Source organism: Thermobispora bispora DSM 43833 (assembly GCF_000092645.1).
Taxonomy (GTDB): domain Bacteria; phylum Actinomycetota; class Actinomycetes; order Streptosporangiales; family Streptosporangiaceae; genus Thermobispora; species Thermobispora bispora.
Window position 1 is genome coordinate 968,559 of the sequence record NC_014165.1, and the last position, 57,671, is coordinate 1,026,229.

The 57,671-nt window shown below is 72.2% G+C and carries 51 protein-coding genes (1 of these 51 only partly in view); 32 read left to right on the plus strand and 19 right to left on the minus strand.

All coding sequences use genetic code 11. From position 1 onward, the window contains the following. On the plus strand, window positions 1-42 hold the end of the coding sequence (locus TBIS_RS04245; RefSeq protein WP_013131107.1) for an N-6 DNA methylase. It extends 1,986 nt beyond the left edge of the window; the window shows 42 of its 2,028 coding nt (coding positions 1,987-2,028); its start codon lies beyond the left edge, outside the window; the stop codon is at window positions 40-42. A 35-nt stretch (window positions 43-77) separates the two neighbouring features. On the opposite strand, the gene mreD is transcribed toward TBIS_RS04245, so the two are convergent. From mreD to TBIS_RS04275, 7 genes are all read right to left on the minus strand, one after another. Further along, window positions 78-599 carry a rod shape-determining protein MreD gene (gene mreD, locus TBIS_RS04250; protein WP_013131108.1) on the minus strand — a complete coding sequence of 174 codons (522 nt, stop codon included), beginning with the start codon at window positions 597-599 and terminating at the stop codon, window positions 78-80. A 2-nt stretch (window positions 600-601) separates the two neighbouring features. Continuing rightward, on the minus strand, window positions 602-1,348 hold the full coding sequence (mreC, locus tag TBIS_RS04255; RefSeq protein ID WP_013131109.1) for a rod shape-determining protein MreC: 747 nt from the start codon (window positions 1,346-1,348) through the stop codon (window positions 602-604). Between the two features lie 92 nt (window positions 1,349-1,440). Then, on the minus strand, window positions 1,441-3,270 hold the full coding sequence (locus TBIS_RS20030; RefSeq protein ID WP_013131110.1) for a PH domain-containing protein: 1,830 nt from the start codon (window positions 3,268-3,270) through the stop codon (window positions 1,441-1,443). Then, a complete protein-coding gene (locus tag TBIS_RS19710) occupies window positions 3,267-3,758 on the minus strand; it encodes a PH domain-containing protein (RefSeq protein ID WP_241019871.1) in 492 nt (163 codons plus the stop codon). Before TBIS_RS19710 ends, TBIS_RS20030 begins: the two co-directional genes overlap by 4 nt. Before the next feature lie 451 nt (window positions 3,759-4,209). After that, window positions 4,210-4,335 carry a hypothetical protein gene (locus TBIS_RS20035; RefSeq protein ID WP_013131112.1) on the minus strand — a complete coding sequence of 42 codons (126 nt, stop codon included), beginning with the start codon at window positions 4,333-4,335 and terminating at the stop codon, window positions 4,210-4,212. An 81-nt stretch (window positions 4,336-4,416) separates the two neighbouring features. Beyond that, window positions 4,417-5,868 (minus strand): MFS transporter, encoded by a 1,452-nt coding sequence (locus TBIS_RS04270; protein WP_013131113.1) that lies wholly within the window; start codon window positions 5,866-5,868, stop codon window positions 4,417-4,419. A gap of 62 nt (window positions 5,869-5,930) precedes the next feature. After that, window positions 5,931-6,323: an ATP-binding protein gene (locus TBIS_RS04275; RefSeq protein ID WP_050760431.1), complete on the minus strand. Its 393-nt coding sequence runs from the start codon at window positions 6,321-6,323 to the stop codon at window positions 5,931-5,933. A 300-nt stretch (window positions 6,324-6,623) separates the two neighbouring features. On the opposite strand from TBIS_RS04275, the gene TBIS_RS19275 reads away from it, so the two are divergent. Continuing rightward, window positions 6,624-6,764 (plus strand): hypothetical protein, encoded by a 141-nt coding sequence (locus TBIS_RS19275; RefSeq protein WP_013131115.1) that lies wholly within the window; start codon window positions 6,624-6,626, stop codon window positions 6,762-6,764. Between the two features lie 34 nt (window positions 6,765-6,798). Next, window positions 6,799-7,047, plus strand: a complete 249-nt coding sequence (locus TBIS_RS04280; protein ID WP_013131116.1) for a hypothetical protein — start codon at window positions 6,799-6,801, stop codon at window positions 7,045-7,047. 591 nt (window positions 7,048-7,638) lie between these two features. Here the strand turns inward: TBIS_RS04280 and TBIS_RS04285 are convergent. Together TBIS_RS04285 and TBIS_RS04290 are read right to left on the minus strand one after the other, a co-directional pair. After that, entirely contained in the window at window positions 7,639-9,147 is a 1,509-nt protein-coding gene (locus TBIS_RS04285; RefSeq protein WP_013131117.1) for a serine/threonine-protein kinase, read from the minus strand. Further along, window positions 9,134-10,138: a LacI family DNA-binding transcriptional regulator gene (locus TBIS_RS04290; RefSeq protein ID WP_041431183.1), complete on the minus strand. Its 1,005-nt coding sequence runs from the start codon at window positions 10,136-10,138 to the stop codon at window positions 9,134-9,136. The genes TBIS_RS04285 and TBIS_RS04290 overlap by 14 nt, the downstream gene beginning before the upstream one ends. 999 nt (window positions 10,139-11,137) lie before the next feature. Here TBIS_RS04290 and TBIS_RS04295 point away from each other — a divergent pair. Then, window positions 11,138-12,568: a glycosyltransferase family 39 protein gene (locus tag TBIS_RS04295; protein ID WP_241019873.1), complete on the plus strand. Its 1,431-nt coding sequence runs from the start codon at window positions 11,138-11,140 to the stop codon at window positions 12,566-12,568. A gap of 368 nt (window positions 12,569-12,936) precedes the next feature. Here TBIS_RS04295 and TBIS_RS04300 read toward each other — a convergent pair whose 3' ends face one another. Both TBIS_RS04300 and TBIS_RS04305 read right to left on the minus strand, forming a co-directional pair. After that, complete coding sequence (locus tag TBIS_RS04300) at window positions 12,937-13,341, minus strand: hypothetical protein (RefSeq protein ID WP_013131120.1); 405 nt, start codon at window positions 13,339-13,341, stop codon at window positions 12,937-12,939. Beyond that, window positions 13,338-14,420, minus strand: a complete 1,083-nt coding sequence (locus TBIS_RS04305) for a serine/threonine-protein kinase (RefSeq protein WP_013131121.1) — start codon at window positions 14,418-14,420, stop codon at window positions 13,338-13,340. The genes TBIS_RS04300 and TBIS_RS04305 overlap by 4 nt, the downstream gene beginning before the upstream one ends. 378 nt (window positions 14,421-14,798) lie before the next feature. On the opposite strand from TBIS_RS04305, the gene TBIS_RS04310 reads away from it, so the two are divergent. Next, window positions 14,799-15,647, plus strand: a complete 849-nt coding sequence (locus TBIS_RS04310; RefSeq protein ID WP_013131122.1) for a hypothetical protein — start codon at window positions 14,799-14,801, stop codon at window positions 15,645-15,647. An 8-nt stretch (window positions 15,648-15,655) separates the two neighbouring features. Here TBIS_RS04310 and TBIS_RS04315 read toward each other — a convergent pair whose 3' ends face one another. The 5 genes from TBIS_RS04315 to TBIS_RS04335 all read right to left on the minus strand — a co-directional run bounded on the left by TBIS_RS04315 (window position 15,656) and on the right by TBIS_RS04335 (window position 21,256). After that, window positions 15,656-16,015, minus strand: a complete 360-nt coding sequence (locus TBIS_RS04315) for a hypothetical protein (RefSeq protein ID WP_013131123.1) — start codon at window positions 16,013-16,015, stop codon at window positions 15,656-15,658. 404 nt (window positions 16,016-16,419) lie between these two features. Beyond that, window positions 16,420-17,301 (minus strand): carbohydrate ABC transporter permease, encoded by an 882-nt coding sequence (locus TBIS_RS04320; protein ID WP_013131124.1) that lies wholly within the window; start codon window positions 17,299-17,301, stop codon window positions 16,420-16,422. Beyond that, a complete protein-coding gene (locus tag TBIS_RS04325; protein ID WP_013131125.1) occupies window positions 17,298-18,668 on the minus strand; it encodes an ABC transporter permease in 1,371 nt (456 codons plus the stop codon). Before TBIS_RS04325 ends, TBIS_RS04320 begins: the two co-directional genes overlap by 4 nt. A 15-nt stretch (window positions 18,669-18,683) precedes the next feature. After that, window positions 18,684-19,994, minus strand: a complete 1,311-nt coding sequence (locus TBIS_RS04330) for an ABC transporter substrate-binding protein (protein WP_013131126.1) — start codon at window positions 19,992-19,994, stop codon at window positions 18,684-18,686. 2 nt (window positions 19,995-19,996) lie between these two features. After that, window positions 19,997-21,256: an ABC transporter substrate-binding protein gene (locus TBIS_RS04335; protein ID WP_013131127.1), complete on the minus strand. Its 1,260-nt coding sequence runs from the start codon at window positions 21,254-21,256 to the stop codon at window positions 19,997-19,999. A 139-nt stretch (window positions 21,257-21,395) separates the two neighbouring features. Between TBIS_RS04335 and TBIS_RS04340 the strand changes: the two genes are divergently transcribed. From TBIS_RS04340 to TBIS_RS04350, 3 genes are all read left to right on the plus strand, one after another. Then, window positions 21,396-21,902 (plus strand): PadR family transcriptional regulator, encoded by a 507-nt coding sequence (locus TBIS_RS04340; RefSeq protein WP_013131128.1) that lies wholly within the window; start codon window positions 21,396-21,398, stop codon window positions 21,900-21,902. A gap of 224 nt (window positions 21,903-22,126) precedes the next feature. Further along, on the plus strand, window positions 22,127-22,873 hold the full coding sequence (locus TBIS_RS04345) for an ABC transporter ATP-binding protein (RefSeq protein WP_013131129.1): 747 nt from the start codon (window positions 22,127-22,129) through the stop codon (window positions 22,871-22,873). Between the two features lie 42 nt (window positions 22,874-22,915). Continuing rightward, on the plus strand, window positions 22,916-25,186 hold the full coding sequence (locus TBIS_RS04350; RefSeq protein WP_013131130.1) for an FtsX-like permease family protein: 2,271 nt from the start codon (window positions 22,916-22,918) through the stop codon (window positions 25,184-25,186). 62 nt (window positions 25,187-25,248) lie between these two features. Here TBIS_RS04350 and treS read toward each other — a convergent pair whose 3' ends face one another. Together treS and TBIS_RS04360 are read right to left on the minus strand one after the other, a co-directional pair. Continuing rightward, window positions 25,249-27,024: a maltose alpha-D-glucosyltransferase gene (gene treS, locus TBIS_RS04355; RefSeq protein ID WP_013131131.1), complete on the minus strand. Its 1,776-nt coding sequence runs from the start codon at window positions 27,022-27,024 to the stop codon at window positions 25,249-25,251. A 392-nt stretch (window positions 27,025-27,416) separates the two neighbouring features. After that, on the minus strand, window positions 27,417-29,141 hold the full coding sequence (locus TBIS_RS04360) for an asparagine synthetase B family protein (protein ID WP_013131132.1): 1,725 nt from the start codon (window positions 29,139-29,141) through the stop codon (window positions 27,417-27,419). A gap of 226 nt (window positions 29,142-29,367) precedes the next feature. Here TBIS_RS04360 and TBIS_RS04365 point away from each other — a divergent pair, with 226 nt between their 5' ends. From TBIS_RS04365 to TBIS_RS04395, 7 genes are all read left to right on the plus strand, one after another. Continuing rightward, entirely contained in the window at window positions 29,368-31,383 is a 2,016-nt protein-coding gene (locus TBIS_RS04365; protein WP_013131133.1) for a CgeB family protein, read from the plus strand. Window positions 31,384-31,509: 126 nt separating this feature from the next. Next, window positions 31,510-32,178, plus strand: coding sequence for a DALR anticodon-binding domain-containing protein (locus tag TBIS_RS04370; RefSeq protein WP_013131134.1), 669 nt, complete (start codon window positions 31,510-31,512; stop codon window positions 32,176-32,178). 175 nt (window positions 32,179-32,353) lie between these two features. Continuing rightward, window positions 32,354-33,751 carry a diaminopimelate decarboxylase gene (lysA, locus tag TBIS_RS04375; RefSeq protein ID WP_013131135.1) on the plus strand — a complete coding sequence of 466 codons (1,398 nt, stop codon included), beginning with the start codon at window positions 32,354-32,356 and terminating at the stop codon, window positions 33,749-33,751. Window positions 33,752-33,787: 36 nt separating this feature from the next. Further along, on the plus strand, window positions 33,788-35,095 hold the full coding sequence (locus tag TBIS_RS04380; RefSeq protein ID WP_013131136.1) for a homoserine dehydrogenase: 1,308 nt from the start codon (window positions 33,788-33,790) through the stop codon (window positions 35,093-35,095). A gap of 306 nt (window positions 35,096-35,401) precedes the next feature. After that, a complete protein-coding gene (locus TBIS_RS04385) occupies window positions 35,402-36,217 on the plus strand; it encodes a polysaccharide deacetylase family protein (RefSeq protein WP_013131137.1) in 816 nt (271 codons plus the stop codon). A gap of 119 nt (window positions 36,218-36,336) precedes the next feature. Beyond that, window positions 36,337-37,446: a glycosyltransferase family 2 protein gene (locus tag TBIS_RS04390; protein WP_013131138.1), complete on the plus strand. Its 1,110-nt coding sequence runs from the start codon at window positions 36,337-36,339 to the stop codon at window positions 37,444-37,446. Further along, window positions 37,443-39,116 carry a glycosyltransferase family 2 protein gene (locus TBIS_RS04395; protein WP_013131139.1) on the plus strand — a complete coding sequence of 558 codons (1,674 nt, stop codon included), beginning with the start codon at window positions 37,443-37,445 and terminating at the stop codon, window positions 39,114-39,116. The genes TBIS_RS04390 and TBIS_RS04395 overlap by 4 nt, the downstream gene beginning before the upstream one ends. On the opposite strand, the gene TBIS_RS04400 is transcribed toward TBIS_RS04395, so the two are convergent. Then, a complete protein-coding gene (locus TBIS_RS04400; RefSeq protein ID WP_013131140.1) occupies window positions 39,111-40,685 on the minus strand; it encodes a glycosyltransferase in 1,575 nt (524 codons plus the stop codon). The genes TBIS_RS04395 and TBIS_RS04400 overlap by 6 nt on opposite strands. Window positions 40,686-40,878: 193 nt before the next feature. Between TBIS_RS04400 and thrC the strand changes: the two genes are divergently transcribed. From thrC to atpD, 17 genes are all read left to right on the plus strand, one after another. Further along, window positions 40,879-41,937, plus strand: a complete 1,059-nt coding sequence (gene thrC / locus TBIS_RS04405; protein ID WP_013131141.1) for a threonine synthase — start codon at window positions 40,879-40,881, stop codon at window positions 41,935-41,937. Between the two features lie 148 nt (window positions 41,938-42,085). Continuing rightward, window positions 42,086-43,018, plus strand: a complete 933-nt coding sequence (gene thrB, locus TBIS_RS04410) for a homoserine kinase (RefSeq protein ID WP_013131142.1) — start codon at window positions 42,086-42,088, stop codon at window positions 43,016-43,018. Between the two features lie 410 nt (window positions 43,019-43,428). Further along, window positions 43,429-45,246, plus strand: coding sequence for a transcription termination factor Rho (rho, locus tag TBIS_RS04415; RefSeq protein WP_013131143.1), 1,818 nt, complete (start codon window positions 43,429-43,431; stop codon window positions 45,244-45,246). A 307-nt stretch (window positions 45,247-45,553) separates the two neighbouring features. Then, complete coding sequence (rpmE, locus tag TBIS_RS04420; protein ID WP_013131144.1) at window positions 45,554-45,781, plus strand: 50S ribosomal protein L31; 228 nt, start codon at window positions 45,554-45,556, stop codon at window positions 45,779-45,781. A gap of 110 nt (window positions 45,782-45,891) precedes the next feature. Continuing rightward, complete coding sequence (prfA, locus tag TBIS_RS04425; RefSeq protein ID WP_013131145.1) at window positions 45,892-46,944, plus strand: peptide chain release factor 1; 1,053 nt, start codon at window positions 45,892-45,894, stop codon at window positions 46,942-46,944. 112 nt (window positions 46,945-47,056) lie between these two features. After that, complete coding sequence (gene prmC, locus TBIS_RS04430) at window positions 47,057-47,911, plus strand: peptide chain release factor N(5)-glutamine methyltransferase (protein ID WP_013131146.1); 855 nt, start codon at window positions 47,057-47,059, stop codon at window positions 47,909-47,911. Window positions 47,912-48,039: 128 nt separating this feature from the next. Continuing rightward, entirely contained in the window at window positions 48,040-48,687 is a 648-nt protein-coding gene (locus tag TBIS_RS04435) for an L-threonylcarbamoyladenylate synthase (RefSeq protein WP_013131147.1), read from the plus strand. 216 nt (window positions 48,688-48,903) lie between these two features. Beyond that, on the plus strand, window positions 48,904-50,112 hold the full coding sequence (locus tag TBIS_RS04440; protein ID WP_013131148.1) for an MraY family glycosyltransferase: 1,209 nt from the start codon (window positions 48,904-48,906) through the stop codon (window positions 50,110-50,112). 178 nt (window positions 50,113-50,290) lie between these two features. Beyond that, the gene (locus TBIS_RS04445) at window positions 50,291-50,713 is read left to right on the plus strand and encodes a Cg1360 family ATP-synthase-associated protein (protein WP_013131149.1); all 423 of its coding nucleotides are present in this window, start codon (window positions 50,291-50,293) and stop codon (window positions 50,711-50,713) included. A 65-nt stretch (window positions 50,714-50,778) separates the two neighbouring features. Continuing rightward, window positions 50,779-50,994, plus strand: a complete 216-nt coding sequence (locus TBIS_RS04450; protein WP_148231451.1) for a hypothetical protein — start codon at window positions 50,779-50,781, stop codon at window positions 50,992-50,994. A gap of 133 nt (window positions 50,995-51,127) precedes the next feature. Beyond that, window positions 51,128-51,919: a F0F1 ATP synthase subunit A gene (gene atpB / locus TBIS_RS04455; protein WP_013131151.1), complete on the plus strand. Its 792-nt coding sequence runs from the start codon at window positions 51,128-51,130 to the stop codon at window positions 51,917-51,919. Between the two features lie 79 nt (window positions 51,920-51,998). After that, a complete protein-coding gene (gene atpE / locus TBIS_RS04460) occupies window positions 51,999-52,223 on the plus strand; it encodes an ATP synthase F0 subunit C (protein WP_013131152.1) in 225 nt (74 codons plus the stop codon). A 29-nt stretch (window positions 52,224-52,252) separates the two neighbouring features. Then, window positions 52,253-52,798, plus strand: coding sequence for a F0F1 ATP synthase subunit B (locus TBIS_RS04465; protein WP_013131153.1), 546 nt, complete (start codon window positions 52,253-52,255; stop codon window positions 52,796-52,798). Further along, window positions 52,798-53,607, plus strand: coding sequence for a F0F1 ATP synthase subunit delta (locus TBIS_RS04470; RefSeq protein ID WP_013131154.1), 810 nt, complete (start codon window positions 52,798-52,800; stop codon window positions 53,605-53,607). Before TBIS_RS04465 ends, TBIS_RS04470 begins: the two co-directional genes overlap by 1 nt. Window positions 53,608-53,632: 25 nt before the next feature. Next, window positions 53,633-55,282 (plus strand): F0F1 ATP synthase subunit alpha, encoded by a 1,650-nt coding sequence (gene atpA / locus TBIS_RS04475; RefSeq protein ID WP_013131155.1) that lies wholly within the window; start codon window positions 53,633-53,635, stop codon window positions 55,280-55,282. A gap of 3 nt (window positions 55,283-55,285) precedes the next feature. Beyond that, window positions 55,286-56,188: a F0F1 ATP synthase subunit gamma gene (locus TBIS_RS04480; protein ID WP_013131156.1), complete on the plus strand. Its 903-nt coding sequence runs from the start codon at window positions 55,286-55,288 to the stop codon at window positions 56,186-56,188. A 1-nt stretch (window position 56,189) separates the two neighbouring features. Further along, window positions 56,190-57,638, plus strand: a complete 1,449-nt coding sequence (atpD, locus tag TBIS_RS04485) for a F0F1 ATP synthase subunit beta (RefSeq protein ID WP_013131157.1) — start codon at window positions 56,190-56,192, stop codon at window positions 57,636-57,638. The last annotated feature ends 33 nt before the right edge of the window (window positions 57,639-57,671 follow it).

The window sequence follows — 57,671 nt, forward strand, 5'->3', positions numbered from 1 at the left end:
CTCCGGCCGCGCGGGCGGGCGCAGGACGGCGAACCGGGGTGACCGGTGGCCGCGGGGGAGCGTGCGCACGGGGGCCATCATCGCACCCTCCGGCTGAGGTGGTACCACCGGCGGCTTCTCCGCCGTCGCCGCAGCTCGCGCAGGAGCGGGAAGAGCACCCCGACCACGGCGGCCGTGCCGAGCACGGTCCAGGCGACCTGCCCGGGAGAGGCGGCGAGGTGGGAGCCGCGCTCGCCGGTGAGCACGGCGACCGCGGCGTCGAGCAGGGTCGCGCCCAGGGCGATGAGCGCCGCCGCCGCGGTCCGCGTCCCGACGCCGGCGTCCCTGGGGATCTTGCCGCAGAGCAGGCCGGCCAGGCACAGGACGAGGGCGTGCCGCCCGATGGAGTGATCGGCCGGCGGCGCGATGTCGGTGGCGAGCCCGGCCGCGAACCCCAGCAGGGCGCCCACCTGAGGCCGCGTCAGGACGGCGAGCGAGCAGACGCCGATCACCGCCAGGTCGGGGAACCCACCGGGCAGGCCCAGGCGGTTCACCACCGCGGCCTGGAGGACCGGGGCGAGCAGCACCACGGCGACGGCAGCGAGCACGAAGGGCCGCACGATCAGCCACCTCCCGCCGCCGGGCCGGGGCCGAGCACCACGGTGACGAGGTCGAGCGAGGCGAACCGGGCGGCCGGCCGGAGCAGCGCGGTGCGGGAGCCGGCGCCGCCCTCCACCGCGATCACCGTGCCGATGGGCACGTCGGGCGCCACGGGCCGCAGGCTCGGTGAGCCCAGGGTCACCACCAGGTCGCCGGCCTTCACCTCGGCGTGGGGATTGATCAGGCTGAGCCGGAGCAGGCCGCGCTCGGGGACTCCGGTGACCACGCCCATCTCCCGGGAGTGCTCCAGCCGGGCGCCGATCGAGGACGCGCGGGCGGTGGCCAGCCGTACCGTCGCCGTGGCGGGACCGGCGTGGATGACCGTCCCGATGAGGCCGTGGCCGTCGAACACGGTCATGCCGTGTCCGACCCCGCTGCCCCGGCCGGCGTCGATGGTGACGGTCTGGTCCGGGCCGTACCCGACGACGTGGGCCGGGAGCACCCGGTAGGCGTCGGCTCCCGGGCCGGAGGCCGGTTCGCCGAGGGCCTGCAGGGCGGCGCGCAGCCGGGCGTTCTCCCGTTCCGCCTCCTCGAGCGGCCGCGGGCGCGCCACCCACCGGACCGTGGCGGAGACCGCGCTCTCCAGCGGGCCGAACACGGCCGATCCGGCGGTCCGCATCGGGTCGAGCGTGGTCCAGTGATCCGCGGCGATCAGGAGGATGGATCCGAGCAGCAGCACGGCGGGCATCCGCCGTCCCCGCTTTCTCATCTGCCGCCACCCTCAGGGACGGCACGTCCCCCCACGGTGATCATCCTTTCATAGTGTGGAACACGGTACGGTGCTCGGCAATCGGACGTGGGTCACGGCGGCCCGTCCCCCGCGCCCCGGCCGTCCCCGGGTCCCGCGGTGGCGTTCCCGGGCGCGGCGGTGCCCGCCTCACCGCCCGTGCCGTCCGCCGGCCGTTGCGGCGCGGCCCCGTTCCGCGGGCCCGGTACGGCGGTGCCGTACCGGAGGAAGGGGTCGAGCAGGCCGGGTGACGCCTCGCCGATCAGCCGGAGCGCCTCGCCGAGCTCCACGTCCGGTACGGCGTAGCTCTGGTCGCCGGCGGCCGTGGTGGCGGTGAGCGTGCAGAGCCCGGCCCGGCGCTGGAAGAGCGACCGCCGGATCGTCCACCCGATGATGCCGTCGCACTCGAGCACCACCCGCTGGCGCCGGATGGAGCCCGACCGGGTGACCAGGTGGCCGCGGACCAGGGTGTGGCCCAGGCTCCGGTACCGGTCGACGGCGAGCAGCGCGGTCACCGGCAGCAGCGCCACCCCGGCGATCAGCGGCCACAAGGGCAGGACCTCGGTGTGCCACAGGACGGCCAGCCCGGCCAGGGCCAGGCCGTGCGCGCCGAACGCCCGGGTGAACCGGCGCCGGCAGGCGGCGCGGCCGTGCCGTACCAGGGGAGCGGTCACCGGTGACGGACCGGCGGCCGCGGGACCGGGCGGGCCGGACCGGGAGGCCGCCTGCGCCTTGCCGTCGATGACGAGCGCCGCCACCCGCTCGGCCTCCGCGCGCGGCGCCGGCGGGAGCAGCGCCCCGCTGCGCTGGGAGCCCTGGTTCAGGCCGGTCGTCACCGCGGTCAGGGTGGCCCCGCCCACGGCCCGCAGCGTCAGGAACTCGGAGATCCGGACGCCGCGCAGCCGCCGCTCCTCGATCGTGGTCGCCCGGTTGGTGAGCAGCCCGCGGGTGACGTGCAGGGTCCCGTCGTGCCGGGTGAGCCGGAACCGCCAGAAGGCGAAGAGGTAGCCGAACGTGGAGGCGATCGCCACGATCACCACGAAGGCCGGAACCCCGATCACGAGCTGTGAGGTGAGGCCGAGGCCGCTGAACCAGTGCCACCCTTCCCGGACCGGCCCGACCCGGCGGACGTCCACGCCCCACTCGGAGAACAGCCGCCAGACGAAGGTGGCGAAGACGCCGATGGCGACCAGGCCGGACATCGTGAACGGGGCGAACCTCACCCATCCCGGCCGGAGCTCGGCGAGCAGGGTCTCGCCCGGCCCGGGGGACGAAGCGGCCTCCCCGGCGGGCGGCCCGGTCTGCGGTGCGGGCGCGGTCGCCACGGTCTGCCCGCTCTCCGCCGCGGGCCCGGTCGCCACGGTGGGCGCGGCCCCGGCGGCGGGCCTGGTCTCGCCTCCGGCGGTGCCGCGGCGGTGGAGGAGCTCCACCCGGAGCCGGGCGGCCTCCTCGGCGCTGAGCGAGTCGAGCGTGAGCCCGGCCGAGATGCCGGAGCGGCCGGTCCCGATCTCCACCCGGGCGAGGCCGAGCATGCGGTGCAGCGGCGGGGAGGTGATGTCGACCGTGCGGATCCGGTCCCGGGGGACGGTGAGCACCTTCCGCAGCACCACGCCCTTGCGGAGCCGCACGTGCTCGGGGGTGAGCCGGTAGGTGGTGGTGAACCAGCGCAGCACGCCGTAGAGGACCACGGCGGCGACCCCGCAGAGGCTCCACACCATCCCCGGGTTGCCGCTGGAGGAGCCGGCGATGAGCAGGCCGAGCAGGGCCGGGGCCATGCGCACGACCTCCTGGACCGGGTGGATCAGCAGCATCCGCGGGCTGAGCCGGCGCCAGGGCGCGGCGCCCTCCGGGCCACCGGTCGCCTCCCGGCCGCCGCCCGGGGCCTCTTCGACCGGCCCGATCATGTCGCGTCGCCCGTCGTGCTCTGGACGTTGGCGGTCAGCTCGGCGACGAGGCGCCGCGCGGTCTCGGCGCCGAGCCCGGACACGCGCACCGGGCCGGCGGCCGACGCGGTGGTCACCGTCACGGTGGCGAGGCGGAACAGCCGCTCCAGCGGCCCCTGCACGCTGTCCACGGTCTGAATGCGGGATATCGGGGCGATCCGCCACTCCTGGGTGAGCCAGCCCGACCGGGTGTAGACCGCGAGCGGCGTCGCCTCCCAGCGGTGGACCCGGTACCGCCACCACGGCATGACGGCGATGTGCGGCACGGCGAGCACCACGGTGGCGGTGAGGGCGGCGATGCGCAGGGGCTCGTGATGGTCCCGCACGACCACCCAGAACGCCTGGAACCCGGCGGCGATCAGCCAGCCGAGCAGCGCTTTGGTGAACCAATACCAGATCGCGGTACGGCTCACGCGGTGTGCGGGGGCGCGCAACACGGGGGTCTCCACGCTTCCACCCTGCCCGATCGCGGACCGTACCGGGTAACGGGTTCCGGCAGGCGGGGGATGGCGGCCGGCCTCCGCCCGATGCGCGGCCCGGCCGGGACCACGGCACGCCCCGGGGTGGACGGCCGCGCTACGCCGCGCTTCCGGGGACGATGGGCGCCTCCCATCGGCGGCCGCCGTACATCGGCGGTCCCTGCCGTACCTGCGGCGTTCGCCGCCCGCGACCGCGGACGGCCGCGCGACCGACGATGCGCGGATCGATCGACCGCGGTGCGGCCGGCCTCTGCCGCCAGGATGCCGGTGGCCGCCGGGGGTTCTCCGGGGCCCGCCTTCAGCGGGCCGCGGCGCCGGCATGGCCGCTCCCGCGAGCGGCCCGCCGGGCGATGGCCGGCACGCGGCCGGCACCGCCCGGCGGGAGCCGTACCGGGGATGACCGCGGATCGAGGTGGCGCGGTCACTCCTCGTCGGTGTGCCGCTTGGATCTTCGTTTCTCCTGCTTGGCGAGGCGGGCCTCCTTGATCGCCGTCCGCTTGGCCTTGCCGCTCGTCTTCGTGGGCTTCTTGCCTCGGCCGTCGGCCATGGTCTGTCCTCCATCCGGTATCCGACGCTGTGGGCGTCCTCCCTGGTGATACCCGATATCGGGCAAATCGGTGATTAAGGTTCAATCGGGGTGGGCGCTGAGCGGCTTGGCGATCTCCTCGAGCGAGCGGCGCGCCGCCTCCACGCCGAGCGTCCACTGCACCAGCCCGGCGGCGATCATCAGCGATGCGCCCAGGACGTAGCCGAAGGCCACGTTCCCGGGGACCTCGCTCTCCACCAGGCGGCCGAAGAGGACCGGCCCCACGATGCCGCCGAGCGCGGTGCCGATCGAGTAGAACAGCGCGATGGCGAGCGCCCGCGTCTCCATCGGGAAGATCTCGGAGACCGTCAGGTAGGCGGAGCTCGCCCCCGCCGAGGCGAAGAAGAACACCGTCATCCAGCAGGCGGTGAGCGTCAGCGCGGAGAGCACCCCGCGGTCGAACAGCAGGGCCGTGCCGATCAGCAGCACGCCCGAGAGCACGTAGCACCCGCTGACCATGGCCCGGCGGCCGATCGAGTCGAAGAGGCGGCCGAGCAGCACCGGACCGCAGAAGTTCCCGAGGGCGATGGGGATGAGGTACCACGGCGTGCCGGAGGCGGGCACCGCGAAGAACGTGGTGAGCACCAGCGCGTACGTGAAGTAGATCGAGTTGTAGAGGAAGGCCTGGCCGATGAAGAGCGCGAGGCCGACCACCGTCCGCGTGGGGTAGCGGCGCAGCAGGGTGGCCGCCACCTCGGTGAGCGGGGTGTGGCGGCGCTGGGTGATGGTGATCGTCCCCACCGGGGGCGGGAGCTCCGCCCCGGTCGAGCGCCTGATCCGCTCCTCCAGGTCGCGCACGATCCGCTCCGCCTCCTGGTCGCGGCCGTGGATGAACAGCCAGCGCGGGCTCTCCGGCATGAGCCGCCTGGTCAGCAGGATCACCACCCCCAGCAGCACGCCGAGGCCGAAGAGGATCCGCCAGCCGAGGTCGGGCGGGAACAGGTCGGTGTCGAGCATCGGGACCGCGATGACCGCGCCGAACGCGGTGCCGAGCCAGAAGGAGCCGTTGACCACCAGGTCGACGGTGCCGCGCACCCGGGCGGGGATGAGCTCGTCGATGGCCGAGTTGATCGCGGCGTACTCACCGCCGATGCCGGCGCCGGTCAGGAACCGGCAGAGGTAGAAGTACCAGGCCGTGGTGGAGAACGCGGTCGCCGCGGTGGCGACGAGGTAGAGGGCGAGCGTCGTCAGGAAGAGCCGCTTGCGCCCGAACTGGTCGGTCAGGTGGCCGAAGACGAGGGCGCCGAGGCAGGCCCCGGCGACGTACACGCCGGCGGCGATGCCGATGTCGGCGCTGGTCAGGTTGAGACCGCTGCCCGGCTCGGTGATGCGCGGGGCGACCACCCCCACGATCGTGACCTCGAGCCCGTCGAGGATCCAGACCGCGCCGAGCCCGATGAGCACCAGCCAGTGCCAGCGGGTCCACGGCAGCCTGTCGAGCCGGGCGGGTATGTCGGTGCTGATCCGGGCCGGGTTCGGCCCTGTCCGGGCCATATGGCCGGGTTACCCGCGACGGCCCGGGGTCTCACCGGGCCGCGACGTCGCACGGGTACGGCTCAGCGGGTGGCGTGGTTCGCGAGCCCGCGCCTGAGCCGGGGCGCGGCCGCCGGGCGGGCCTTGGGGAGGCCGGCCCCGAGCTCGAACCACACGGCCACGCCCTTCTGATCGGAGGAGACACCCCAGTAGGGGGTGAACAGGCCGACGAGGTGGACGCCACGCCCGGGGGTGAGGTCGGGGGAGGTCCAGCACGCGCAGCCCTGGGTGGTGAGCGTGACCCGCGCCGAGTCCGCCGTGGCCTGCACGGCCACCGCGTACTCCGGGCTGGTGCGGCAGGAGACCGCGTGGCGTAAGGACTCGGCGATGAGCTCCCCGATGAGCTGCACGGCGTCGTCGCGGCAGGGGTGCCCGTCGCCGAGCGCCTCGGAGACGAAGCGCCTGGCCGCTCTCACCTGGGCCGGGTCACCCGGGAAAATCCGCGAGATAATTGTTTTTCTACTCAGTTCAATGATTTTCATACCCGGTGGAACTCCTCCGATATCCGCGGTATCGCGGCCGCCGAACCGGCTTGTTCAATCCTGCACTTTGCAATTCGGCTGCGCAATATCTTGGCGGGTGATTCGATATTCGTCGGCGAAGGACCATGCGCTGAACAGGCAGGATGCCCGGTTGTCGGAGTCGTGAGCCTTGCGAGGTTTGATGCTCTGTTTCGCAGATGCATGCGGCTGAGGCGAGCGGGCACTTGTCTCAATATGCGGGAGGAGAAGGATTACGAGATCGGCGACGAGCCGGACTTCGCCGAGGAGCACACGCCCTCGGAGAGCGATCCGCCGAACGCCGGTCCGAAGGAGAAGCTGACCGGGGAGCCGTGGGACAAGCCCACGGAGGCGTGACGACGGCGGCCCAGGGGCCAGGGGGTGATGCGGCGTGGCACGCCGGAGCGGGCGGCTGCTCGACGTGCAGGAGATGTCGGCGCCCGAGATGATCGTGTACGAGGCGGTCGCGGCCCTCGGGATGGAAGGCCGGCCCGCGACCGTCTGCGCCGTGGCGCGGATGACGGGCCTGCCGGAGCCCGTGGTCGGGCACGGGCTGGACGGCCTGGTCGCCGGGGGCCGGGTACGGCGGGCGGGCGGCGGCTATGTGCTCGGCCCGCACGACTGGGGCCTCGAGCGCTGACACCGGAGCGCCGGGACAGCCACGGGCCGGGCGATGCCCGCCGAGCGCCATCTCGGCGGCTTCCCCATCGTTGACCATGAGGCGGATGCGGCCGGTCGGCCAGGCGCGATGCGGCCGGTGGGCCATGGGCGGAGCGCGGTGACCCGGGGCCGGATCGGGGCACCATGGGTCCTCGTCGATGCCGCGCGGGCGTGCCGATGCGCCGGCGCGTGATTCCGGCGGCCCTCTGCCCGCGGTGCGGACCGGGGCCCGCGAAGGCGGGGCCGGCCGTCGCGTGCGCCGTGGGCTGCGCCGGTGGCGCGCGCCGCTCGCGGTACGCCGGCGGTGGCGGGCTATCGGACGTCCGGAGGCTCCGGATCGTCTGTCCAAAAATTCAGTGATGTCCGATTACGGACCTTTCCTGCCTCTGAGACGACTAAAGCGGAGATTGCCAGAATTCGCCGGTTGTGCCCGCCGATGATCGCGCACCGTGACGGCCCGTGTCGTTTCCGGAAAACCTCAGCGGCCTCAACGGCACCGGGAGTATGCTCTGATGGCGTCCGGAGTGATGGGAGCGCTCCCATGACGCCCGGCAAGGTGCGCCCGGCGGGCCTAACCGGCCCGGGAGAGCGCGAGCTCCACCTTGCGCACCACCCGCTCCAGCTCCTGCTTGAGCGGACCTGGCATCCGTCCCTCCCGGTGGCGGCTCTCCAGCTTGTCGCGGACGTCACGGACCCCGGTGCCGTTGCGGACCGCGTTGTGCAGGAGCTGCCTGAGGTCGAGCGCGACGTCGGCGTCGATGCGGCCCGCGGCCTCCGCCGCGTCCACGAGCCGGTCGAACAGGTCGACCGCCTCGTCCAGCGCGGGCGGGATGATCGGCGCCTCCGTGGTCGCGGCGAGGGAGAAGGACGGCGTCGCCGGATCCCGGCCGCCGTTCTTCCGCAGCTGCCGGGCGGGCTGGGCGGCGTCCTCGGCCCGCGGCTCGCGCTCCTGCGGCAGGGCGCTCCACTCGGCGTCCCCTTCCTCCTCCGCCGAGGGCGGGGCGCTCGCCTCGGGCGAGCGCGTGACGCCGTCCGGGGCCGGCGAGGGGGGTGCGTGGCCCGCGGCGGATCCGGCGCCCTGGGGCGCGGAGACGGCCGGCAGCACCGGGGTGACCGGTGGGCGAGTCCCGGTGCCGCCGCCCGCCTCGACGACCGGGAACAGCCACATGGTGCTCCCCAGGGCCACGGCACCGCCCAGGGCGGCCACCCAGCCGGCGGCCCGGGCCCGGGGCTCCGGCGGCCGCTCGGCCGCGGTGAGCACCGAGGAGAGCGTGGTGGCGACCGTGCGGGCGCTCGGCCGCGCCGCGGGGTCCGCGGCGAGGCACTCGCGGCACAGGTCGGCCACGGCGGTCGGCAGGCCGGGGACCCTGGGGGTCGGCGGTGGCCCGTCCCGCCGGGCCTTCTCGATCGCCTCCCAGGTCGTCTCCGGGTACGGCAGCGCCCCGGTGAGCATCTCGTACAGGAGAACGCCGAGGGAGTACACGTCCACCGCCGGGTCGGCCGTGGTGCCGCGGAGCCGTTCCGGCGCGACGTACGGCGGGGTGCCGAAGTCGGCGACGAGCTGGTCGTCGTCCTCGCCGACGAAGGCCGCGATCCCGAAGTCGTGCAGCTTCGGCCCGTCCTCGGCGAGCAGCACGTTGTCCGGGGTCACGTCGCGGTGCACGATGCCCCGGTCATGCGCGGCGGCGAGCACCTCGGCGAGGCCCGCGGCGATCTTCACGGCCTCCCGCCAGGGGAGCGGGCCCTCGGCGATCCGGTCGGCGAGGGACCTCCCCTCGACCAGCCGCATCACGAGGTAGGCGGCGATCCGGCCGCCGTGGGTCACCGTCTCCCCGTAGTCGTAGACCTCGATCGCGTCGGGGTGGATGAGCTGGGCGGTGGCCCTCGCCTCTCTGCGGATCAGCTCCCGGCCCGGGTCGTCTCCGTCGAGCGACACGTCCAGGACCTTGACCGCCACAGGCCGGTGCAGAGCCCGGTCGAAGGCACGCCAGATGACCGACATCCCCCCGGTCGCGATCCGCTCCTTGAGCACGTAGCGACGGGTCAGGACGTCGCCCTCGTGAAGCTCAGCCCGATTCACGTACCACCAGTTCCGTGGGCAGCACAGAGTCGGCCGGCGGCCCGTTCTCCTCGGTCAGCGCGGCCAAGAGCAGCTTGATCGCGAGTGTGGCCATCTCCTCCACGGGCTGACGGACCGTGGTCAGAGTGGGCGACATGCTCTTGGCGATGGGGGCGTCGCCGAACCCGATCACCGCCACGTCGTCCGGTACCTTGCGGCCCGCCCGGATGAGCGTGTGAATCGCTCCGGCGGCCATCAGGTCGGACGCCACGAAGATGGCGTCGAGGTTCGGGACGCGCTGAAGCAGCCACTGCGCCGCGTGCGCGCCCGACGAGCGGGTGAAGTCGCCGTACGCCACCGGCACCGAGGTGATCCCGGCGTCGAACAGTGTCCGGCGGAACCCCTCCAGCCGGTCACGGGCGGCGGGCAGTGTGGGCGGCCCCGCGATGACGGCGATGGACCGGCGCCCGCTGAGCAGCAGGTGCTCGGCCACCTGCCGTCCGCCATCGGCGTTGTCGGCGTCGACGAACGGGAGCGTAACGTCGTCCGGTGGGCGCCCGACGCAGCGCACCGGTATCCCCGAGGCGGCGAGCGTGACCGTGAGGGGGTGTCTCGCCCGCGCGCCGATCAGCAGTACTCCGTCCACGGCCCCGGCGACCAGGCGTGGCGCGGTGAGCGAGGCGGTGGCCGGGGTCGCCGTCATGAGCATCAGCGGCAGCCCTTTGGCCGTGAGCGCCTCCTCACAGGCCACAAGGAGCCGGGCGTAGTACGGATCACTGAACAGGCGCGGACCTGATTCGCAGACGACCGCGGCGATCGTCTGCTCGGCTCGCCGGCGTCCGGCCCCGCGGGGCGCCCGGCGCCGCACGTAGCCCAGGCGCGACATCGCGTCGTGGACCTGGCGGCGAGTCGAGGTCTTCACACGTACCGATCCCGTGAGAACCCGGGAGGCGGTCGCCGGGGAGACGCCGGCTGCGGCAGCAACCTCTGCGAGGGTGGGAAGATCGGCCATCCGGTTTCCTCGGCCCGAAGCTTTCGGTTTTGGTTGGGAGCGCTCCCAAGGAAAGTATCACCGTTTCGTTCGTGTCAACAGAGGTTTCCGCGTGTGAAAACTTTCGGTCGGTGACCGCCTTCCGTCCGAGAGACGTGCTGGCAGCGCGGGCCTTCATGCGAGAAGGGGGCTCGCGGTGGGTTTCCCGCATGTTGCAGCGGCTTCTTCGGGCTTCGCCCACGACGCCCGGCGTCGGCCCATCGGCCATGGGCGCCGCCCACGGCGATCCGGTCTCCCGGCCCGCCTGCGGGCGACACTTTCGCGGCTGCACGTGCACTATTTTCGGTCATGTCCAAAATCAATTACGTCATATAGGGCGATCACCGGACCGAATTGCGGGTACCGGCGTTCCGGAAGCCGGGGTGCGAAGCCCCGCTCGGGGTGCGGCGGCCCGCGACGCAAGGGTAAATGATCTTCAATTGCGGCGTGCCGGCGGGGTCCCCGTATCGGCCGGGCGGCCGCCCACGCCGCTCCACCGAGCGCACCCCATGGGCGGCGGCCGGGTGACCTGCCGTCCCGTGGGGGCGCGCCCCTCGGCGGCGGCCGGGGTGGCCCCATCCGTCGGGTGCGCCGTTCGACCGGGGCCGGGCGGTGGCATCCGACGCAGGCGCCCGGCGGGCCGTGGCAGGGAGAACGCCGCCGGCGCGGCGGCGCCTGGCGCCGCTCCCGGCGCGGTCGGTCATGGGCCACGGACCGGCGGCGAGCCGCCGGGTGCCGCCCGCTCACCGAGCGCGAACCGGCGCTGATCAGGCGGGGTCCTCTCACCCGGGCACGAACCGGCACTGACCGGGCGGGAGCACTCCCAGCCGGGCACGAGCCCGTGGTGAGCCGGCGTGCCGCCCGCTCATCCGGGGCGGTCCACCGGTGACGCACGGTCATCCGGTGAGCACCGGCGTCCCAGCCGGAGGCATGGCGGGAGATCACCGGTGGTAATCTCCCCGAGCTGCGATGGTGGGTAGCGTGACTCGCCCGGCTCGTCCCGTTCCCCGGCGATCCGCGCGATTCACCCCCTGGCGAGCTCCCGCGATCGCCGGGCTCCTCACCACCGGCGTGGCGATCACCGGCACGACGGCATCGTTCTCCGGGGACGAGCTGGCGACCTACAACGCGGCGACGAGATCGCTGGACGCGCTCTGGGAGCTCGCCAAGCACATCGACGGCCACTTCCTGCCCTACTACCTCTTCATGCACCTGTGGACCCTGCTCGGCGGCCACGCCGAGTGGTGGATGAGGCTGCCGTCGGCGATCGGCGTGGGCATCGCGGCGGCCCTCCTCACCGACCTGGGCCGCCGGCTGCACGGCACCGCAGCGGGGCTCTGCGCCGCGGCGATCTTCGCGGTCCTGCCGTCGGTGTCCTTCCACGGGGCCAACGCCAGGCCGTACGCGTTCGCCGCGGCCGCGGCCGCGCTCTCGGCCTGGGCGCTCCACCGCGTGCTCGAGCGGCCCACCCGGGGACGGCTCGCCGGCTACGCGGGGGCGGTGGCGCTGCTCGGGTGCACCCACCTGTTCTCGGCGCTCGTGCTGCCCGCGCAGGTGCTCGCCGCCCTCTGCCACCGGGTCCCGCTCCTGCGGTTCCTGCCCGCCCTCGCCGCCGGATGCGTGCCGATGGCCGTGCTGGGCGTCATCGGCTACCAGGAGCGGCACGCGATCAGCTGGATCCAACCGGCCGAGCCGGAGATCTTGCTCCGGTACCCGAAGATGCTCACCGGATCCGTGCCGGTGGGGTGGGCGCTCCTCCTGCTGGCGGTGGCCGGGCTGGCGGTGCTGTGGCGGCGTGGCCGGGCGGGGGCCGTGCTCGTGGCGGGCTGGCTGCTCCTGCCGCCGCCGCTCCTCCTGACGATCTCCGCCCTGATCACCCCGGCGTACGTGGACAGGTACCTCTTCCCGGCCGCGCCGGCGCTCGCCCTGGCCGCGGGGATCGCCGTCGCGTCGCTGGGGCGGCTCGCCGTACCGGTGATCGTCATCGTCGCGGCGCTCGGCCTGCCCACGCAGGCGGACTACCGGCAGCGGAACGGCCACTACGACGACTTCCCCGGCGCGGTGCAGGTGATCAAGGACCGTGCCCGGCCCGGCGACGCCATCATCTACGGCCAGAGCCGGCTGCGGACCGGGTTCGGCTACTACGCGGACGGCCCGCTGCCGGACGATGTGCTGCGCGTGGGCACGGCGCCGTCGGCGACGGGCTTCGGCTATCCGGAGCGCTCCGACGTCGCGGCCGCCCTCGCCGGCCGCCGCCGGGTCTGGGTCGTCTGGCGCGGCACGAAAGAGGAGGGGCTCTCCGGTTCCAAGATCCCTGTGATCGAGAAGGTGCGCGACGCCGGATTCCGGCTCGCGTTCGCCTGGCACTCGGCCGAGCTGCCCGGGCTCACCGTCACCTTGTTCACCCGGTGAGCCGGACGGTCACCCCGGTGAGATGCGCCGTTCGCTCACCCGGTGAGCTGGGCGGTTCCTTCACCGGTGAGCTGGGCGGTCGCACCTGGTCGGGCGGGTGCTCCCCGTGGTCGACGGGGGCCCGGGCCGGCCGGTGGCCTGGGGCCGGCATCGTGCAAGCGGCGTTCGCGCGGCGCCCGGTACGGCCCGGCCGCCCGGCCCGCGCAGGGGCCGCCCCGGGGGCCGAGGCGGGCGCCCGCCGGCCGCGGATCCCGGCCGGCACCCGGAGGTCATTCGGTGGGCCGCGGTGCGGCGGCGCTCCGGCGGGCCCGGTCACCGGGAGGCTTCAACGGGGCGTGGCCGGCATGCCGCGCGAGATGGCGGAGGCGCTATGAGCCAGGGGGTTCCAGCCTCCGGGTGCGGGGGAGCCCCGTGTCGCCGGGGCCCGGTCCATCGGCCGGTCCCGTGACCGGCCCGGACCGGGCCGTCCGCCGGCTCACGAGTTCCTGGATCTGGATGACGACGAGGAACGCCACCAGGCCGTTCAGGTAGGCGACGATGACGAAGAGGATGTCCTCCCAGTAGATGTCGAGCCTCGGCAAGAGCTCTATGGCGGAGGAGATCACAAAGAAGGTCAGGGCCGGTTGGATCGGCAGCATCGTGACCGCCACGAGAACCCGGTGGCGGGCCAGGACTCGCCTGACCCAGGGAAGCGCGAGTATCACCCAGTTGATGGGCGCCAGCAGGAACGAGATGTTGTAGGCGTATATCAGGATCTCCTGCAGGACGGTCACCGCCGCTCGTGACCTCCTGTCCGGTGCGCCGCCGGGCCCGCCGCGTCATTCCGCCGGGTGACGCGGATGGCGAGCAGCACGGCTCCGAGCAACAGCCAGAGCCCGCTCGGGATCCAGAGGATCGGCGCCCACGGGTAGACCGGTGGGCTGTTGAAATCGGTGTACGCCAGAGCCCACGTGCCCGCGAAGACCGCGACCTGGGCGAACGCCGCCAGGAGAAACGGGGCCGGCCTGGTGCGCCTGACCCTCGTCGCGGAAACGGCCGTCGTGTCCAGCCCGGTGAAGTGGCGGAGAAGTTCTTCCGCGCTCGGCCGCCGGCCGGGGTCTTTGTCGAGGCACGCGGCGAGGACGGTGGCGAGGGACGGCGGGACCCCGGTCAGGTCCGGCTCCCGGGTGAGGATCGCGTGCATCACGGCCGGCGGTGTGCTCCCGTCGAACGGAAGGCGCCCGCTCGCGGCGTAGGCCATGGTCACCGCCCAGCTGAAGATATCGCTCGCCGTACTGGTCGCACCCGCGGTGAACTGCTCGGGCGCCATGTACGCAGGGGTCCCCATGATCCCGGAATGCGTGGTCGTCTGTTCCAGGACCCGGGCGATGCCGAAGTCGATGACGACCGGGCCTTCCGGCCCGAGGATGACGTTGGCCGGCTTGAAGTCGCGGTGCACGATCCCCGCCCGGTGGATGGCGGCCAGCGCGGTGAGCGTGGACACGGCGAGCCGGTGCAGGCTGCTCTCCGAGCAAGGCCCCTGGGTGCGCAGCAGTTCCTGGAGCGAGATGCCGGCGACGTATTCGCTCGCCAGGTACGGGCGGTCGTCGTGGACGCCCACCTCCAGGACCCGGGCCGTGCAGAACGTCGCGACCTCGCGCATGATCTGCGCCTCCCGGAGAAACCTGCGCTGGAAGTCGGGCTCCCGGGCGATGTGCGCGTGCAGCAATTTGACCGCGACCTTGTCCCCCTGTGGGCCCTCGGCGAAGTAGACGACGCCCTGCCCGCCCGCACCGAGCACGCTGCGCACGGCGTACCGGCCGATTCGCCGGGGATCCCCCTCCCCGAGGGGACGACCCGGATATGTCAGCACCATTCCTCCGAGTGCCGGGATCGTGGAAGATCTTCCCCCAATTGAACCGTCGGCTCGGTGCCGCTCAAGCCGTTCCGGCAAGCAGGGCCGGGCGGCCGGGCCGGATCAGGGGCCCTCCCGTGTTGCGGCGCTGCCTGGGAGAGCGCCGGCCGGTGATATCGGGCCGAGGACATCACCGGTCGGCGGTGCGGTCCGAGAGAGCCCTTCGTGGCGGGGCGGTCCGGAAGGACACATGCAGCCGCGGTACAGACCGTCCGGGAGACGTCGTGTGGCGGCGGTACGGCGAGGCCTGCCGATTATCCACAGAACGGGATTCGAGCCGGACGCGCCCCGGCGGTCCCGGCCACTCTGGGCCTGCCAAGGTCGAGAGGAGGGCCCATGTGGATCACCTATCCCGTACCGGCCGAGACCACGTCCGTGTTCGTGGTCGCCACGGACCGCGTCCCCGCGGAGCTGTCGTCGCTCGTGCCGTGGCGGATGGGGGCGTCGCCCCACCGGCTCGCCGCGAAGGCCGCGCTCGGCACCCCCAGGCTCGCGCTCGAGGCGTACCCCGCGCGGCGCTCGCCGTGGCGGCACCGGATCGGCCTCGCCGACGACGATCTGGGAGAACGGGTGCGGAGAGCGCGCCACCACATCGTGGTCTCCAGCAGGGCGCCGGTCACCGCCCAGCCCGGGGCCGCCCAGGCGGCCCGGGCCGTCGCCCGCGCCGCGGCCGAGGCGTACGGGGGAGTGACCGTCGATCCGCTCGTGGGCTCCGCCGTCTACCACTGCCCGGGCTGCCCGGGCGAGCGCCGGGAGTTCCGGCTCGGTGACGACTGGCTGGGCTGGACCGCGGAGCCCGGGGCCACCGAACCCGGGGCGGGCGCCCCTGTCCTGACCAGCCGGGGCCTATGCCGCTTCGGCCTGCCGGAGCTCACGCTGGACGGCATGGCCTGTGCGCACACGCTGTGCGCGGCCGAGGTGTTACGCCTCGCCGCGGAGCGGCTGCTCGCCGGGCACCTCGCCTGGCTCGCGGCCCACCCCGGCTGCCGCTCCCGGACGGTCGCCGGCCACCTGCGGATCGGTGAGGTGGGCGTCGCCGTGCTCTCCGCCGGTTCGCTCCGCGATGGGCGGCCGATCCGGGCGCGGCTGACCCCGGAGGCCGCCCGCCGGGCCTGCCTGAAGGTCGGCGATCACGGTGCGGACACCGGCGATGACCGCCCCGGTCTGGGCAGGCTCGCCGCCTGATCGCCGTGTCAGAAGGCGTAACCGTCGTGATCGTGCTGTTCGTCGCCGGGCTCGTCCTCCTCTCCCTCCTCGAGGGTGCCCGCGGACGGCTCGACGCCGAGCATCGCCTCGCGCGGCTCGACCGCGGCGACGTGCCCGACGAGGCCGAGCACATGCTCGGGGTCGACGAGCCACTGCAGCGCGGCGGCTCCGGTCTCGTCGGAGTTCACCAGGCCGATCTGCTCCTGGCGCTCCTCATCGCTCAGCCCGGCCTCGGGCTTGCGGATCTCCGCGACGGCCGCCGAGCGCAGCGCCTCCAGGTCGCGCACCTCTACCAGGACGTCGACGCTGAGGCGGAGGAAGCGGCCGTCTTCCGTGTCACCGTTCATGGCGGCGAGCCTAGCGGTAACCCGTCCCCTCGCGCCGTCCATGCGGAGGGCCGCGGTGTCCTGTCGCGGCCATGGAAGGAGAATCCGACCGGCTCCGAAGACGGGATCAGCCGCCCTGGCCGCGGCCTGATGGGCTCGGCTCGCGGCACCGCCGACCTGGCGAACCCGGCCGCGAACGATTCATTGCGGATCGTCTCTCACCTGACCGGACGGCGGGGCCGCCCACATCACGGGGACGGAGCGCCCCGGGGAAGACGCACCCCAGGGAAGACGCCGGCCGGGCACCCGCTCCCCCCGTCGAGCGGGTGCCCGGCCAGTGGGCGGCGTCTCCGATCCGGACCGGAGACGCCGCACCCCGCACCTCCGCGGCACTCCGTGGTCATCGCCCGGTCACGTCGCCGCGTTCACTTCACCGAGCCCGCGAGCATCCCCTGCACGAAGTACCGCTGGAAGGCGAAGAAGAGGATGAGCGGGATCAGCAGCGACAGGAACGCGCCCGGCGCGAGGATGTCCACGTTGGTGCCGAACTGCCGCATCTGGGACTGGAGGGCCTTGGTCATCGGCTGGTTCTCGGTGTCGGCGAAGACCAGGGCGACGAGCAGGTCGTTCCAGACCCAGAGGAACTGGAAGATGCCGAGCGAGGCGATCGCCGGCTTGGCAAGCGGGAACACCACGGTGGCGAAGATCCGCCACTCCGGCGACCCGTCCATCCGGGCGGCCTCGAGCAGCTCACGCGGGATCCCGACGAAGAAGTTCCGCAGCAGGAAGATCGCGAACGGCAGGCCGAAGGCGACGTGGAAGAGCACCACGCCGAGGATCGACCCGAATATCCCGAGGGATCCGTAGAGCTTGGCGATCGGGATGAGCGCGATCTGGATCGGGGCCACCAGCAGGGCGACCACGATCAGGAACAGCATGTCCCTGCCGGGGAACTCGATCCAGGCGAACGCGTACGCCGCCATCGCCGCGATGACGATCACCAGGATCGTCGACGGCACCGCGATCAGCACGGTGTTCCAGAACGACGACGTGAAGCCCGAGGCCAGGAGGTTCGCGTAGTTCTCGAAGGTGAGCTGGGCGGGCTTGGTGAACACGGTCCACCAGCCGGACGCGTTGTTGTCCTCCTCGGCGCGCAGCGACACGACGAGCAGGCCGAGCGTCGGCACCAGCCAGAAGATCGCGACGAGGACCATGAACACCTGGACCAGCCCGCCGCCGATCCGGTCCACGATCCGCCCGGCGAGGCTGCGCCGGATCCCGGTGGGGGCAGCGGCCGCGGTCGTCATCGCTCATCCCTCCTGAACCGGCGGATGTTGAAGATCATGAACGGGATGACCAGCACCAGGAGGAAGACGGCGAGCGCGCTTCCCAGACCCTGGTTACCGCCGCCGCCGAACGACACCCGCCACATCTCCAGCGCGATCACGTTCGCCTGCGGCTGGACGGACCCCGGTGCGATGATGAACACGAGGTCGAAGACCTTCAGGACGTTGATGATCATCGTCACGAAGACGACGAGGAGCACCGGCGCCAGCAGCGGCACGGTGATGCGGCGGAACACCTGCCACTCGGTGGCCCCGTCGATCCGCGCCGCCTCCAGCGCGTCCCGCGGGATCGCCGACAGCCCGGCCGCGATCAGCACCATCGCGAACCCGGCCCACACCCAGACGTAGGCGCCGATGATCGCCGGGGTGATCAGTGTCGGCCCGAGCCAGGCCAGGCCGTTGAACGGCTCCTCGAAGTTGGACTTCGGAAGCCGGATCTGGTAGGCGCCGGGCGGCAGGCCGGTGAAGGTGAAGGTGCCGTCGGCGGCCGTCTCGGTGGTCGCCTTGACCACCCCGTCGGAGACCGCCTCGACCGTGATGCCCGCCAGGCCCTTCTCCTCGGCATCGACCTGGTTGACCGTGCCACCGCCACCGTGCACCACGTCGAGCCAGACCGTGCCGCCGATCTCACCCGGCCCCGGTGTGGCCGCCTTCGCCGCCGCCGCGCCCTCGAGGGAGGCCGGGGGCAGGCCGACGAGCGGGATCAGCACCGGCTTGCCGGGCTCGGCGGGCTGCTTGGCCACCACGGCGCCGTCGTCCACCACCGCGGGGGCGAGGTCGTTCTCGCGCGGGCGGGCGCCCGGATACCCCTGGCTGGAGGAGAACGTGTCGTGGATCGTGGTGAGGATGGCGTTCGCCACGCCCTTGTCCGGGTCCTGCTCGTAGACGAGCCGGAAGATCACCCCGGCCGCGAGCAGGGAGACCGCCATCGGCATGAACAGGACGAGCTTGAACGCGGTGGCCCACCGGATGCGCTCGGTCAGCACGGCGAAGATGAGGCCGAGCGTGGTCACCACCAGGGGGGCGACGACCACCCAGATGATGTTGTTGCGTATCGTGGTGAGCGTCGAGGGATCCGTGAAGATCGTGATGTAGTTGCCCAGGCCGACGAAGCGCTCACCCGACGCGTCGTACAGGCTGCGATAGATCGAGTAGATGATCGGGTAGACCACCCACACGCCGAGGAACAGGCAGGCGGGGAGGAGGAAGACCACCGCCAGCATCGGCGAGGGGCCCAGCCGTGCGGGTGCTGTCGTGTTCGGGGCGGGAGAGCCCCCGGCGGCCTGCACGCCGCCGGGGGTCCGCCGGCCGGTCAGCCTCTTGATCACGGCCGACCTCCCTGCTTACTTCTTCCAGGCCTTGGCCGCGTCAGCCTCGAGCTTCTCCTGCGTGCCCTTCACGTCGGAGGGGTCGCGCAGGAAGTCCTGCAGGTGCTTCCACTCGCCCTTGCCGTCCGTGCCGCCGAACGCGCTCGGCGCGAGGTCGGACATGTCGTACCGGACGGACTCACCGGCCGAGATGATGGTCTGCGCGAGCTGCTTGGTCAGCTCGTTCGGGTAGTTGTCCGGGGAGACGTTCCGGTTGGGGGAGAGGTAGCCGGGGAGCTTCGCCCAGATCTCGCCGCCCTCCTTGGAGGCGAGGAACTCCAGCAGCGCCATCGCGCCCGGGGTGTCCTTCAGGGCCACGGCGATGTCACCGCCGAGCACGACCGGCTGGGTGTCGCCGACCTTCGGGAACGGCATGATCTTGGCGTCCTCGCCGATCTTCGCACCGGACTCGGTGGCGGACGCGGCGACGAAGTCGGCCTCGATCACCATGGCGGCCTTCTTCTGGCCGAAGACCTGAGTGACGCAGGTCGGGAAGTCGGTCTGCAGCGCGCCGGAGGAGCCGCCCAGCATGAACTCCTGCTTCCCGAAGATCTGCGCCATCTTCTCCAGCGCCTCGGTCACCGTGGGGTCGGTCCACGGGATCTCGTGCCGGGAGAGCTTGTCGTAGTTCTCCGGCCCGGCCGTGGAGAGGTAGATGTTCTCGAACAGGTCGGTGAGGGTCCAGCCCGAGGCGCCGCAGAGGGCGAACGGCGGGGTGCCGGAGTCGGCGAGCGTCTGCGCGGTCGTGCCGATCAGCTCGTCCCAGGTGGCGGCCGGCTGCACCCCGGCGTCGTCGAACGCCTGCTGCCGGTACCAGATCAGGGACTTGTGCGCGGCCTTCACGAGCACGCCGTACACCTGGCCGTTGGCGGAGCCGAGCTCCTTCCAGTACGGGGTGTAGTTCTGGTCGATCTGCGCCAGAACCTCCTGGGAGAGCGGCTTGAGCGCGTTCTGGTCGGCGTACTGCTGGACCAGGCCGGGCTGGGGGAGGATCGCCACGTCCGGCGGGGTGCCGGCCTCGATCCGCGGGCCGAGGTACGCGGCGGTGTCCTCACCGGTGGAGGCGTAGGTGACGGTGGCGCCGGTCTTCTCCTCGAACGCCTTGAGGACCTGCTCGAAGTTGGCCTGCTCCTCGCCGGTCCACTTCGCGGCGACCTCGATCTTGACGCCGGCGAGCGGCTTGGCGGCGGCGGAGGAGGTGCTCTCCTGGGAAGGCTCGTCCGAGGACGAGCCACACGCCGTGGCCGCGAGCGCGAGCAGCGCGACCACCGGGGTGAGTTTGCGCATGATTAGCCTCCGAGCTGAATGACCTCGCCGAGCTCACGTTTGAGATCGGCGATGGTTTCGTCGACGGATTTGGTGAGGTTGAGGGCGTCGGATACGGCGCTGGAGATCACCAGGCTGACCTGGTTGTAGTTCGCCGTCACCGGCCGAGGCCGGGCGGTGAGGATGGCCTCCTTGAGCACGGGCAGGTACGGGAAGCGCTTGATCAGCTCCGGATCCTCGTAGAGCTCGGCGAGGACCGGCGGGAAGGACCCCTCGGTGAGCACGAGCCGCTGGATCTCGTAGCCGGTGAAGAAGCGGATGAAGTCGAGCGCGGACTTCTGGTGCTTGGAGTACGCGCTGATCGCCAGGTTCGTCCCGCCGAGCGTGCTCGACCCCGGTCCGTCGGGGCCGGGCAGGCGGGTGACGCCGAACCGTCCGGCGAGCTCTGACCGGGTGGCCGGGCCGTACGCGTGGGGCCAGTTGCGGGCGAAGGCGAGCCGCCCCTCCTGGAAGGCGAGCCGGGACTCCTCCTCCTTGTAGGTGAGCGCCTCCCGGGGGATCCAGCCCTCCTTCACCCCGTCGACCAGGAAGCCGAGCGCGGCGCTCGCGGAGTCGAAGTCCATCGTGACCCGGCGCGCGTCCGGGCTGAGGATCGATCCGCCCGCCGACGCCACGGCCTCGGTGAAGTTGACGGTGAGCCCTTCGTACGGGAGGAACTGCCCGGCGTACCCGCCGATGCCGTACTCGGCGCTGAGGAGCTTGGCCTGCTCGCGCAGCTCCTCCCAGGTCCGGGGCGGCTTCAGGCCCTCCTTCTCCAGCAGGTCGGACCGGTAGTAGAGCAGCCCCGCGTTGCTGAGGTACGGCACCGCCCAGAGCTTGCCCCGGTAGATCGCGGTGTCCACGACACCGCTGAGCATCTTGTCGAGGGGGAAGAGGCTCCGGTCGAGCGGGACGATCCACCCCGCCTCGGCGAACTCCGCCGTCCACACCACGTCGAGCCCGAGCACGTCGTAGACGTCGCTGCGCGCCTGGAGGTTGGCGACCATCTGGGCGCGCTGCTCGTCCGCGGCCTCGGGGAGCTCCAGCAGCGTGACCCGCTCCGCGGGGCGGGCCCGGTTCCACCGGTCGAGGAGCGGCTTCAGGTACGAGGTGGTATCCCGTCCGATGGCGAGGGTGATCGGGCCGACACCGGTGCCCTGAGCCGGCTCCGCCGGCGCGTCCGCGAGCCTGGCGCATCCGGCCACCAGCAGGGTGACCAGGAGTGCGAGGGCTCTGCGGATCACGTTTCCTCCGGGTTACCCGCCCATTACCTGCACGTTTAGGACTAGTGCATGCATGTTATGCATATCCGTAATGTAAGAGTCAACGGCTAGTCTTATTACTCTCTGGTAAAGCGTTCCCGCTCGACGGTTGGGGGTGGGGGTGCGGCACCCGCTGCTGGCGCTCCTTGCGAAGGAACCGGCCCATGGCTACGAGCTGAAGCAGTCGCTCGAAGCGATCTTCGGGAGTGCCTATCCGTCCCCGAACATCGGGCAGATCTACGTCACCCTGAACCGGCTGGAGAAGGACGGGTACGTCAGGTCCGTCGACGTCGAGCAGAGCAACCGGCCGAACAAGAAGGTTTACTACCTGACCGCAGCCGGGCGGGAGGCGCTGGAGCAGTGGATCGACGAGCCCACCGAAGGCCCGCGGGTCCGCGACGAGTTCTTCATGAAGCTCATCCTCGCCCCGATGACCGGGCTCTCCGATCCGATGGCGCTGATCAACCGGCAGCGCCGGCACTACCTGTCCCTGATGCGCGAGCTCAACGAGCTCGCCGAGCGCACCGATCCGGCCAACCGGGTGGCCCTCCTGCTGATCGAGGGCGCCATGCTCCACCTCCAGGCCGACCTCGACTGGCTGGAGCGGTGCCAGGAGGAGCTCACCTGAATGTCCCCGACACCCCGCCGCACCCCGCACCGCGCCGCCCACGCCGTCTCACCCGGCCTCGGGTACGGCCCGCCGCACCTCGGCACCGCGTGCGAGGACGGGCGTGGCCTGCCCGGCCCCGATGCGCCGCATGACGCCCGGTACGGCCCGCCGTACCGGACGCCGTGCGCGCACCGGTACGCTGCCCCGCACGACGCGACGCCGGAGCGGGGAGGGCGACGAGCATGACCGAGCCACCGGTGATCCAGGCGATCAACCTCGTGAAGATCTACCAGACCGGCGGGGTGCCGGTGCCGGCGATCCGCGGGGTCGACCTCACCGTCAACCCCGGCGAGTTCGTCGCGATCATGGGGCCGTCCGGGTCGGGCAAGTCCACCCTGATCCACCTGCTCGGCGGCCTCGACACCCGCACCAGCGGGGAGATCTGGCTCGACGGGCAGCGGGTCGACACGCTCTCCGAGAGCGCCTGGGCCCTGCTGCGCCGCCAGAAGATCGGCTTCGTCTTCCAGTTCTTCAACCTGGTGGCGAACATGACCGTCGCCGACAACGTGGAGCTGCCCGCGCTGCTCGGCGGCGCCTCGCCCAAGGTCGCCCGGGAGCGGCGGGAGTACCTGCTCGCCGAGCTGGGGCTCGCCGACCGGGCGGGCGTCTCGCCCGCCCAGCTCTCCGGCGGGGAGCAGCAGCGGGTCGCGCTCGCCCGGGCGCTCGCCAACCATCCTCGGCTGCTGCTCGCCGATGAACCGACCGGTAACCTCGACAGCCGCAACACCCGGGACGTCCTGCGCCTGCTGAGCGAGGTCCACCGGAAGGGCCAGACGATCGTGCTCGTCACCCACGACGCCCGGGTCGCCGGGATGGCCGACCGCGTGGTGTACCTGCTGGACGGCCAGATCGTCGACGACGGGCCGGTGGCCGGCGTGCGGCGCAGGATCGGCGGGACCGCGGGCGACGTCGTCGAACTGCGAGGCTGAGGTGCTGGACCATCGGGCGCCGGACGGCGGGCAGGGCTCCGCATGATCAGCTGGCGGGGGGCCGAAGGGCGGTGGATCCGGGCCGATCTGCGGGCCCGGCGCGGTGAGGCGCTGCTCACCGTGCTCACCGTGGCCGGGATCGTCGCCGCGCTCATCATCGCGGCGACCCTGCTCGAGGAGCGCACGAACCCCTGGCGCGGGCTGTTCGAGCGCAGCCGGAGCGCCCACATCTGGATCCACTCCAAGGACGTCCCCGACGTCCAGGCGCTCGCCCGGCTGCACGGGGTGACCGACGTGGCCGGGCCGTACCGGAGCGCCCCGGCGACGCTGATCCACCGGGGCCGCAGGGTCCCGATCTCCCTCCAGGAGGCGCCCGCCACGCCCCCGGCGGTGGCCCGGCCCCTGGTGCGCGAGGGCGGCTGGCTCGACCCCCGCACGCCGGGCGGGGTGGTGGTCGAGCGCTCCTTCGCCCGGTCCCTCGGCCTGCGGCCGGGCGACCCGTTCACCGTGACCGGGCTGAACGGCGCCACCCACGCGCTCGTCGTCGCCGGGCTCGCCGAGAGCGGCGACCAGGGGTTCTATCCGGAGTGGGCCCCGGGGCTCGCCTGGGCGCTCGGGGAGACGCTCACCACGGTGGAGCCGGCGCCGGGCCGTACCGAGACCGTGACCGGGCTCCGGCTCGGCGATCCGGAGCTCACCGACCTCGTGGTCCAGCGGGCGGTCTTCACCCTCCGCGGCCAGGTGCAGCGGGTGACCACCTGGCGCGAGGTCCGGGCCTCCATGGAGCTGGACAACCGGCTGCTCGGGCTGCTGCTCGGCCTGTTCGGCGGCGCGGGCCTGGTGGCCGCCGCGCTCGCGCTCGCCAACGCCAGCGGCGGCCGGGTGCTCACCCAGCGCCGCGACATCGCCACGCTGAAGTCCCTCGGGTTCACCCGCGGGCAGGTCGTCCGCATGCTCGTGGCCGAGCACGGCGCGCTCGGGTTCGCCGGGATCGGGCTCGGCATGGCCGCCGCGTGGCTGATCACGGTATACGCGCTCGAGGAGACCGTCGCGGCCCCGCTGTCGGCCGGCGCGCTCGCCGCGATCGTGCTGGGCACCGCCCTGGTCGTGCTGGTCGCCGTGCTGATCCCCGCGTGGCGGGGCGGCCTCACCCCGCCGATCCCCGCCACCCCGGCGGCGCCGCCGCGCGGGCGGCTGTCGCGGCTCGCCCGGCTCGCCCTGCTCGTCCGCCTCCCGCCCGCCCTGGTCCTCGGCGCCCGGGACTCGTTCACCCGCCGGACCCCGGCCCTGCTCACCGTCTGCGGGGTGGCCATCCCGATGATGATGATCACCATCGGGCTCGGCGTGTGGGCGACGCTCGACGACTTCCTCCGCCACCCGGAGAAGGTCGGGCAGGCGGCCGCCCTCACCGCCCGGCCGGGCCGGCTCACCGCCGAGGAGATGCGGGCCAGGGTGATGGCCGACCCGGACGTCGTGGCCGCCTACCCGGGGGCCGAGGTGGACGCGCTCGTCCCCGGCCAGACCAGGACCGTGCGCACCCGGGCGCTCGGGACGTCCCGCGACCCGTACCCGTTCCCGGTCGCGGAGGGCCGGATGTTCCGGGAGCGCGGCGAGGCGGTGGCCGGGCAGGGGCTGCTCGACCTGCTCGGCGTGCGGATCGGCGACCGGGTACGGGTGACTATCGGCGGCACCCCGCTGATCGTCCGCATCGTGGGCCGGGTGATCGAGCCGGAGCAGGACGGCGAGGTGCTCTCGCTCGGCGTGGACAGTCTCGCGGCCAAGGACGCGGATCCCCCGCAGTTCTACGGCCTGGTGCTCCGCCCGGGGGCCGACCCGGCCGAGGTGCGCTCGCGGCTGCAGGCGCACGGGCTGGAGGTCGATCAGGCGGTGAACCCGGCGGAGCGGCTCGCGGTCATCCGCGTGATCATCGTGGCCCTGGTGGTCGTCCTCGCCCTGATCGGCCTGGTCGATCTGCTCACCGTGAGCGCGATCGGGCTGCGCGACCACCTGCTCGACCTGGCCGTGCTGAAGGCGATGGGGCTCACCCCGCGGCAGGTGATGGCGACCCTGGTCACCGCCACCGCGCTGCCGGCCGTGGCCGGGATCCTGATCGGCTCCTCGGCCGGTGCGCTCTCGGCCAAGGCCCTGATCGACCTCGAGGGCCATGGCAGCGGGGTCGGTGCCGGCATCGGCCGCGCCCCGGCGCCGGGCATGCTCGCCGCCGAGGTGGTCATCGCGATCGCGGCCGTGCTCCTGGTCGCGCTCGTCCCGGCCCGGCGCGCCGCCCGGGCCAGGATCCCGTCGGTCCGCTGATCACGGCCGGCGCCGCGTGCGGCGCCGGCCCGGGTCACGTGCCGGCGTCACCCCGCCGGCGGTCACGCTGCGGCCTCGGTGCCGGTCTGGGCACCGGCCTGGGCGCCGGCCTCGCCGTCGGCCGGCTTGCGGAGCTGGAACCAGTAGAACCCGTACCCCGGCAGCGTGAGCACGTACGGCCTGTCGCCGATCGTGGGGAAGTTGATCCCGCCCCGCAGCTCGACCGGGGTCCACCCCTGGAAGCGGTACAGGTGAAGCTCCACCGGCTGCGGGAACTTGGAGAGGTTGTTCACGCAGAGGACGCAGTCCTCGCCGTCCTCCCGCAGGAAGGCCAGCACGCTCGTGTTCTCCGGGGCCAGCTCGGTGTAGCTGCCGGTGCCGAACACGGGGTGCTCGCGCCGGATCTGCAGCATGCGCCGGGTGAAGTGCAGCAACGACGAGGGGTTCTTCATCTGGGCCTCGACGTTGACCGCCTGGTACCCGTAGACCGGGTCCATGACGACCGGCAGGTAGAGCCGGCCGGGGTCGGCGGTGGAGAACCCGGCGTTGCGGTCCGGGGTCCACTGCATCGGGGTGCGGACCGAGTCCCGGTCCTCGAGCCAGATGTTGTCCCCCATGCCGATCTCGTCGCCGTAGTAGAGGACCGGCGAGCCCGGCATGCTGAGCAGCAGCGCGGTGAACAGCTCGATCTGGTCCCGGTCGTTGTCGAGCAGCGGGGCGAGCCGCCGCCGGATGCCGAGGTAGGCCCGCATCCGCGGGTCCTTGGCGTACTCGGTGTGCATGTAGTCGCGCTCTTCCTCGGTGACCATCTCGAGCGTGAGCTCGTCGTGGTTGCGGAGGAAGATGCCCCACTGCGCCTTCTCCGGGATCTTCGGGGTGCGCGACATGATCTCGGAGATCGGCTCCCGGGTCTGCCGCCGCACCGCCATGAAGATCCGCGGCATCAGCGGGAAGTGGAAGGCCATGTGGCACTCGTCGCCGCCGGTGGCCGGGTCGCCGAAGTAGGCCACGACGTCCTCCGGCCAGCCGTTCGCCTCGGCGAGCAGGACCTTGTCCGGGTAGAGCCGGTCCACCTCGGCCCGGATCCGCTTCAGGTAGGCGTGGGTCTCCGGCAGCCCGGCGCAGTTCGTGCCGTCCCGCTCGAAGAGGTACGGCACGGCGTCGAGCCGGAACCCGTCGATGCCGAGGTCGAGCCAGAACCGGATGACCTCGAGCATCGCCTCCTGCACCGCGGGGTTGTCGTAGTTGAGGTCGGGCTGGTGGTGGAAGAACCGGTGCCAGTAGTACTGGCCGCGCACCGGGTCGAAGGTCCAGTTGGACTCCTCGGCGCCGATGAAGACGACCGGGGCCTCCGCGTAGCGCGTCGGGTCGTCCGACCACACGTAGAAGTCGCCGAACGGGCCGTCCGGGTCCTGCCGGGACGCCTGGAACCACGGGTGCCGGTCACTGGTGTGGTTCATCACCAGGTCCGTGATGATGCGGATGCCGCGCTTGTGCGCGGCCTCGATCATCTCCACGAAGTCGCCCAGGTCGCCGAACTCCGGCAGGATCTTGAAGTAGTCGGAGATGTCGTAGCCCCCGTCGCGCAGCGGCGACTCGTACAGCGGCAGGAGCCACAGGCAGTCGACTCCGAGCCACTTGAGGTAGTCCAGTTTCTCGATCAGCCCGCGCAAGTCGCCGGTGCCGTCACCGTTGGAGTCCTTGAAGCCGCGGACGTTCACCTCGTAGAAGACCGCGCGCTTGTACCACAGCGGGTCTCGTGAGGTGTAGTCGGCGATCACGGTCCGGTCACCGGACGCCGCCGAAGCCTGTCCAGGCAAACGCGCAGCAGCGTTCATCGCTTCTCGCTAGCAGGGATAAGGGGATACCGAGTGAGATTGACCTGAGTGTTGGTGCTCGGCGTGGGGGCGCGAGCGGAATTTAGGAAAACATAACACCGCCGTTGCCCTTACCCGTACCGCTTTCCACAGGTTCCAGGCCACCTGATCTCCGGCCGGTCCGCACCGGTGATCTAGGAGGTGAAAGCCCAGGTCAGGCGGTGGGCGCCGGACCCGGCGGCGGCGCGGTCGCCCGCGCGTGCGGCGCGCGGCCGAAACGGCGCGGCCGCGGCGTGGGCACCGCGGGGAGCGCCCCGGCGTGGGCGCCGCGGCGATCGCCCCGGCGCGACCCCGCCCGGGACCCCGGAGACCGGGCCGCGGCGGGCCCCGTCAGGCCGGTGCGCGCCGTCCCGTCAGGCCGGTGCGGGCGCGGTCCCGCCGCGCGGGGCCGCGGCCGGCGCGGCGCCGTCCCCGTGCCAGGGCGGGGTGAGATCGCCGAGCGCTTCCCCGTAGTCGGTGAGCCAGGCGCCGAAGAGCACCAGGGCGCGCAGCCAGAACCGCGAGTTCCACGACCCGAACGCGGTGAGCGCGTCCGGCCCGGCCTCGACCACCTCCAGCATCTGGGGGGAGAGGAGCCCGGGGATCTCGGCCGCCCGGACCAGCATCCGGTGGTTCCACTCCCGGGCCACGGGCCCGTTCGACCGCAGCGGCACCCGCCGGTTCGGGAGCAGCGGCTCGTTGGTGGACGGCAGCGCGGCCACCCGGGGGTTCGCGGCGCGCAGGATCTCCCGGTAGAACCGGCCGCCCTCCTTGCGGGAGACCGGCACCGAGAGCGCCGCCTCGAAGAACTCCGGGTGGAGGAACGGGAAGACCGGGGTGACCTCCGGGCCGGCCAGGCCGAGCGGCGACCGGGCGATGCCCCGGACGGTCCGGGTGTGGAGCACGCTGAGCGGCAGCTCGGCCCGGTGCCCGTGGAGCATCGAGGTGGCCTGGAGGAAGGCGGTGCGCACCTGGTCGTCGATCCACTCGCGCGCGGCGTCGCCGAGCACGGGGATGTGCGGCGCGCCGGTGGCGAGGGAGGCGAGCAGGGCCTCGCGGCGGGCGGCGCCGGTGCCGGCGGCCACCGCGTCCGAGCTGATGAGGAAGTTCTTCATCAGCGGCCCGCCGGCCAGCCCGTCGACCACCGGGCGCCCGGCCCGGTGCACCTCCCGGGCGAAGGGCGCGTACCAGGCGTGGTGGCTGGTGAGGTACTCGAGCCGGCGCGCCACCCAGAGCGCCTCCTCCGGGTACCGCGCCGGGTCCTGCGGCACGATCCGGTGGGGGATGCCGAGCTCGCGGGTGATGTACCGGGCGAAGTCGATGTCGGTGTCGAGCCCGTCGTCCGGGCTGGTGGTCCACGACTCGACGTCCATGCCGCGGGCCACGGCCACGCTCGCGAGCAGCCGCGAGTCGTACCCGCCGCTCACCGGCACGAGCACCCGGTCGTACGGCTCGAGCGCCCGGTGGAGCAGGGCGACCATGTCGCGGGCGGTCACCCCGCGGTCGATCGGCTCCCGCCGCACCCACCAGGGGGCGCGCCGGTCGAGCCGCAGCCGCCGCCCGGTGCGCGACCAGATCAGCGCGGTCGCCCCGGGCAGGCGCTTGACGTCCTCGTACGGCGTGTCGTCGAGCAGGGGGTAGGTGAGCTTGAGGATCGCCGCCCAGGCGCGCCAGTTCACCCGGTACGGCCGGCGGGCCAGGGCGAGCAGCGGCTCGATCAGCCCGGCGAAGTAGACGGCGTCCCCGTCGGCGAGGTAGTAGACGTCGACGAGCCCGAACGCGCCGGTGTGCAGGGTCACCTCGCCGGGCGCGTCGATGAGCCCCGGCGTCTCGTAGGCCTCCGCGACCGGCAGCCACCCGTCCGCGCCGGCGTCCGCCGCGGGCCGCCGATCCCCCCAGGCGTACGCGGTCGCCCCGGGGTCCGCGCGGTACGGGGTGAGCGGCCCGGAGCTGAACAGCGCGGCCTCCCGCCCGGTGTGCACGGCGGTCACGGCCGGGCCGGAGCGGGCGAGCAGGCCGAGTTTCGCCGGGTCGTACGGCCCGATCGCTCCGCAGACGTACGGCCGGGCCAGGAACCGTGGCCATTCACCGTTGCGCACGCTCGCCCCTCCTCACAGGCGCCGGGTTCTCGCCCATTCTCCCGGTTCTCCCGGCCGGCCGTGGCGGCCGATTCTCCCACCGGTCGTGGCGGCCGAGGCGCCGCCGGACCCGGCCGTGGGCGGCGGGGGACGGGACTGCCGGGAAAATGGCGACGTCGCGCGATAAGGCCGCTGTTTTGCGAATATTGTGGCTCCTGTCCATTCGGCTTGACGCGGAGTCACCCCCATGAGCGAGCGAAGCGAGCTGGACGCCCTCCGGGAGGCGCTGGCCCAGGCCGTACAGCAGGCATCCCAGGCCGCCGAACTGGCCCGGCTGCTCACGGACTATCAGCGCAGGCTCGACGAGGCCGCCCGGGCCGAGGCCGAGGCGGTCACCCGGATGCGCCAGGCCGAGGCACGGCTCAAGGCCGTGGAGCGGCAGAACGCCACGCTCGCCAAGAACCTCGCCGAGCAGCGGTACCAGACCGCGGTGGCGAACTGGAAGCTCGCCTCGCTGCGGGAGAGCCGCTGGTCCAAGCTCGGCGACGCCCTGCACTCCAAGAACCCGGGCAAGCTGGCCCAGACCCTCCGGGCGCCGGTGAAGAAGCCCCCGGCGCCCAAGCGCTCGGACTTCCCGCCGGAGCTCCCCAAGATCCCCGAGCCGGCGGTGACCCCGGCCGCCCCCGACCCGAAGGCCCCGCAGGTCTCCACGCCGATGGCGGACGGCTTCACCGTGCCCAAGGGCCCGACCGCCCGGCCGTACCTCACCGTGGCGGCGATCGTCGACCGGCAGACCGAGGCGCTGCTGCGGTACGAGTGGCGGCTGGTCACCGACTTCGGCCTGGAGAACTGGGAGGAGATGCTCGAGCGGCGCCGGCCGCACCTGCTCCTCGCCGAGTCCGTACGGCCCGGCCCCCGCCAGGGCAACGGCGGGCGCTGGCTCGAGGCGCTCGCCGGGGAGTCCCGCGCGCTCCGCGACCTGATCGCCGCCTGCCGCAAGCGGGGCATCCGGACCGTGTTCTGGCACTCGGGCGGGCCGGTGTCCCGCGCGGTGCCCGCCGCCGAGCACTTCGACCACGTGCTCACCTACTCCGAGGCGCGGGCCCGGGAGTGGCGGTCCGCCTTGCGCCACGACCGGGTGGGGGTCCTGCCGTACGCGATCCAGCCGCGGGTGCACAACCCGATCCCCGCGATCGGCGGCCGCACCGAGGAGATCATGACCCTCGGCACGGTCGCCGTGCCCGCCGAGGGCGACGGCGCCGCGGACCAGGCCGGCCGGGTCTGGCGGCCCATGCCCGGGCAGGGCGACGAGAAGATCACCTACGACGACCTGCTCACCGCCTACCGGAGGCCCGCCCTCGTCGTGGCCGGCCCCGACGCCGACGAGCGGGCGGTCGCCGAGATCTCCGCGTGCGGCACGCCCGTGCTCCGGATGCGCAAGGGGGCGGGGCCGGAGGAGACCGCCGCCGCGGCCGAGGCCCTCCTGGCCGACCGGGAGCGGCTCGCCCGGGAGGCGCACCTCGCCTGGCGGGCGGCCACCCGGGTGACCCCGCTGCTCGACCCGATCCTCGACGTCCTCGGCATCCCGAGCGTGCGGGGCGCGGACCGGATCACCGTGATCAGCGCGGTGCGCACCCCGGAGGAGCTCGAGCACCTCGCCGCCCAGGTCGCCCGGCAGGCTCACCGGCCCGGGCAGCTCGTCGTGGTCGCCGAGGGCCTCGACGCCGCCCTGGTGGAGAAGACCGTCCGCCACGCCGTGGAGCTCGACGACCTGGTGGTCCGGGTCTCCGGCACCCCGATCACCCGTGGCGCCGCCCTCGACCGCGCGGCCCGGCTCGCCGACGGCGACCACGTGGCGGTGTTCGACCCCCGGGACGTGTACGGCGAGCACTACCTGGCCGACCTGGCCGGGTACTTCGCCGTGGCCGACGCCGAGGTGATCGGCAAGGCCTCGTTCTACGCCCACCTGCCGGGGACCGGCGCCACGCTGCTCCGCCAGCCGGGCGCCGAGCACCGCTTCCTGCCCGAGGTCGCCGGGGGCACGCTGCTCGCCCGCCGCCAGACGATCACCGACCTCGGGTTCGCCGACGTCTCCGAGGAGTGGGGCGAGGTCTTCATGCGGCAGTGCCGTACCGACGGGGTGCGGGTCTACTCGGCCGACCGGTACTCGTACGTGTGCGTCCGCGAGTCCGCGGAGGGGGAGCTGCTCGGCTCGGCCCGCCTGGAGGGGTACGTGCCCGCCGAGCCGCTCGCCCTGATCTGAGCCGGCCTCGGCGCGGCGGGGAGTGCGCCGGCCTCGGCGCCTCGGGGCGGTTGGGCGGTGGGCGCCGGCCTGGGCGCCTCGTGCCGCCCGGAGCCCGGCACTGCCGGGGGTGGATACCCTCCCGGTGTGACGCCCACGCAGCTCGCCGAGCTCCTCGGGGAACCCCCGGTGCCGCACGGCTCCTGGGAGCGGGCCGCGGTGTACGCCTCGGCGGCCGCGCTCCGCTCCGGACGGCCGCCGCGCGCGGCCGCCGAAGAGCTCGCGGCCCGGCTCCGCGGCCGGGAGGGGATCGCGGGCGTCCGGGTGCGGGACGACGGCTTCCTGATGATCGAGGTGGCATGCCCGGGGGAGATCGTCCGCGAGATCGTGACGGCCGGGCCGCCGCGGATCGCCGAGCCGGCCGAGGCGCCCCCGGACCACCCCCGGACCTGGGACAACCCCGGCTTCGTGGTCCGCTACGCGCACGCCCGCGCGGCCGCCGTGGAGCGGTGGGCGGACGCCCTCGGCGTGCCCTGGGACGGGTTCCGGCCCGAGCTCCTCGCCGATCCCCACGACCGCGCCGTGCTCCGCCTGCTCGCCGAGCCGCCGAGCCGCGGCGCCGGCCGCGACCCCCGCTGGGCCGGGTACGCCGAGCGCCTCGCCCTCGCCTACCACGACGCGCACGAGCGCGCCCCGGCCGTCCCCCGGGGGGACGAGCCGGTGCGCGAGGTGCACACCGCGCGGCTCTGGCTCGCCCGGGCGGTGCGCGCCGTGCTCTCCGCCGTGCTCGCCACCCCGCTGCCGGAGCGGATCTGACCGCCCGCCCGGAGTGGATCCGGCCGGCCGCCGCGGAAGACCTCCCGGAGAGCGGCCGTTTTCCTCCAGGTTCTTCGTGGGAAACGCCTGATGACCCGATTTGCTGCTGCCCGCCGTCTCACCTATCGAACAGCCGTGTCTCGAGGCCGGGCCGCGGTCGGATAGCCTCAGTCGGGTGAGCCGATTCGCCCATCCGGCCGGCGACAGGCATGCGGCCGCCGCCATCGCCGGAGCCCTCAACGAGGAGCGTCCACCCGTCATGCCGGCCGACCTCAACGCACTGCACCCCGCGATCTGGCCGCGGACCGCGGTCCGGGTCGGCGGTGCCCTCACCGTCGGCGGCGTCGACGTGCGCGACCTGGCGAGGGAGTTCGGGACGCCGCTCTACATCGTCGACGAGGAGGACTTCCGCTCCCGCTGCCGGGACTACCGCTCGGCCTTCCCCGACGGGGACGTCCACTACGCGGGCAAGGCGTTCCTCTGCCGGGAGGTGGCCCGCTGGATCGACCAGGAGGGCCTCGGCCTCGACGTGTGCACCGGCGGCGAGCTCGCGGTCGCGCTCAGCGTGGGCTTCCCGCCCGAGCGGATCACCATGCACGGCAACAACAAGTCGGTCGCCGAGCTGGAGCGGGCGGTCACCGCCGGGGTCGGCCGCATCGTGATCGACTCCTTCGAGGAGATCGACCGGCTCGGCCAGATCGCCGCCCGGTACGGCAGGCGGCCCAAGGTGCTGATCCGGGTGACCGTGGGCGTCGAGGCGCACACCCATGAGTTCATCGCGACCGCCCACGACGACCAGAAGTTCGGGCTCTCGCTGAGCAGCGGGGCGGCGGCCGAGGCCGTGCGCCGTGTCCTGGCGCGCCCCCAGCTCGAGCTGGTCGGGCTGCACTCGCACATCGGGTCCCAGATCACCGACGTCGGCGGGTTCGAGGTCGCCGCCCGCCGGCTCGCCGGCCTGCTCGTCGGCATCCGGGACGAGCACGGGGTGGTGCTCCCCGAGCTCGACCTCGGCGGCGGGTACGGCATCCCGTACGTCGAGGGCGACGAGGCGCCGGACATCAAGGTCATCGCGGACGGGCTCCGGGAGATCACCACGACGGTGTGCCGGTCGGCCGGGCTGCCCGTGCCGCGCCTGATCGTGGAGCCGGGCCGCTCCATCGCGGGGATCGCCGGGATCACCCTCTACGAGGTCGGCACGGTCAAGGACGTGGAGGGCCTGCGCACCTACGTGAGCGTCGATGGCGGCATGAGCGACAACATCCGCACGGCGCTCTACGGGGCGAACTACACCGCCGTGGTCGCCTCCCGGGAGAGCGACGCGGCCCCGATGCTCTCCCGGCTGGTCGGCAAGCACTGCGAGAGCGGCGACATGGTGATCCGCGATCTGTGGCTGCCCTCGGACGTGGTCCCCGGCGACCTGATCGCGGTGGCCGGCACCGGCGCCTACTGCCGTTCGCTGTCGAGCAACTACAACTACCTGCCCCGGCCCGCTGTGGTCGCGGTGTCGAAGGGCGCGGCGCGCGTCATCGTGCGCCGGGAGACCGAGGAAGACCTGCTGCGTGGGCAGCCGTGACGTGGAACGGTACGGCGGGCGTAACGAGGAGGGCTTGTGACCAACCCCAAACCCGGGCTGAAAGTCGCATTGCTGGGCTGCGGTGTCGTCGGGTCGCAGGTGGTGCGGCTCCTGCGCGAGCAGGCCGATGACCTGGCCGCCCGGATCGGCGCTCCCCTGGAGCTGGCCGGGGTGGCCGTGCGCCGGCCCGGCCGCAAGCGCGATGTCGACCTGGACCCCGCGCTGATCACCACCGACGCCGAGGCGCTGGTCACCCGGGACGACGTCGACATCGTCGTCGAGGTGATCGGCGGGATCGAGCCCGCCAGGTCCCTGATCCTCGCCGCCATGGCGAAGGGCAAGTCGGTGGTCACGGCGAACAAGGCGCTGCTCGCCGAGGACGGTGCCACCATCCACCGGGCGGCGCGGGAGAACGGCGTGGACCTCTACTTCGAGGCCTCCGTCGCCGGGGCGATCCCGCTGCTCCGCCCGCTGCGCGAGTCGCTCGCCGGTGACCGGATCCGCCGGGTGCTCGGCATCGTCAACGGCACCACCAACTACATCCTGGACAAGATGGACAGCACCGGGGCGTCGTTCACCGAGGCCCTGGAGGAGGCCCAGGCGCTGGGGTACGCCGAGGCCGACCCCACCGCCGACGTCGAGGGGTTCGACGCCGCCGCCAAGGCGGCGATCCTCGCCGGGCTCGCGTTCCACAGCCGGGTCACCGCGGCCGACGTGCACCGCGAGGGCATCACCGAGATCACCGCCTCGGACGTGGCCTCGGCGAAGGCCATGGGCTACGTGATCAAGCTGCTCGCGATCTGCGCGAAGACCGAGGACGGCCGGTCGATCGGCGTCCGCGTGCACCCCGCCATGATCCCGAGGTCGCACCCGCTCGCCGGGGTCCGGGAGGCGTACAACGCGGTGTTCGTCGAGGCCGAGTCGGCCGGGCGGCTGATGTTCTACGGCGCGGGCGCGGGCGGCGCGCCCACCGCCTCGGCGGTGCTCGGCGACATCGTCGCGGTGGCGCGCAACCGGCTCGCCGGCACGGTCGGCCCGGAGGAGCTCACCTACGCCGACCTGAAGGTCCACCCGATGGGGGAGACGATCACCCGGTACTACGTCTCCCTCGACGTGGCGGACAAGCCCGGCGTGCTCGCCCGGGTGGCCGAGGTCTTCGCCCGGCACGACGTCTCCATCCAGACGGTCCGCCAGGAGGGGCGCGGCGACGACGCGCAGCTCGTCCTCGTCACCCACCAGGCCACGGACGCGGCGCTCTCGGCCACCGTCCAGGACCTGGGCCGGCTCGACATCGTCCGCGCCGTGGCGAGCGTGATGCGGGTGGAGGGCGACGACACCCCCTGACCGTAACCCCCTGACCGCCCGCGCCGCGCGGATGTCCGGGTGCGTCGGGCCGTGCGCCGTGCGGGCGCCCGGGTGCGGCAGGCCATCGGCCGTGCGGATGTCCGGGTGCGGCGGGCCGTACCCGGTGCCGCGCGGGGCGTCGCCGTCGCCGGCGCGGGTCCCGCCCGGGCGCCGGGCCGGTCGCCCCGGCTGCCGGATGTATCCCGGTATGTCGCGACGTGTCGGGAGTGGGGGATATGGGCCGAGCGACCGTGATATGGGCGAGTGGGCTATGAGGCCGCCGGGACTCGGTTAGTCTCTGCTCCCATGTGGTCGTGGATCAAGAAGGCGTCGACGGTCTCCCTCGCCGCGGCGCTCGCCGCCGGCATTCCGGCGGCCGCCTCCGCCGAGCCGGCGGCCGCGAGGCAGACGGTGGTCGCCCTCACCTTCGACGACGGCACCGCCGATCACGCCCGAGTCGCCAAGATGCTCCGCGAACGCGGGCTGCGGGGGACGTTCTACGTCAACAGCGGCCGGCTCGGCCGGCGCGGCTACCTCACCGCGGCCGACCTGCGGTCCATGGCGAAGGCCGGGCACGAGATCGGCGGCCACACCAGGGAGCACGTCCGCCTCGCCCACCTCAGCCCCGACCAGCAGCGGCGCCAGATCTGCGAGGACCGGCGGGCGCTGTTCCGCCTCGGCCTCAAGGTGCGGTCGTTCGCCTACCCGTTCGGCAACTTCGACCAGACGAGCCGCGAGCTCGCCATGTACTGCGGGTACACCTCGGCGCGCGGCATCAACGGCCTCTACCGGCCGGACACCTGCCGGTCCTGCCCGTACGCCGAGACGATCCCGCCCGCCGACCTCGCGCTGGTGCGGACCACCTCGCAGACCCGGATGCCGCGCACCGCCCGCAACCTCGCCGCCTCCGTCACCCGGGCCCAGGCGCACGGCGGCGGGCTCGTCACCTTCGTCTTCCACCGCATCCGGGACGACAAGCGGGACCAGTACGCGACCAGCCCGAAGGAGTTCACCCGGTTCATCGACTGGCTGGCGCGGCAGCAGAAGGCGAAGAAGGTCGTGGTGAAGCCGCTGGGCGAGGTCGTCGGCGGCCGGGTCTGGCCCGTGCCCGGCGACTCCTGACCTCCGGGGCGCCGGCTGCGACCCGTGGCTTGTCACGGTCGGTGACGGTCTGGTGGACTTCTCAGGTTCTTGTGATAGATGTCCACTAGCGTGGTAAACCGCGGTCAGCAGGAGGTGCCATGACGACCGAGCTGTGCTCGCCGATGGGGTTCATGCGCACCCCATCCGAGGGGACGGCGGAGCTGTCATGGCAGGACGGCCGATGGTTCGCGGCCGGCCGCCCGCTCGGGCGGCCGCTGCGCCCCGACGACGTGGCACCGCTCCGGCCGCTGCGCGCGTTACGGGTCGCCTGGCCGCGCGAACCCGCGGCGTACGCGCTCGCCACGATCCGGGACCTCGCCGGAGCGGGCGTCCCGCTCACCGCGGACCCGCCGCCGGCCTGGGTCCGCGCCGCCGACCCCGTGCTCGCCGACCTGATCGCCGGCTGGGTCCCCGAGGCCGGGGACGGCTCGCCCCGCTCCGTGGCCGACCTGCGGCGGGAGGAGCACAGCGTGCGCCTGCGGCGGCACGCGCTCCGCGCCAAGGGCCTCTGCCGGGACACGCCCCAGGTGGCGGTGGTGATGGCGAGCCGCCGCCCGCACCTCGTCGGCCGGGCGCTCGCCCAGATCGCCCGCCAGCGCGGCGCCGACCTCGAGGTGATCGTCGCGCTGCACGGCTACCCCGCGGACCTGGTACGGCAGGCCCTCGACGAGTTCCCCGGCACGCTCACCGTCATCGAGGCGGACCGGGACACCCCGTTCGGCGCGGTGCTCAACCAGGCGGCCGAACGGTCCTCGGCGGGCCTCATCGCCAAGTGGGACGACGATGACTGGTACGGCCCCGAGCACATCGCCGACCTGCTGCTCGCCAAGGCGTACTCCGGGGCCGACGTCGTGGGCACGGCCGCCGAGTTCTTCCACCTGGAGCCGCTGAACTGCACGATCCGCCGGACCGACTACTCCAGCGAGGTCTGGACCGATCACGTCGCCGGGGGCACGATCCTGATCGACCGGCGGCTCTTCCAGGAGGTGGGCGGTTTCGCCCCGCTTCCCGGAGGCGTCGACAGCCACCTGCTCCGCGCGGCCGCGGCGGCCGGCGGGCGGATCTACCGCACCCACGGTCTCGGCTACATGCTCAGCCGGTCGGTGAGCGGCGACCACACCTGGCGGCTCCCCCTCGCCCACTTCCTCAGAGTCGCGACCAACCAATGGCACGGCTTCCGGCCGAGCCTGCTGCTGGAAACGCCATGACGCCACGAATCCGGGGAAACGACTACACCGTCCTGCGCCCGCCGGCGATCGGCTCGCCGTGGACGCCTCGGCTCACCGTGAGCGTGGTCATCCCCGCCTACGGCGCCCAGGAGAAGCTCGACCTCGTGCTCGCCGGGCTCTCCGCGCAGACCTATCCGCAGAACCTCATCGAGGTCATCGTCGTCGACAACGGCAGCACGCCGCCGCTGCGCCTCCCGGAGATCCGGCCGGCCAACACCCGGCTGGTGGTCTGCCCGGACCCGGGCCGCGCGGCCGCGCGGAACGCGGGCCTCGCCGCCGCCACCGGCGACGTGATCCACTGGCTGGACGCCGACGTCGTCCCCGAGCGGACCGAGGTCGAGGCGCACATGCGCTGGCACCACCTCGCGCCGTACCTGTCCGTCACCTCGTACCTGCGCTTCACCACGGCCCCGCTGCCCTCCCCGGAGGAGGTCGCCGCCGCCGAGGACCTGGGGAAGTTCTTCGAGCCGGCCGAGCCGCACGCCTGGATCGCGGACCTCATCGAGCGGACGGAGGCGCTCACCCGGTCGCGGCGGCCGTTCAGCGTCCACGTCGGCGGCGCCGCCTCGGTCGCCGCCCGGCTGTTCGAGCGCGCCGGGGCCATGGACCCCGAGATGATCCTCGGCCAGGACACCGAGATGGGGTACCGGCTGGCCCAGGCCGGCGCGGTGTTCATCCCGGACCCCGAGGCCCGCGGCTACCACCTCGGCCCCTCGATGCGGATGCGGGACGGCGAGGCCATCAACCGCGTGAGCCACGCCCTCATCGCCGACCGGGTCCCGGTCTACCGGTGGCTGCGCTCGCACCCGTACCGGCAGTGGAAGGTGCCCTGGCTCGAGGTGGCCGTCGACGCGGCGGGCGCGTCGTTCGAGGACGTGCGCGCCACCGTGGACGGCGTGCTCGCCGGCACGCTCACCGACCTGGCGGTGATCCTGGTCGGCCCGTGGGACGAGATCGAGCCGGAGCGGCGGGCGCCGCTCACCGACCCCCGCCTCGACCTCTCCCTGATCCGCGCCCACTACGCCTACGAGGGCAGGGTCCGGTTCGCCACCTCGCTCCCGCACACGGCCGCGCCGTTCCGCCTGCACCTGCCGCCGGGCTGGGTCCCGGGGGAGGACAGCCTGTTCGCGCTGCTCTCCCTCGCCCGGGACGAGCAGAACCTCGGCCTGGTCAGCGTCCTCCTCGCCGAGGGCCCGGACGGGATCGTCAGCGCCCGGCTCGAGCGCACGGAGGCGTTCGCCCGGGCGGCCATGCTCGTGACCGAGGGCGAGAGCATCGACACCGTGGTCGACGAGACGTTCGGCACGCTCTGGGTCGACGGCGAGACGTACGGGTTCGTCCCGGCCTCCGCCGCCGCGCCGCTGCACAGCGCGCGGGCCGCCTACCGCGCCCGGGTGGAGGCGGAGGCCGAGGTGGCGCGCCTCACCAAGGAGACCGAGCGGCTGCGCGCCCAGGTCACCCGCTGGCGGGACGAGGCGGCCAAATGGCGGCGCTCCGCGGTGGAGTACCGCCGGGAGATCGGCAGCCTCCGGCGGCAGATCTCCGCCCTCAAGCGGCGCGACCCCGGGCTGAAGGCCATCGCCCGCGGCATCGCCCGGTCCATCGCGTTCCGCCGCTCGCACCCGCCGGACAAGGCCGCCGGTTCATGATCGGCGGAACAGGCCGAGGCGGCCCCACACGGAGCGGCCGCCCGGCTGTGCCGGGGCGGGCTCTTTCGCCGCCGGCCGTGCCGCCTGGCCCTCCCGCCGCCGCGCCGCTCGCCGTTCCGCCTCCTGCGCGGCCTGCCCGCCGGCCGGCTCCGGGCGCTTGGCGGCGGGCTCGTCCCGTCCGGCCGCCCGCCGGAACTCCCGCTCCGCGGCGTGCCGTACCCCGTGGGTCGCCTCGATGACGTCGGTCAGCCGCTCGCCGGGCGCGGCGAGCAGCCGGGCGCGGGCGACCGCCTCGGTGCGCTCCAGCGTCGCGGTCCCGCCGCCGTCGAGCTCGACCACCAGCATCCCCAGCCGCTCCTCGAGCATGACCTTGGTCATCCGCTCCAGCAGGTCGCCGGTCGGCGGGGCGTCGATCGGCGCGGTGTACCGGAACGGGGCCGGGGCCGCCGTCGGGGCGGGGCGCTCGGCGAACCGCACCCGCGGGTCGTGGCGGAGCAGCTCGTGCACGAGGGCGCGGTCGAAGGCGGGGCCGTGCCACTGGGGGCCGCCGGGGGCGGCCGGGTCCGGCCAGGTCCCCACCAGGGTGACCGCCACGTCGGTGAGGGTGCCGCCGAGGGCGGCGTCGACCGCGGCGCGCACCCGCCGCTCGTCCGCCCCGGTCGCGTCGAACACGACCTCGACGAAGGGGACGAGCCACCGCCGGCCCCGGTCCTTGCGGAGATCCCGCCGGAGCGGCACCCGGTGCGCCAGGTAGGTCTCGACCAGGCGGATGATCGCCTCCCGGTGCTCGCCCCGCTGCGCCGGCATGCCGAGGTGGACCGCCCGCGCCGCCGGGTCGGGGATGAACACCGCGCCCGCCTGCGCGAGCCGGTAGGCGAACTCGGTGTCCTGCCCGCGGACGACCTCGGGGTCGAACCCGCCGACCTCCGCCAGGAGCGTGCGGCGGAGCGACACGGTGGGCCCGGTGCAGACCTGGTAGGGGTTGCGGCTCTTCCGCAGCCCGTCGAGCCGCTCGATCGTCGCCTCGGTCGAGCTGGCGACCAGCGCGGCCGGGTCGAAGAGCGAGTCGAAGTCGCCGCGCTTCACCGCGTCGTAGACCGCCTCCGGGGTGAGCTCCGGCTCCTCGGTGAACCTCTTGCCGCCGATCGTCACCAGGTAGTCGGTCAGGTGGTGCCAGCGGAACAGGGACTCCAGGTGCTCGGCGCAGATCACCATGTCCGCGTCGAGCCGGTGGACGATCTCACCGCCGGCCGCCGCGATCCCCGCGTTCATCGCGTGCCCGGGCCCCCGGCCGCCCGGCGGGCTGACGATGATCCGCGTGTTCTCCGGGCGGATCTCCGGCAGCCGCAGCGGCGGGGAGCTCCCGTCGTCCACGACGATGACCTCGGTGAGCGAGGCAGGGTAGGTCTGGGCGGCGAGCGCGGCGAGGGTGAGGTCGAGGCGGTGCTGCGCACCGCGCGCCGGGATGACCACGCTGGCGGTGAGCCGCGGAACCCAGTCGCCCAGGGGCGGTGGAGTCAGGGGAGAATAGTCGTTGTGCCGGATCCTCGGCCGGGCTTCGCCCGTCACGATGGCACTCCTCGCCTCTCAGACGCAGCGGATTCCCGGCCAACACTAGCGAAACCGGCCGCCGGTTTCCTAAGGTGACGCCCGGCACGTCCATCCGCAGACAGGCGGACCTGCGGTTCAAGAAGATCACTAGACTCGTTGACCGTATTCGGTTGGCACGCGCGGCTGCCTGCGCGTGCGGGAGGAGCTGAACATGCACAGGGCGTGGCGCGGCGTCATCGAGGAGTACCGAGACCGTCTCCCGGTCTCCCCGGCGACGCCCGTGGTGACCCTGCTCGAGGGCGGTACGCCGCTCCTCCCGGCCAAGCGCCTCTCCGAGCTCACCGGCTGCGAGGTCTACCTCAAGGTCGAAGGGCTCAACCCCACCGGGAGCTTCAAGGATCGCGGGATGACCGTCGCCATCAGCAAGGCGGTCGAGGAGGGCGCGAAGGCCGTGATCTGCGCTTCCACCGGGAACACTAGCGCATCGGCCGCCGCTTACGCGGTACGCGCCGGTCTCACCTGCGCGGTGCTCGTGCCCCGCGGCAAGATCGCGATGGGCAAGCTGGCGCAGGCCCTGGTGCACGGCGCGCGGCTGATCCAGGTCGAGGGATCGTTCGACGACTGCCTCGAGCTGACCAGGAGGCTCGCCGAGGAGTACCCGATCGCGCTGGTCAACTCGATCAACCCCCATCGCCTCCAGGGGCAGAAGACCGCGGCGTTCGAGATCGTCGACGTGCTCGGCGACGCCCCGGACGTGCACTGCATCCCGGTGGGCAACGCCGGCAACATCTCGGCCTACTGGATGGGCTACACCGAGTACGCTGACGATGGCCTGGCGAAGAAGCGGCCGCGGATGCTCGGGTTCCAGGCGAGCGGGGCCGCGCCCCTGGTGAAGGGGGAACCGGTCGCCAAGCCGCAGACGATCGCCACGGCGATCAGGATCGGGAACCCGGCGTCGTGGCGGCTCGCCGAGGCCGCGCGGGACGAGTCGGGCGGCGACATCCAGGCCGTCACCGACCGTCAGATCGCGGCCGCCTACAAGCTGCTCGCGCAGGAGGAGGGAGTGTTCGTCGAGCTCGCCTCGGCCGCGAGCGTGGCCGGACTGCTCCAGGCCCACGAGCGAGGGCTGGTCGCGCCGGGGGAGCGCGTGGTGTGCACGGTGACCGGCAACGGGCTCAAGGACCCCGACTGGGCGATCGCGGGCGCGCCGGCGCCCACCACGATCCCCGTCGACGCCCACGCCGCGGCAGCCGCGCTCGAGCTCGCCTGATCGTCCCGCACGATCCCCGTACCGGCCCTCGTACCAGACGTCCCGGACCCGGGTGCGCACGCGCGGCGCCGCGGCCGAGATCGGCCGGGGAAGGCCACGTGGCACGCGGGTACCGGGGGAACCGATGACACCGTGGTTCAGGTGACGAATGGCACATTCGAGTGGCGTCGTCGTCCGGGTACCGGCGACCAGCGCCAATCTCGGCCCCGGCTTCGACAGCCTGGGCCTCGCGCTCGACCTGCATGACGAGGTGGAAGCGGCGCTGACCGACACCCCGGGCGCACGCGTCGAGGTGGAGGGGGAGGGCGCCGATGAGCTGGACCGCGGCGAGGACCACCTGATCGTCAAGGTCATGCGCGCCACGTTCGACCGGATGGGCGTACCGCAGCCGGCCGGGATCCGGCTGCACTGCGTCAACCGGATCCCGCACGCCCGTGGTCTCGGCTCGTCGTCCGCGGCGATCTGCGCCGGGATCCTCGCGGCCCGCGAGCTCGCCGCCGGGCGCGGGGCGGGGCGGGAGCGGCTGCCGGACGCCGAGGTGTTCGCCCTCGCCACCGAGATCGAGGGGCACCCGGACAACGCGGCGCCGTGCCTGTCGGGTGGCCTCACCATCGCGTGGACGGACCGGGACGGCACCGTGCGCCGGGTGCGCCTCGACCCGCACCCGGACGTCCGGCCGGTCGTCCTCATCCCCGCCTTCCGGCTCGCCACCGCGGAGGCGCGGCGGCTCCTGCCGGCGAGCGTGCCGCACGCGGACGCCGCGGCGAACGCCGGGCGGACGGCCCTGCTCATCGCCGCGCTCACCCAGCGGCCGGAGGCGGATCTGCTGCTCGCCGCCACCGAGGACCGGTTACACCAGGACTACCGCGCACCCGCGATGCCGCGGACCGCGGAACTGGTGCGCAGGCTCCGGGCCGCCGGCGTCGCCGCCGTCGTCTCGGGCGCCGGTCCGACGGTGCTGGCGTTCACCACTCCGGAAACGAAGGATTCGATCGCGTCAGAAGTGGGTAATGACTGGCACATCCAGTCGGTGAACGTTGACCAGACAGGTGCGGACGTTCTGTCTCCCGAGACACGTTGATGCCTCTTCGACCTTCGGGGAATAGCTGTGCGGGCTGGTGATGTTAGGCTGGTAGCCGCACCAGGTGCCCCCTTGATGGGTGCGTGCTTGTCGTTCGCACATCGCTGTTCTTCGCTTCGCGTCCTTCGACGCGGGCAAGGCGATCTCCCCGAAACCGGTTCCTCACGTCGGCCTACCTTCGGGTGGCATGGCCAGAGGCAGCGTTCTCGGAGACATGCGCGTTCGAACCACCACGACATCACGGTGGTGGCATACGGGGGGCAGGCCCCCGGGCACCTACCGCTCGCGAGTCCCGAGGGTCATCGACAAGTGAGATTCGCGAAGCCCGACCCGGTCCATTCCGCCGGGTCACGCCACCGGGACGCCTGGACCCACTATTCCGGCGCCCGACCCCTGGGAAGGACCCTTAGTTGAGCGACACCACAGAAATCCTCACCGACGGCCAGGCCGCTGGCGACACCCCCACGAGCGCCCCGGCCCGACCGCGTCGTCGCTCCGGCACCGGCCTGGCCGGCATGGTGCTCCCTGAGCTGCAGCGCCTGGCGTCCAGCCTGGGCATCACCGGCATCGGACGGATGCGCAAGAGCCAGCTCATCGCGGCCATTCAGGAGAAGCAGGCGCAGCTCGGGGAGGCCTCCACCGAGCAGAAGGCGGCGGAGGAGACCGCCGCTGAGCGGCAGGCCGCGGAGCCGGCCGCCACGGTCGCCGCCCCGGCCGGATCGCAGGGTGAGCCCGCGTCTGGTGAGCCCGGGACGGGCGATTCCGCACAGGGCGAGGCGGTGCAGGCCGACCGCTCCGAGAGCCGGTCCGAGCGGGGTGAGCGCCGCGAGCGCCGGTCCCGCGGGGAGCGGCGCGAGCGGGCCGAGCAGCGCGCCGCCGACGCCGGTGAGGGTCGTGGCCAGCAGCAGGGCGGCAAGGCCGACAGCGGCAAGGCGGAGAACGGCAAGGCCGAGACCGGCAAGGCGGAGACCAAGGCCGAGCAGCAGCAACAGCAGCAGCCGGCCGAGGAGGGCCGCGGCCGCCGCGGCCGGTTCCGCGAGCGCAACCGCCGCGGGCGGGACCGGTACGAGAACGGCGAGCCCGTGATCAGCGAGGACGACGTCCTCATCCCGATCGCCGGGATCCTGGACATCCTCGACAACTACGCGTTCGTGCGGACCAGCGGCTACCTGCCCGGTCCGAACGACGTGTACGTCTCGATGTCCCAGATCCGCAAGTACGGCCTGCGCAAGGGTGACGTCGTCACCGGGGCGGTCCGGCAGCCGCGCGAGGGCGAGCGCAGGGAGAAGTTCAACGCGCTCGTCCGGCTCGACACGGTCAACGGCATGGACCCGGAGCAGGCGCGCAACCGGCCCGAGTTCAGCAAGCTCACGCCGCTCTACCCGCAGGAGCGGCTGAGGCTGGAGACCGAGCCGCACATCCTCACCACGCGGATCATCGACCTCGTCTCGCCGATCGGCAAGGGGCAGCGCGGCCTCATCGTCTCGCCGCCCAAGGCGGGGAAGACCATGGTGCTCCAGGCGATCGCGAACGCGATCACCCGCAACAACCCGGAGTGCCACCTGATGGTCGTCCTCGTGGACGAGCGTCCGGAAGAGGTCACCGACATGCAGCGGTCGGTGAAGGGCGAGGTCATCCACTCGACCTTCGACCGCCCCGCCGAGGACCACACCACGGTCGCCGAGCTCGCGATCGAGCGGGCCAAGCGCCTGGTCGAGCTCGGCCACGACGTGGTCGTCCTGCTCGACTCGATCACCCGTCTCGGCCGCGCGTACAACCTCGCCGCGCCGGCGAGCGGGCGGATCCTGTCGGGTGGTGTGGACTCGACCGCGCTCTACCCGCCGAAGCGGTTCTTCGGCGCCGCGCGGAACATCGAGAACGGCGGATCGCTCACCATCATCGCCACCGCGCTGGTGGAGACCGGCTCGAAGATGGACGAGGTCATCTTCGAGGAGTTCAAGGGCACCGGCAACATGGAGCTCAAGCTCAGCCGGTCGCTCGCGGACAAGCGGATCTTCCCCGCGGTGGACGTGGAGGCGTCCGGCACCCGCAAGGAGGAGCTCCTCATGAGCAAGGAGGAGCTGAACATCGTCTGGAAGCTCCGCCGGGTGCTGCACGCGCTCGACGCACAGCAGGCGCTCGAGCTCCTTCTCGAGAAGATGAAGGAGACCAAGTCGAACGCCGAGTTCCTGCTCCAGGTGCAGAAGACGGTCAACGACCGCGACTGACGTCTGGGCACAGGGTCCCGCCCCGGGCGGACCGTTCCGGGGCGGGGCCGGTCCCCGGCACCGTGCCGCGGCCTCGTCCACGACGTGCGAGCACGGCGTGGCGCTGGCCTCGCCGTGATGGCGGGCACGGCGGCCCGCGCACCCGCGCGGTGGGCGGCCGTTGGGCGGGCACGGCCGGTGATCTGGCACACTGGAATCCGGATTCGGGCGGTACCGGCTCCCGCGCGCGCATTTCACGCCGATGCGCGTCGGCCGCACCGAGGCCGCAAGCGACCCGGCGACCGCAGCTAGCGTTAGGACAGAAGAGATGAAGCGTGATATCCACCCGGAGTACGTGGTCACCCAGGTGACCTGCACCTGCGGGAATTCGTTCGTCACTCGCAGCACCGCGAAGAACGGCGTGATCCACGCCGACGTCTGCTCCGCCTGCCACCCGTTCTACACGGGTAAGCAGAAGATCCTCGACACCGGTGGCCGGGTGGCGCGGTTCGAGGCGCGTTTCGGCAAGAGGACGCAGCAGGGCAAGGGCAAGTAGCTCGCCGGTGACGCCGGCTCGGGCGCGGTTCTCCGTCGTGGGGCGCGTCTGGGCCGGCGTTTCGTGGTTATGTGCCGGTTCCCGAGGATCGTGACAAGGAGCGTGAGACGTTGAACCTTGACGAGCTCGTGAAGGAGTACGCGGACCTCGAACAGAAGCTCGCCGACCCCGCGGTGCACGCCGACCAGGCGAAGGCGAGGAAGTACGGCAAGCGCTACGCGGAGCTCACGCCCATCATCACGACCTACCGGGAGCTGCAGTCGGTCCGCGAGGACCTGGAGGCGGCCAGGGAGCTGGCGCGCGAGGACCCGGCGTTCGCCGAGGAGGCGGCCGAGCTGGAGGCGAAGATCCCGGAGCTCGAGGACAGGCTGAAGCGCCTGCTGATCCCGAAGGACCCCAACGACGGCAAGGACATCATCATGGAGATCAAGGCGGGCGAGGGCGGCGAGGAGTCGGCCCTCTTCGCCGCGGATCTCCTCCGCATGTACCTCAGGTACGCCGAGCGGCTCGGCTACAAGGCCGAGATCATCAGCGCCCAGCCCTCCGAGCTCGGCGGGTACAAGGACGTGACCATCTCCATCAAGGGCAAGGAGGGGGCCTGGTCGCGCCTGAAGTACGAGGGCGGGGTGCACCGGGTGCAGCGGGTGCCGGTGACCGAGTCCCAGGGCCGCATCCACACCTCGGCGGCCGGCGTGCTCGTCTACCCGGAGGCCGAGGAGATCGACGTCCAGATCGACCCGAACGACCTGCGGATCGACGTGTTCCGGTCGAGCGGCCCCGGTGGCCAGAGCGTCAACACGACCGACTCCGCGGTCCGGATCACCCACATCCCCACCGGCGTGGTGGTCTCCTGCCAGAACGAGAAGAGCCAGCTCCAGAACAAGGAGGCGGCGATGCGCATCCTGCGCGCCCGGCTCCTCGCCCTCGCCCAGCAGGAGGCCGAGGCGGCGGCCGCCGCGGAGCGCCGGTCCCAGGTGCGCACGGTCGACCGGTCGGAGCGGATCAGGACCTACAACTTCCCGGAGAACCGGATCTCGGACCATCGGGTGGGTTACAAGGCGTACAACCTCGACCAAGTGCTCGACGGCGATCTCGATGGAGTGATACAGGCATTGATCGATGCCGAGCTGGCCGAGAAGCTCGCCGCCCACACGTCGTCCTGATCGCCGGTCCGATCGCCGTCCCGATCGGCACCGGCCCCCGGCGGCCGGCCGTACGGCCGGCCCGGCACCGTGACCACCTGAAACCAGCCGTTCGGAGCCAGCCCTAACCGACATGTCGCTCCTGCTCGACGAGATCGCTCGCGCGACAGCCCGGCTTGCCGAGGCGGGTGTGCCGTCGCCTCGCGCGGACGCCGAAGAGATCGCGGCCTTCGTCCACGGCGTGTCGCGCGGGCGGCTGCATACGGTCAAGGACGAGGACTTCGATGCCCGGTTCTGGGAGGGCATCGCCCGGCGCGAGGCCCGGGAGCCGCTCCAGCACATCACCGGCCGCGCGTACTTCCGCTACCTCTCGCTCGAGGTGGGGCCCGGGGTGTTCGTGCCCCGCCCGGAGACCGAGGTGATGACCGGGTGGGCGATCGACCGGCTGCGGGAGATGGACGTCGCCTCGCCGATCGTCGTCGACCTCGGCACCGGGTCGGGGGCGATCGCGCTGTCGATCGCGCAAGAGGTCGCGCTCGCTCAGGTCCACGCCGTGGAAATCGATCCGGTAGCGTACAGCTGGGCGAAGAAGAACGTCCTCGAGCACGGCCAGGGACGCGTGTTCCTCCACCCGGAGGATCTCGCCGACTGCCTGCCCGAGCTCAACGGCCAGGTCGACCTGGTGATCTCCAACCCGCCGTACATCCCGCCCGGCGAGGTGCCGCGCGACCCGGAGGTCCGCGACTACGACCCCTCGCGGGCGCTGTACGGCTCGGGGGAGGACGGTCTCGGCGAGATCAGGGCGGTCGAGCGCACCGCCCGGCGGCTGCTGCGGCCGGGCGGGTACGTGGCCGTGGAGCACGCCGAGTGCCAGGCGAACGCGGTCTACTGGCTGTTCGCCGAGGAGAAGGGCTGGCGTGACGTGCGAACGCGGCAGGACCTGACCGGACGGGATCGCTTCGTCACCGCCCGGCTGAGCCAGGACTGACCGGCCGCCCGTCCCGCGCCGGCGCTCGCCCGGCCGTGCCGGCACCCGCGTGCCGGCCGCCGACGGCGTGGCCCGGACCGAGCCCGCGCGGCGCCCGGGCCGGACCGGACCGAAGGAAGGATGGGCTGGTGAGCCGAAGGTACGACTGCGCTGACAAGGACGAACTGGCGGCCGGGCTGACCGACGCGGCCTCGGCCGTACGGCGGGGCGAGCTCGTCGTCATCCCCACGGACACCGTCTACGGCATCGGCTGCGACGCGTTCAACACGCGGGCGGTCGCGGCCCTGCTCGAGGCGAAGGGGCGGGGGAGGGACATGCCCGCCCCCGTGCTCGTCGGCACCGTCAGCGCGGCCACCGCGCTGGTGCAGAGCCTCGGCACCCACGGCCAGGACCTCATCGACGCCTTCTGGCCCGGCCCGCTCACGCTGATCTTCCGGGCCAACCCGTCGCTGGCCTGGGATCTCGGCGACACCAAGGGCACGGTGGCGGTCCGCATGCCCATGCACCAGGTCGCGCTCGACCTGCTCCGGGAGACCGGCCCCATGGCGGTGTCGAGCGCGAACCGCTCGGGCCAGCCGCCCGCGACCACGGTCGAGGAGGCCCAGGAGCAGCTCGGCGACGCCGTCTCCGTCTACCTCGACGGCGGCCCGTGCACCGACAACGTGCCGTCGACGATCGTCGACCTCACCACCGCGGTGCCGCGGCTGCTGCGCAAGGGCGCCATCCCGGTCGACAAGATCCGCGGAGTGGTCGGCTACCTCGCCACCGAGGACTGACCGGGCCCGCCCGGCGGCCGGCCGTCCCGCCGCGCCGTACCGCCACCGGTACGGGGGTCGCACCCGCATCGCGGTCCCGATCGCCACCCGGGTGCGATAACGTCTTTGATCGAACGGATGGATGGGGTCCGCCGGACTCCGGCGCGGCCCCAGCGTGACACGGTGGACCCTGCCTGTCATCCCCCAACCGGTGCGCGTGTCCAGGAAGCCAAGCCAGTGCGGGAATATCTCCTCTTGGCACTAGTCGCGGCGGCGGTCACCTACCTGCTGGTGCCGCCGGTCAGGGCGTTCGCACTCCGCATCGGCGCCGCCCCCGAGGTGCGGGACCGAGACGTGCACACGGTGCCCACGCCCCGGCTGGGCGGCCTCGCCATGTTCGGCGGCCTGCTCGCCGGGCTGCTGGTGGCCAACCACCTGCCGTACGTCGGCGGCGCGATCAACAGCGGGCAGACCGGGCAGACCGTGCTGGCCCTGCTCGCCGCCAGCGGCATGATCGTGGTGGTCGGCTTCCTCGACGATTGGCTCGGGATGAACCCCCTGATGAAGCTCGGCGGCCAGATCGCGGCCGGCGGGCTTCTCGTGTATTTCGGGATGTACCTGCCCTTCCTCCCGCTGCCCCAGTTCATGGGCGGTTCCACCGGGCTGGACAGCAACCTGCGCACCGTCCTGACGATCATGATCGTGGTGATCGTCGTCAACGCGGTGAACTTCGTCGACGGCCTGGACGGCCTGGCCGCGGGCATCGTGGGGATCGCCGCGATGGCGACCTTCGCCTATTCGATCGCGCTCTCGCAGACGACCAGCGGGTCACGGATCAACACCACCGCGGCGATCACCGTGATCCTGATCGGCATGTGCCTCGGCTTCCTGCCGCACAACTTCCACCCGGCGAAGATCTTCATGGGCGACACAGGGGCGATGCTGATCGGGCTGCTGCTCGCCACCTCGCTCATCACGATCACGTCGTCGGTGGACTCCGGGGCGGTCGAGATGAACCGCTTCCCGGTGATGCTGCCGCTGGTGCTGCCGATCGCGGTCATGGTGCTGCCGTTGACCGACCTCATCCTGGCGGTGGTGCGCCGGACCTCGGCCGGGCTCTCGCCGTTCGCGCCGGACCGGGGTCACCTTCACCACCGGCTGCTTGACATCGGCCACTCGCACCGCCGCACCGTGCTGATCATGTACGCGTGGACGTTCCTGTTCGCGTTCACCATGGTCGCGCTGTCGATCAACGGCGTGCCGTTGATCCTGTTCCCGCTCACGATCCTGCTCGCGGTGGGCGTGCTGATCATCATGGCGCTGCCGCGGTGGCGGTCCCGGCGGTACGCCGCGCGCGGCAGGCACGCGGCGCGCCCGCAGGTGCCGCCGCAGGGCGGGGCGCCGGAGCCGTCCCGGCAGCGCGCGGACGCGGGCAGCACCCGCTGACCGCGCCGGCGCCCCCGCCGCGTGCCGGGGCGCGCACCCGCCGGTCGGTTGAGGGGGCGGTAAAGACCGGGTGGTGCGGGGCTTGTGATAGCTTTCACTAACGAGGATTGCGCCGTCCGCGTTCCTTGAGACGGCGACGTGCGCTGACGTGCGCTCAAGCCACCGAGACGGAGTTCCCATGCAGCCCAACGACGTGCGCGTGCTCAAGGGTGCCGCCGTGCCGACCTTGGCCGTCGGGCTGGTCATCACGATCATCGCGGGGGCGATGGCCGGGGTCAAAGGGGCGCTGGGCGCCGGCATCGGCGTCGTCCTCGTGGCGGCCTTCTTCACGGTGGGACTCGCCGTGGTCTCCTGGGCGGGCCGCATCTCCCCGGTGGCGATGATGGTGGCCGCCATACTCGGCTACGCCATCAAAGTGATCGTCGTCATGGCGATCCTGAGCGCTTTCGCGGAGACCACCGCCTTCAATTCCCGGGTTTTCGCCCTCACCGCGATCGCGTGCACGCTGACGTGGACTGTGGGCGAAATGTACGGGTTTTTGAGGCTGAAGAAGCTTTACGTGGAACCCGATGTCGAAATTCCGGGGCGGGGGCGCGGATGAGCGAGTCCTCGAGGGGCAGCCCGATATGACTAGTATCCTCTGCTCCTGCTATCGTCATGCCCGCGATGAGCGAACAAGAGCGCAGGCCGGAGACCCACGGCCGCGACTTCGCCGACGTCATGTGGTCGGTCCCCAGCTACCTGCTCTCGGGGATCCTGGTCTGGGGTGGCATCGGCTGGTTGCTGAGCCGTTGGACCGGTCTGCAGGTGCTCACTCCCATCGGCGTCGTCGTCGGGGTCGTGCTCGCGGGCTATCTCGTCTATGTGAAGTACGGCCGCTGAGACCGGCCCGCTGCCCACGCTCTTCTCTGTTGACGATCACTCTGAAGGGGACGCCCGTGCGCGAGCAAAGCGAACGGACGAACAAGCACACGCTCCGGGCACCCGGCCCAGAGCTGGTAGGCGAGGTGGTCCAGTGACCCTGCTGACGCTGCCGGCCGCAGACCGCTTCGAGGCCCCCGGTCCGTCCATCTTCGACTTCCCTCCGCTCTTCGAGGGCGCGCCGTACTGGCTGACCAAGCCGGTCGTGAGCGCGATCCTCGGCGCCCTCATCGTGTGCGCGCTGGCGTGGAGCGCCTTCGCCAAGCCGCAGCTCGTGCCGCGCGGCATGCAGAACATCGGCGAGAAGGGCTATGAGTTCGTCCGCGATCAGGTGGCCAAGCCGTTCCTCGGCAAGGACACCGATCGCTTCATGCCCCTGCTCCTGTCGGTGTTCTTCCTGATCCTGCTGTGGAACCTGTTCGGCGTGATCCCGCTGATCCAGTTCCCGGTCGCGTCGCACATCGCGTTCCCGGCGGTCTTCGCGCTCACGATCTACGTCGTGAAGATCTACCTGGGCATCAAGCACCAGGGGCTGATCGGCTACTTCCGGAACATGATGTTCCCGCCCGGGCTGCCCAAGCCGATCTACATCCTGCTCGCGCCGATCGAGCTCCTGTCGAACATGATCATCGCGCCGTTCACCCACGCCGTCCGGCTCTTCGCGAACATGTTCGCCGGCCACCTCATCCTGGCCTTCTTCAGCCTGGTGGGCTTCTGGTTCCTGTTCGAGAAGCTCACCCCGCTCGGCGCTCCGGTGGGCGTGATCGGCGTGGTCATGACGATCGCGATGACCGGCCTGGAGATCTTCATTCAGTTCCTGCAGGCGTTCCTGTTCACCCTGCTGGCCGCCATGTACATCGGCAGCTCGCTCCACCCGGACCACTGAGACAGGCTTCCTCAGCTCGTACAGACCTGAGATTTCGACCATAGGCCAACCAAAAAAGCAGCAAAGGAATAGGAAAAAGATGAACGTTCTCGCGGAAGTCACGGGTCACATCGGCGCTATCGGCTACGGTCTGGCGACCCTCGGCCCCGGCATCGGCGTGGGTCTGATCTTCGGCCAGGGCGTTCAGGCCATCGCCCGGCAGCCCGAGGCCTACGGCCTCATCCGGCAGAACATGCTGCTCGGCTTCGTTCTCACCGAGGCGCTGGCCCTGATCGGTCTCGTCGCGCCGTTCATCTACGGCTGACACCCGCAATCTGACGGAAGGCTGCACCCATGACTCTGGCAGCTACGCCCCTGGCGGCGGAGGGGGCCAACCCCCTGCTCCCGCACGCCTACGAACTGGTCGTCGGCAGCTTCGCCTTCCTCGTCGTCTTCCTCGTGGTCGGCAAGATCCTCACGCCGCGGATCCAGAAGACCCTCGCCGAGCGCACGGAGGCGATCGAGGGCGGCATCAAGAGGGCCCAGGAGCTCCAGGCCGAGGCTCAGCGCACCCTGGAGCAGTACCGCGCTCAGCTCGCCGAGGCCCGGCACGAGGCGGCGCGGCTGCGCGAGGAGGCCCGCGAACAGGGGGCGCGCATCAAGGCCGAGCTCCGCCAGGAGGCCGAGGCCGAGGCGCGGCGCATCATCGAGGCGGCTCAGGCCCAGATCGAGGCCGAGCGGCGGCAGGCGCTCATCCAGCTCCGCGGCGAGATCGGGCGCCTGTCCGTCGAGCTCGCCAGCCGCATCGTCGGCGAGTCCCTCGAGGATGAGGCGCGCCAGCGCCGGATCATCGACCGGTTCCTCGAAGAGCTCGAGGCCCGACCGGAAGCGGTTCGGTGATGCGTGGGCTGAGCAAGGCCGCAATGGCGCAGGTTGAGGCGCGGTTCAACGTCCTGGCTGCGTCGGCGGACCTTGGTTCGCTGGCCGAGGAGCTCTTCGCCATCGCCGGGCTGTTCGACCGCGAGCACGGGCTGCGGCGGAACATGTCCGATCCGGCCCGTCCCGCGGAGCTGAAGGCGGAGATCCTCAGGTCGTTGCTGAACGGCAAGGTCAGCGACACCGCGATCGAGGTCGCCGTCGCCGCCGTGGAGGCGAAGTGGTCCCGCGCCGGTGACCTTCCCGACGCGCTGGAGCGCCTCGGCGTGACGGCCGCCGCCGCTGAGGCGGAGTCGTTCGGCGAGATCGACGACCTGGAAGACGAGCTGTTCCGGTTCGGCAGGATCCTCGCCGCCTACCCCGAGCTGCGCCGGGCGCTCAGCGACCCGAACATCCCGGGCGACCGGAAGCGGGCGCTGCTGACCGAGCTGCTCGAAGGGAAGGTCACCCGCGCCGCCCTGCGGCTCATCACGCAGCTGGTGGTGCATCCGCGAGGACGTAGCCTGGAATCGGCCCTCGACGAGTACGGCTGGATCGTCGCGCGACTCAAGGAACGCCTGGTCGGCGTCGTGCGCAGCGCCGTACCGCTCACCGAGGAGCAGAAGCAGCGGCTCGCTGCGTGGCTGCGAGCCACCTACGGGCGAGAGGTTCACCTGAACGTCGAGGTGGACCCGAAGGTGCTCGGTGGGTTCTCCGTCCAGATCGGAGACCACTTCATCGACACCACGATCGCCGGACGAATCGAAGATGTCCGCCGCCGGTTGGCCGGCTGAGGCGAATAGGGAGACATAGACAGAGATGGCGGAGCTTACGATCCGGCCGGACGAGATCCGGGACGCGCTTGAGCGCTTCGTCCAGGCGTACGAGCCGGAAGGTGCCGCGCGTGAGGAGATCGGGACCGTCGTCGACGCCGCCGACGGCATCGCCCACGTCTCCGGCCTCCCCTCGACGATGGCGAACGAGCTCCTCGAGTTCGAGGACGGCACGCGCGGCATCGCGCTGAACCTGGACGTCCGGGAGATCGGCGTCGTTATCCTGGGCGACTTCAGCAAGATCGAAGAAGGGCAGCGGGTCCGCCGTACCGGCGAGGTGCTGTCCGTGCCGGTCGGCGAGGGGTACCTCGGCCGGGTGGTCGACCCGCTCGGCAACCCGCTCGACGGCAAGGGCCCGATCGAGACCGAAGGGCGCCGGGCGCTCGAGCTGCAGGCCCCCTCGGTCATCCAGCGGCAGCCGGTGAAGGAGCCGCTGCAGACCGGCATCAAGGCGATCGACGCCATGACGCCGATCGGCCGGGGCCAGCGGCAGCTCATCATCGGCGACCGGGGCACCGGGAAGACCGCGATCGCGATCGACACGATCCTCAACCAGAAGGAGAACTGGCTCTCCGGCGACCCGAAGAAGCAGGTGCGCTGCATCTACGTCGCCGTCGGCCAGAAGGGATCGACGATCGCCCAGGTGAAGGCGCGCCTGGAGGAGATGGGGGCGATGGAGTACACCACCATCGTCGCCGCCCCGGCGTCCGACCCGGCGGGCTTCAAGTACATCGCGCCCTACACCGGCTCCGCCATCGGGCAGCACTGGATGTACCAGGGCAAGCACGTCCTCATCATCTTCGACGACCTGTCGAAGCAGGCTGACGCCTACCGTGCGGTGTCCCTGCTGCTGCGCCGCCCGCCGGGGCGTGAGGCGTTCCCGGGCGACGTCTTCTACCTGCACTCCCGGCTGCTGGAGCGGTGCGCCAAGCTGTCGGACGAGATGGGCGGCGGGTCGCTCACCGGCCTGCCGATCATCGAGACCAAGGGGAACGACGTGTCGGCGTTCATCCCGACCAACGTCATCTCCATCACCGACGGCCAGTGCTTCCTGGAGACCGACCTGTTCAACGCCGGTGTCCGGCCGGCGATCAACGTCGGTATCTCCGTCTCCCGGGTGGGTGGGTCCGCCCAGATCAAGGCGATGAAGAAGGTCGCCGGTACGCTCCGGCTCGCGCTGTCGCAGTACCGCGAGCTCGAGGCGTTCGCCGCCTTCGCCTCCGACCTGGACGCGGCCTCCCGGGCCCAGCTCGAGCGGGGCGCCCGGCTGGTCGAGCTGCTCAAGCAGCCTCAGTTCAGCCCGTTCCCCGTGGAGCAGCAGGTAGTCTCGGTGTGGGCCGGCACCTCCGGTGAGCTCGACGATGTGCCGGTCGAGGACATCCGCCGCTTCGAGGCGGAGTTCCTCGAGTACCTCCAGGCCAACCACAAGGGCGTCTTCGACAGCATCCGGGAGACCAAGGACCTCTCGGATGACACGATCACCACGCTGAAGGACGCCATCACGGAGTTCAAGAAGAGCTTCACCACCTCCAGCGGCGAACTGCTGATCAAGGAGGAGCCGGTGGAGGCCCTCGACGCCAGCGAGGTCGGCCAGGAGAAGATCGTCAAGCACGTCCGCAAGACAGAGAAGAAGTAGCGAATGGGTGCTCAGCTGAGGCAGCTGCGGCGGCGGATCAAGTCGGTCAAGTCCACCGCGAAGATCACCCGCGCGCAGGAGCTGATCGCCTCGTCGCGGATCATCCGGGCGCAGCAGCGGATGCAGGCGGCCGTGCCGTACGAGCGTGAGATCACGCGGGCGGTCTCGGCCGTCCTGTCCGGTACCGCGACGGTGGACCATCCGCTGACGGTCGCGAAGGAGAACCCGACCTCGGCCGGCGTGCTCATCGTGACCAGCGACCGCGGTTTCTGCGGCGGCTTCAACGCGAACGTGCTCCGAGAGGCCGAGGCGCTCAAGGGTCTCCTGGCCGAGCGCGGGCTCACCATGCACCCGTACGTGGTGGGCCGCAAGGGGGTCACCTGGCACCGGTTCCGCCACCGCGAGATGGCCGGCGAGTGGTCCGGGTTCTCCGACAAACCGGCGTACGCGAACGCCAAGGAGATCGCCGACGCGCTGATCGAGGCCTTCAAGGCGAAAGAAGGCGGGATCGACGAGATCCACGTGATCTACACCGAGTTCGTCTCGATGCTGTCGCAGCGGGTCGTGGTGCGGCGGATCCTTCCGCTCGAGGTCGAGGAGGCGGAGGCGCCGGCCGAGGGGCCGCTGCCGTACTACGAGTTCGAGCCGAACGCCGGGGAGGTGCTCGATGCGCTGCTCCCGCGGTACATCGAGTCGCGGATCTACAACGCGCTCCTGCAGTCGGCGGCCTCTGAGCACGCCGCCCGGCGCCGCGCGATGAAGTCCGCGACCGACAACGCGAACGAGCTCATCGGTGTGCTCACCCGGCAGATGAACCAGGCCCGCCAGGCCGAGATCACTCAGGAAATCAGCGAGATCGTCGGTGGCGCCGATGCGCTGGCTGACGCCGCAGCGGGGAAAGAGTGAGATGACCGCAACCGCAGAGACCGCAGAGACTGTCGAGACCGGCGTGGGCCGCGTCGCCCGCGTCACCGGTCCGGTTGTCGACGTGGAGTTCCCCGTCGACAACATGCCGGAGATTTACACCGCGCTCAAGGTGGACGTCACGCTGGGCGGCGAGACCAAGACCCTGACCCTGGAGGTCGCCCAGCACCTCGGTGACAACATCGTCCGGGCCATCTCGATGCAGCCGACCGACGGTCTGGTCCGGGGCGCGCCCGTGATCAACACCGGCGCTCCCATCTCGGTCCCGGTCGGCGACGTCGTGAAGGGCCACGTGTGGAACGCGCTCGGTGAGCCGCTCGACGTGCCCAAGGCCTCCCTGGAGGTCAAGGAGCGCTGGCCGATCCACCGCCCGGCCCCGCCGCTCGACCAGCTCGAGCCGAAGACCGAGATCCTGGTGACCGGTATCAAGGTCATCGACCTGCTCACCCCGTACATGAAGGGCGGCAAGATCGGCCTGTTCGGCGGTGCCGGGGTCGGCAAGACCGTCCTCATCCAGGAGATGATCCGCCGGGTCGCCATGAAGTTCTCCGGCACCTCGGTCTTCGCCGGGGTGGGCGAGCGGACCCGTGAGGGGAACGACCTCTGGCTGGAGATGAAGGAGGCGGGCGTCCTCAAGGACACCGCGCTCGTCTTCGGCCAGATGGACGAGCCCCCGGGCACCCGGCTCCGCGTCGCGCTCTCCGCGCTGACCATGGCGGAGTACTTCCGCGACGTGCAGAAGCAGGACGTGCTCCTGTTCATCGACAACATCTTCCGGTTCAGCCAGGCGGGTTCGGAGGTCTCCACCCTCCTCGGCCGTATGCCGTCGGCCGTGGGTTACCAGCCGACCCTCGCCGACGAGATGGGCGTGCTCCAGGAGCGGATCACGTCGACCCGCGGCCACTCGATCACCTCGATGCAGGCGATCTACGTGCCGGCGGACGACATCACCGACCCCGCGCCGCACAACGCGTTCGCGCACCTCGACGCGCAGACCGTGCTCTCGCGGCCGATCTCGGAGAAGGGCATCTACCCGGCGGTGGACCCGCTCGAGTCCTCCTCGCGGATCCTCGACCCGCAGATCGTGGGCGAGGAGCACTACCAGGTCGCGCAGGAGACCAAGCGGATCCTGCAGCGGTACAAGGAGCTGCAGGACATCATCGCCATCCTCGGTGTCGACGAGCTGTCCGAAGAGGACAAGGTCATCGTCAACCGGGCCCGCCGGATCGAGCGCTTCCTGTCTCACCCGATGTACGCCGCCGAGGCGTTCACCGGGCAGCCGGGCGAGTACGTGCCGCTGGACGAGACCATCGAGTCCTTCAAGGGTCTGTGCGCCGGTGAGTACGACCACCTGCCCGAGCAGGCGTTCTTCATGGTCGGCGGCATCGAGCAGGCGATCGCCAAGGCCAAGGAGCTCGAGCGCCGCGGGTAACCGCCTTCGGCATCGGTACGGCCCGGCCCGCCG

What these genes read in the sequence shown, in the direction of transcription:
- mreC (WP_013131109.1), bottom strand. Translation starts at nt 1,348, where the DNA reads ATGAGAAAGCGGGGACGGCGGATGCCCGCCGTGCTGCTGCTCGGATCC.
- TBIS_RS20030 (WP_013131110.1), bottom strand. Translation starts at nt 3,270, where the DNA reads ATGATCGGGCCGGTCGAAGAGGCCCCGGGCGGCGGCCGGGAGGCGACC.
- TBIS_RS20035 (WP_013131112.1), bottom strand. Translation starts at nt 4,335, where the DNA reads ATGGCCGACGGCCGAGGCAAGAAGCCCACGAAGACGAGCGGCAAGGCC.
- TBIS_RS04270 (WP_013131113.1), bottom strand. Translation starts at nt 5,868, where the DNA reads ATGGCCCGGACAGGGCCGAACCCGGCCCGGATCAGCACCGACATACCC.
- TBIS_RS19275 (WP_013131115.1), top strand. Translation starts at nt 6,624, where the DNA reads ATGCGGGAGGAGAAGGATTACGAGATCGGCGACGAGCCGGACTTCGCC.
- TBIS_RS04290 (WP_041431183.1), bottom strand. Translation starts at nt 10,138, where the DNA reads ATGGCCGATCTTCCCACCCTCGCAGAGGTTGCTGCCGCAGCCGGCGTC.
- TBIS_RS04310 (WP_013131122.1), top strand. Translation starts at nt 14,799, where the DNA reads ATGTGGATCACCTATCCCGTACCGGCCGAGACCACGTCCGTGTTCGTG.
- TBIS_RS04315 (WP_013131123.1), bottom strand. Translation starts at nt 16,015, where the DNA reads ATGAACGGTGACACGGAAGACGGCCGCTTCCTCCGCCTCAGCGTCGAC.
- TBIS_RS04320 (WP_013131124.1), bottom strand. Translation starts at nt 17,301, where the DNA reads ATGACGACCGCGGCCGCTGCCCCCACCGGGATCCGGCGCAGCCTCGCC.
- TBIS_RS04330 (WP_013131126.1), bottom strand. Translation starts at nt 19,994, where the DNA reads ATGCGCAAACTCACCCCGGTGGTCGCGCTGCTCGCGCTCGCGGCCACG.
- TBIS_RS04345 (WP_013131129.1), top strand. Translation starts at nt 22,127, where the DNA reads ATGACCGAGCCACCGGTGATCCAGGCGATCAACCTCGTGAAGATCTAC.
- TBIS_RS04350 (WP_013131130.1), top strand. Translation starts at nt 22,916, where the DNA reads ATGATCAGCTGGCGGGGGGCCGAAGGGCGGTGGATCCGGGCCGATCTG.
- treS (WP_013131131.1), bottom strand. Translation starts at nt 27,024, where the DNA reads ATGAACGCTGCTGCGCGTTTGCCTGGACAGGCTTCGGCGGCGTCCGGT.
- TBIS_RS04365 (WP_013131133.1), top strand. Translation starts at nt 29,368, where the DNA reads ATGAGCGAGCGAAGCGAGCTGGACGCCCTCCGGGAGGCGCTGGCCCAG.
- TBIS_RS04385 (WP_013131137.1), top strand. Translation starts at nt 35,402, where the DNA reads ATGTGGTCGTGGATCAAGAAGGCGTCGACGGTCTCCCTCGCCGCGGCG.
- TBIS_RS04390 (WP_013131138.1), top strand. Translation starts at nt 36,337, where the DNA reads ATGACGACCGAGCTGTGCTCGCCGATGGGGTTCATGCGCACCCCATCC.
- TBIS_RS04395 (WP_013131139.1), top strand. Translation starts at nt 37,443, where the DNA reads ATGACGCCACGAATCCGGGGAAACGACTACACCGTCCTGCGCCCGCCG.
- thrC (WP_013131141.1), top strand. Translation starts at nt 40,879, where the DNA reads ATGCACAGGGCGTGGCGCGGCGTCATCGAGGAGTACCGAGACCGTCTC.
- thrB (WP_013131142.1), top strand. Translation starts at nt 42,086, where the DNA reads ATGGCACATTCGAGTGGCGTCGTCGTCCGGGTACCGGCGACCAGCGCC.
- rpmE (WP_013131144.1), top strand. Translation starts at nt 45,554, where the DNA reads ATGAAGCGTGATATCCACCCGGAGTACGTGGTCACCCAGGTGACCTGC.
- prmC (WP_013131146.1), top strand. Translation starts at nt 47,057, where the DNA reads ATGTCGCTCCTGCTCGACGAGATCGCTCGCGCGACAGCCCGGCTTGCC.
- TBIS_RS04445 (WP_013131149.1), top strand. Translation starts at nt 50,291, where the DNA reads ATGCAGCCCAACGACGTGCGCGTGCTCAAGGGTGCCGCCGTGCCGACC.
- TBIS_RS04450 (WP_148231451.1), top strand. Translation starts at nt 50,779, where the DNA reads ATGAGCGAACAAGAGCGCAGGCCGGAGACCCACGGCCGCGACTTCGCC.
- atpE (WP_013131152.1), top strand. Translation starts at nt 51,999, where the DNA reads ATGAACGTTCTCGCGGAAGTCACGGGTCACATCGGCGCTATCGGCTAC.
- TBIS_RS04465 (WP_013131153.1), top strand. Translation starts at nt 52,253, where the DNA reads ATGACTCTGGCAGCTACGCCCCTGGCGGCGGAGGGGGCCAACCCCCTG.
- TBIS_RS04470 (WP_013131154.1), top strand. Translation starts at nt 52,798, where the DNA reads ATGCGTGGGCTGAGCAAGGCCGCAATGGCGCAGGTTGAGGCGCGGTTC.
- atpA (WP_013131155.1), top strand. Translation starts at nt 53,633, where the DNA reads ATGGCGGAGCTTACGATCCGGCCGGACGAGATCCGGGACGCGCTTGAG.
- TBIS_RS04480 (WP_013131156.1), top strand. Translation starts at nt 55,286, where the DNA reads ATGGGTGCTCAGCTGAGGCAGCTGCGGCGGCGGATCAAGTCGGTCAAG.
- atpD (WP_013131157.1), top strand. Translation starts at nt 56,190, where the DNA reads ATGACCGCAACCGCAGAGACCGCAGAGACTGTCGAGACCGGCGTGGGC.